The 45866-nt window shown below is 71.2% G+C and carries 37 protein-coding genes, 1 tRNA gene and 1 pseudogene; 24 read left to right on the top strand and 15 right to left on the bottom strand.

The features are described 5' to 3' along the window. Window positions 1–76: 76 nt before the first annotated feature. Complete coding sequence (locus ACFXB5_RS26695; protein WP_201849492.1) at window positions 77–613, bottom strand: HNH endonuclease; 537 nt, start codon at window positions 611–613, stop codon at window positions 77–79. A gap of 454 nt (window positions 614–1067) precedes the next feature. On the opposite strand from ACFXB5_RS26695, the gene ACFXB5_RS26690 reads away from it, so the two are divergent. Next, complete coding sequence (locus tag ACFXB5_RS26690) at window positions 1068–2168, top strand: mechanosensitive ion channel family protein (protein ID WP_385212194.1); 1101 nt, start codon at window positions 1068–1070, stop codon at window positions 2166–2168. Between the two features lie 121 nt (window positions 2169–2289). On the opposite strand, the gene ACFXB5_RS26685 is transcribed toward ACFXB5_RS26690, so the two are convergent. Beyond that, window positions 2290–4275: a protease pro-enzyme activation domain-containing protein gene (locus ACFXB5_RS26685; RefSeq protein WP_385212192.1), complete on the bottom strand. Its 1986-nt coding sequence runs from the start codon at window positions 4273–4275 to the stop codon at window positions 2290–2292. Window positions 4276–4514: 239 nt separating this feature from the next. On the opposite strand from ACFXB5_RS26685, the gene ACFXB5_RS26680 reads away from it, so the two are divergent. The 13 genes from ACFXB5_RS26680 (at window position 4515) to ACFXB5_RS26620 (ending at window position 22340) form a co-directional block, all read left to right on the top strand. Next, on the top strand, window positions 4515–5750 hold the full coding sequence (locus tag ACFXB5_RS26680) for an ROK family protein (RefSeq protein WP_385212190.1): 1236 nt from the start codon (window positions 4515–4517) through the stop codon (window positions 5748–5750). Window positions 5751–5935: 185 nt separating this feature from the next. Continuing rightward, complete coding sequence (locus ACFXB5_RS26675; RefSeq protein ID WP_385212188.1) at window positions 5936–7264, top strand: ABC transporter substrate-binding protein; 1329 nt, start codon at window positions 5936–5938, stop codon at window positions 7262–7264. A gap of 11 nt (window positions 7265–7275) precedes the next feature. Beyond that, window positions 7276–8229 carry a carbohydrate ABC transporter permease gene (locus ACFXB5_RS26670; protein WP_385212186.1) on the top strand — a complete coding sequence of 318 codons (954 nt, stop codon included), beginning with the start codon at window positions 7276–7278 and terminating at the stop codon, window positions 8227–8229. A 27-nt stretch (window positions 8230–8256) separates the two neighbouring features. Then, a complete protein-coding gene (locus ACFXB5_RS26665; protein ID WP_385212184.1) occupies window positions 8257–9162 on the top strand; it encodes a carbohydrate ABC transporter permease in 906 nt (301 codons plus the stop codon). Then, window positions 9159–10421, top strand: coding sequence for a 6-phospho-beta-glucosidase (locus ACFXB5_RS26660; protein WP_385212182.1), 1263 nt, complete (start codon window positions 9159–9161; stop codon window positions 10419–10421). The genes ACFXB5_RS26665 and ACFXB5_RS26660 overlap by 4 nt, the downstream gene beginning before the upstream one ends. A 74-nt stretch (window positions 10422–10495) precedes the next feature. Beyond that, window positions 10496–11545 (top strand): N-acetylglucosamine kinase, encoded by a 1050-nt coding sequence (locus ACFXB5_RS26655; RefSeq protein WP_385212180.1) that lies wholly within the window; start codon window positions 10496–10498, stop codon window positions 11543–11545. A gap of 133 nt (window positions 11546–11678) precedes the next feature. Further along, window positions 11679–13088, top strand: a complete 1410-nt coding sequence (locus ACFXB5_RS26650; protein WP_385212178.1) for a hypothetical protein — start codon at window positions 11679–11681, stop codon at window positions 13086–13088. 20 nt (window positions 13089–13108) lie between these two features. Next, window positions 13109–14125: a glutamate ABC transporter substrate-binding protein gene (locus ACFXB5_RS26645; RefSeq protein ID WP_385212176.1), complete on the top strand. Its 1017-nt coding sequence runs from the start codon at window positions 13109–13111 to the stop codon at window positions 14123–14125. Window positions 14126–14313: 188 nt separating this feature from the next. Beyond that, window positions 14314–15639 carry a hypothetical protein gene (locus ACFXB5_RS26640; protein WP_385212174.1) on the top strand — a complete coding sequence of 442 codons (1326 nt, stop codon included), beginning with the start codon at window positions 14314–14316 and terminating at the stop codon, window positions 15637–15639. Continuing rightward, window positions 15636–18254: a tetratricopeptide repeat protein gene (locus ACFXB5_RS26635; protein ID WP_385212172.1), complete on the top strand. Its 2619-nt coding sequence runs from the start codon at window positions 15636–15638 to the stop codon at window positions 18252–18254. Before ACFXB5_RS26640 ends, ACFXB5_RS26635 begins: the two co-directional genes overlap by 4 nt. Window positions 18255–18257: 3 nt before the next feature. Then, complete coding sequence (locus ACFXB5_RS26630) at window positions 18258–19649, top strand: protein phosphatase 2C domain-containing protein (RefSeq protein ID WP_385212170.1); 1392 nt, start codon at window positions 18258–18260, stop codon at window positions 19647–19649. A gap of 22 nt (window positions 19650–19671) precedes the next feature. Beyond that, window positions 19672–21069, top strand: a complete 1398-nt coding sequence (locus ACFXB5_RS26625) for a VWA domain-containing protein (RefSeq protein ID WP_385212168.1) — start codon at window positions 19672–19674, stop codon at window positions 21067–21069. Window positions 21070–21137: 68 nt separating this feature from the next. Further along, a complete protein-coding gene (locus tag ACFXB5_RS26620) occupies window positions 21138–22340 on the top strand; it encodes an FHA domain-containing protein (RefSeq protein ID WP_385212167.1) in 1203 nt (400 codons plus the stop codon). Here the strand turns inward: ACFXB5_RS26620 and ACFXB5_RS26615 are convergent. Beyond that, window positions 22321–23484, bottom strand: coding sequence for a methyltransferase domain-containing protein (locus tag ACFXB5_RS26615; protein ID WP_385212166.1), 1164 nt, complete (start codon window positions 23482–23484; stop codon window positions 22321–22323). The genes ACFXB5_RS26620 and ACFXB5_RS26615 overlap by 20 nt on opposite strands. Window positions 23485–23564: 80 nt before the next feature. Here ACFXB5_RS26615 and ACFXB5_RS26610 point away from each other — a divergent pair, with 80 nt between their 5' ends. Continuing rightward, window positions 23565–23969, top strand: coding sequence for a globin (locus ACFXB5_RS26610; RefSeq protein WP_201849460.1), 405 nt, complete (start codon window positions 23565–23567; stop codon window positions 23967–23969). Between the two features lie 61 nt (window positions 23970–24030). Here ACFXB5_RS26610 and ACFXB5_RS26605 read toward each other — a convergent pair whose 3' ends face one another. From ACFXB5_RS26605 to ACFXB5_RS26575, 7 genes and pseudogenes are all read right to left on the bottom strand, one after another. Beyond that, the gene (locus tag ACFXB5_RS26605; protein WP_385212165.1) at window positions 24031–24888 is read right to left on the bottom strand and encodes a hypothetical protein; all 858 of its coding nucleotides are present in this window, start codon (window positions 24886–24888) and stop codon (window positions 24031–24033) included. A 119-nt stretch (window positions 24889–25007) separates the two neighbouring features. Then, window positions 25008–25418 (bottom strand): annotated as a pseudogene (locus ACFXB5_RS26600) (acyl-CoA thioesterase); the annotation flags it as partial. A gap of 4 nt (window positions 25419–25422) precedes the next feature. Then, the gene (gene ettA / locus ACFXB5_RS26595) at window positions 25423–27087 is read right to left on the bottom strand and encodes an energy-dependent translational throttle protein EttA (RefSeq protein WP_385212163.1); all 1665 of its coding nucleotides are present in this window, start codon (window positions 27085–27087) and stop codon (window positions 25423–25425) included. A 303-nt stretch (window positions 27088–27390) separates the two neighbouring features. Continuing rightward, entirely contained in the window at window positions 27391–28785 is a 1395-nt protein-coding gene (locus ACFXB5_RS26590; protein WP_385212162.1) for a Cys-Gln thioester bond-forming surface protein, read from the bottom strand. 217 nt (window positions 28786–29002) lie between these two features. Continuing rightward, window positions 29003–29494, bottom strand: coding sequence for a single-stranded DNA-binding protein (locus ACFXB5_RS26585; RefSeq protein ID WP_385212200.1), 492 nt, complete (start codon window positions 29492–29494; stop codon window positions 29003–29005). Between the two features lie 300 nt (window positions 29495–29794). After that, entirely contained in the window at window positions 29795–31723 is a 1929-nt protein-coding gene (locus ACFXB5_RS26580; protein WP_385212160.1) for a GTPase, read from the bottom strand. A 6-nt stretch (window positions 31724–31729) separates the two neighbouring features. Further along, on the bottom strand, window positions 31730–33340 hold the full coding sequence (locus tag ACFXB5_RS26575) for a dynamin family protein (protein ID WP_385212198.1): 1611 nt from the start codon (window positions 33338–33340) through the stop codon (window positions 31730–31732). A gap of 373 nt (window positions 33341–33713) precedes the next feature. Between ACFXB5_RS26575 and ACFXB5_RS26570 the strand changes: the two genes are divergently transcribed. Together ACFXB5_RS26570 and ACFXB5_RS26565 are read left to right on the top strand one after the other, a co-directional pair. Next, window positions 33714–33786 (top strand) — tRNA-Arg (locus ACFXB5_RS26570). Window positions 33787–34536: 750 nt separating this feature from the next. Then, window positions 34537–34878: a class I SAM-dependent methyltransferase gene (locus ACFXB5_RS26565; RefSeq protein WP_385212158.1), complete on the top strand. Its 342-nt coding sequence runs from the start codon at window positions 34537–34539 to the stop codon at window positions 34876–34878. Between the two features lie 259 nt (window positions 34879–35137). On the opposite strand, the gene ctaD is transcribed toward ACFXB5_RS26565, so the two are convergent. Further along, on the bottom strand, window positions 35138–36913 hold the full coding sequence (gene ctaD, locus ACFXB5_RS26560; protein ID WP_385212157.1) for a cytochrome c oxidase subunit I: 1776 nt from the start codon (window positions 36911–36913) through the stop codon (window positions 35138–35140). A 575-nt stretch (window positions 36914–37488) separates the two neighbouring features. On the opposite strand from ctaD, the gene ACFXB5_RS26555 reads away from it, so the two are divergent. Further along, window positions 37489–38505, top strand: a complete 1017-nt coding sequence (locus ACFXB5_RS26555; RefSeq protein WP_385212155.1) for a sporulation protein — start codon at window positions 37489–37491, stop codon at window positions 38503–38505. A gap of 76 nt (window positions 38506–38581) precedes the next feature. Here ACFXB5_RS26555 and ACFXB5_RS26550 read toward each other — a convergent pair whose 3' ends face one another. After that, window positions 38582–39853: a cation:proton antiporter gene (locus ACFXB5_RS26550; protein ID WP_385212153.1), complete on the bottom strand. Its 1272-nt coding sequence runs from the start codon at window positions 39851–39853 to the stop codon at window positions 38582–38584. A 4-nt stretch (window positions 39854–39857) separates the two neighbouring features. After that, a complete protein-coding gene (locus tag ACFXB5_RS26545; RefSeq protein ID WP_385212151.1) occupies window positions 39858–40328 on the bottom strand; it encodes a cation:proton antiporter regulatory subunit in 471 nt (156 codons plus the stop codon). A gap of 179 nt (window positions 40329–40507) precedes the next feature. Between ACFXB5_RS26545 and ACFXB5_RS26540 the strand changes: the two genes are divergently transcribed. Both ACFXB5_RS26540 and ACFXB5_RS26535 read left to right on the top strand, forming a co-directional pair. Further along, window positions 40508–40930, top strand: coding sequence for a hypothetical protein (locus ACFXB5_RS26540; protein WP_385212150.1), 423 nt, complete (start codon window positions 40508–40510; stop codon window positions 40928–40930). 234 nt (window positions 40931–41164) lie between these two features. Further along, window positions 41165–41575: a VOC family protein gene (locus tag ACFXB5_RS26535; RefSeq protein WP_385212148.1), complete on the top strand. Its 411-nt coding sequence runs from the start codon at window positions 41165–41167 to the stop codon at window positions 41573–41575. Between the two features lie 84 nt (window positions 41576–41659). Here the strand turns inward: ACFXB5_RS26535 and ACFXB5_RS26530 are convergent, their stop codons facing one another. Further along, window positions 41660–42649 (bottom strand): zinc-binding alcohol dehydrogenase family protein, encoded by a 990-nt coding sequence (locus tag ACFXB5_RS26530; RefSeq protein WP_385212196.1) that lies wholly within the window; start codon window positions 42647–42649, stop codon window positions 41660–41662. A 176-nt stretch (window positions 42650–42825) separates the two neighbouring features. After that, window positions 42826–43044 carry an MbtH family protein gene (locus ACFXB5_RS26525; RefSeq protein WP_020871252.1) on the bottom strand — a complete coding sequence of 73 codons (219 nt, stop codon included), beginning with the start codon at window positions 43042–43044 and terminating at the stop codon, window positions 42826–42828. Window positions 43045–43216: 172 nt separating this feature from the next. Here ACFXB5_RS26525 and ACFXB5_RS26520 point away from each other — a divergent pair, with 172 nt between their 5' ends. The 4 genes from ACFXB5_RS26520 to crcB (ACFXB5_RS26505) all read left to right on the top strand — a co-directional run bounded on the left by ACFXB5_RS26520 (window position 43217) and on the right by crcB (ACFXB5_RS26505) (window position 45693). Next, window positions 43217–44323, top strand: a complete 1107-nt coding sequence (locus tag ACFXB5_RS26520) for a polyprenyl synthetase family protein (protein WP_385212146.1) — start codon at window positions 43217–43219, stop codon at window positions 44321–44323. A 148-nt stretch (window positions 44324–44471) separates the two neighbouring features. Continuing rightward, window positions 44472–44990, top strand: a complete 519-nt coding sequence (gene crcB, locus ACFXB5_RS26515) for a fluoride efflux transporter CrcB (protein ID WP_385212144.1) — start codon at window positions 44472–44474, stop codon at window positions 44988–44990. Then, complete coding sequence (locus ACFXB5_RS26510; protein WP_385212142.1) at window positions 44987–45322, top strand: DUF190 domain-containing protein; 336 nt, start codon at window positions 44987–44989, stop codon at window positions 45320–45322. The genes crcB (ACFXB5_RS26515) and ACFXB5_RS26510 overlap by 4 nt, the downstream gene beginning before the upstream one ends. Then, the gene (crcB, locus tag ACFXB5_RS26505) at window positions 45319–45693 is read left to right on the top strand and encodes a fluoride efflux transporter CrcB (RefSeq protein ID WP_385212140.1); all 375 of its coding nucleotides are present in this window, start codon (window positions 45319–45321) and stop codon (window positions 45691–45693) included. Before ACFXB5_RS26510 ends, crcB (ACFXB5_RS26505) begins: the two co-directional genes overlap by 4 nt. Window positions 45694–45866 lie beyond the last annotated feature (173 nt).

The following is a 45866-nucleotide window of genomic DNA, read 5'->3' as shown; positions in this document are numbered from 1 at the left end:
CTTCACGGGTCCGTGAAGATCCGCCGGACAGGACCCAGGGGGCTCCCGCGAGCAGACACAGAAATGGCCCGGCCTCTCAGGCAGATTTGCCGTCGATCCGGGCCATGGCATCTTCCGCGCCGTATGCCTGGAGGTATGGCAGCCAGCGCGGGTCCCTATGGCCCGTGCCGATGATCCGCCACGCGAGCCCCGACGGCGGCGCGGGTTGATGGCGCAGCCGCCAGCCGATCTCGGCGACATGGCGGTCCGCCTTGACGTGATTGCAGCGACGGCACGCGGCGACCACGTTCTCCCAGGTGTGCTGCCCGCCACGGCTGCGCGGGATGACGTGATCGACGCTGGTTGCGACGCCACCGCAGTAGGCGCATCGGCCGCCGTCGCGGGCGAACAGGGCGCGGCGGGTGAGCGGGACGGGGCCGCGAAAGGGCACCCGCACAAAGCGCTTCAGCCGGACGACGCTGGGTGCGGGGATCACGCTGGTAGCGCTGTGCATCAGGGCGCCTGAGTCCTCGAGGCTGACGGCTTTGTCATTGAGGACGAGTACGAGCGCGCGGCGGAGCGGTACGACGCCGAGGGGCTCGTACGACGCGTTGAGGACCAGGACATGCGGCACGGGGGCCTCCTTGTACGCCGGCGGCGCGTGGCTCGCGCCGGGACGATCTCCCCCAGTTTCCCCTGAACCCTGGCCGGAACGCCACTATCACCGGGTTAACGGTTGAGAGGCATTTCCGCGTACCGCACGTATACCCTCCGTACGCGGCGGCGACACCGGCCGCTTGACCACCGCCCTGTCGGCCTTCCGGCGCCCCTGCGCACGAGGTGCGCGGGGAGCGGGATACTACCGCGAAGTGGCAAGAATCACGGCCCGCTCCGGATGGTGCCGCCACACGGCCCCCGGCCGGGGCGGAAGGTGGAATTGTCGCCTCCGGACCCGCCCGAACGCGCCCCCTGACCGCGCTCGCGCGCTCTCGAACACAGGAACGGCGCGTCTCGCACCCGGCTACTGTGTGAGAGGTTGCGTGCGCGGGCGATCCGTGTGGGCATGTCGCATACGAAGGGTTTCTGCTGTGTTCTGGTCCGCTGCTCTGGCCGCTGACTCGACGCCTCGTCCCACGACTCTCGACGATGCGCAGAAGAGCGCCACGAACGCCGCGGGCTGGGTGGAGGAGAACTGGTCCACCTGGCTCGGCATCGGGCTGCGCATAGCCCTGATCCTGATCATCGCCTTCGTGCTCCGGTCCGTCGTCCGGCGGGCGATCACCAAGCTGATAGAGCGCATGAACCGCACGGCCCAGGCCGTCGACGGCACCGCGCTCGGCGGGCTGCTGGTGAATGTGGAGCGAAGGCGCCAGCGGTCAGCGGCGATCGGCTCGGTGCTGCGCTCGGTGGCCTCGTTCCTGATCATGGGCACCGCGGGGCTGATGATCCTCGCCGCGCTGGAGATCAATCTGGCGCCGCTGCTCGCCAGCGCCGGGGTCGCGGGGGTGGCGATCGGTTTCGGCGCCCGCAATCTGGTCACCGACTTCCTCTCCGGTGTCTTCATGATCCTCGAGGACCAGTACGGGGTCGGCGACACGGTCGACGCCGGGGTGGCCTCCGGCGAGGTGATCGAGGTCGGTCTGCGCGTCACCAAGCTGCGCGGGGACAACGGCGAGATCTGGTACGTCCGCAACGGCGAGGTCAAGCGGATCGGCAACCTCAGCCAGGGCTGGGCGACGGCCGCGCTCGATGTCCAGGTCCGGGCCGAGGAGGATCTGGAGCAGGTCCGGGCCGTGATCACGCAGGTCGGTGTGGACATGGCCAAGGAGGAGCCGTGGAACGAGCGGCTCTGGGAGCCGATCGAGGTCCTGGGTCTCGACGCCGTCTATCTGGACTCGATGATCGTCCGGGTGTCGGCGCGGACCATGCCCGGCAAGGCGCTCGGCGTCGAGCGGGAACTGCGCTGGCGGATCAAGAAGGCGCTGAACGAGGCGGGCATCCAGCTCGTCGGCCGGCCTCTGGACCCGGAGCTCCAGACCGACGCCATCGATCCGAGCGCCAGCACGGCGGCGCCGTCGGCGCTGGCCAACCCGGACTCGCCGCAGTCGGCGGCGGCCAGCCCGATCGCTCCCGGCGCCGGTCCGGCCGCCGCCCCCTCCGCGACGGTGCCGCCGCCCGCGACGAAGTGAGCGCGGCGGACGCGGCGCGGCGGACATGACGAGGCTCCCGCCCCGAGGAGGGACGGGAGCCTCATGCGAACCGTAAGGAGCTCGGGCCCGTGAGAGCCGTAAGGAGCTCAGCCCCGGCCGCTCAGCGGCGGTGGTGTCCGCCGAACGAGGTGAGGTAGCCGGCCGCGGGCGTGCCCACACCGGTCACGTCGTCATAGCCCACGACCGCGTGGAGCGAGCTGTCCCGGCCGAGGCTGCGCAGCGAGGTCACCAGCCCGTCGGTGTCGTCGTGGCTGTTGACGTAGTCGACCCGGACCACGCCCAGCGAGACACCGGCGCCCAGCGGGTGGTCGGTCACATCGTGGTACGAGGCGGTGCCGTACCGGTCGTACAGCGACGGGTTGGCGAAGCCGATCGGCCGGCCGCCGCGCGCCTGCTGGGCGAGCGCCTGGACACCGGCGATCACGGGCGCGGCCAGCGAGGTGCCGCCGATGCGGTACTCGCCGTACTGGAGCGATCCGTCCGGGAAGGTCTGCGTCTGGCCCACCAGGAAGCCGGTGTTGGGGTCGGCCACGGCCGCGACGTCCGGGGTCACCCGCTGCTTGGCGGTGCCGCCGTTGGCCTGGGCGAGCGCGTCCGGGACCACGCCGCGCTGGTAGAAGGGCTGGGCGACGGTCTTGCTGGTGCCGCCTCCGGCGCCGGAGGTGTACGCGCCGGGCAGCGCGTCCCAGTTGGTGCCGTCGGCCGAGAGGGTGGCCTTGGTGGTGCCCCAGCCGGTCTCCCACTGGTACTTTCCGCCCTTGCCGACGGCCAGGGAGGTGCCGCCGACCGCCGTCACCCACGCCGAGTTGGCCGGGGTGTCGACCTGCTTGGTGCCGGTGGACGCCACGTTGTCGCCGTTGTCACCGGAGGAGAAGTAGAAGCCGATGCCCTCGACCGCGCCCTGCTGGAAGATCTGGTCGTAGGCGGCGGCCACGTCCGGCGTCTCGTTGGCCTCCACATCGCCCCAGGAGTTGGAGACGATGTCGGCCAGCCGGTTGTCGACGACCTTGGCGAGCGAGTCGAGCAGATCGTCGTCGGTGCAGGAGGCTCCGCCGACGTAAGCGATGTCGGCCGCGGGCGCCACCGCGTGCACCGCCTCGACGTCGAGGGTCTCCTCGCCGTACCAGCCGCTCGCGTCGCACTCCTCGGTGTACCGGTAGTCGGCCGGCAGCACCTGCGTCAACTGGCCCTTGCGGTAGCCCGGGTCGCCGTTGCGCTTGGCGTACTGGGCGGCGTCCGCGGCGATCGTGGGCGAGGCGAAGGCGTCGGTGATGGCCACGGTGACGCCCTTACCGGTGTTGCGGCTCTTGGCGCCGTAGGCGGCGCGCAGCTGCTTGCCGGTGTACCCCTTGATCGCGTACGGCTGCTTGGCGCCGTAGGCCGAGGGCAGGCTCCGGTCGGTCCGGGAGCCGTAGTAAGAGGAGAACGGCCCGGCGTTCTTGAAGACCGGTCCGGGGGGCGGGAGGGTCTCGTCGTGCTTGGCCCGCTTGGGCGCGTTGTCCAGGCCGACGACGGTCAGCACGGCGCCGTGGAGCGAGGCGGGCACGGTGGCCGCGTTCGACGGCGCCCGGTAGACCTTGCCGTCCTTGGTGTAGTTGTGCAGCTGGGTGCCGAACGCCCTTTCGGCGGCGGAGACTTCGCCGGTGACCGACAGATAGTGCTGGTTGCCACCGGTGACTTCGAGCCCGGCGCCCTTCAACCAGGCGGTCACGGTGTCCTTCTGCTGCCGTGTCGGTCCGAAACGTGCCTCGGTCTGCCGGGCCGACAGGAACTTGGCGTAGTCCGGCGAGGAGGGGTCGGACACGGCCTTGGCGTAGTCGGCCAGCCCCTTGGCATCCCGTCCGGCCAGATAGACGCGCGCGGTGACCTTATTGCCGTCATCGGTCGCGCCGCGGTCCGAACGCGCCGTCGCCCAGGCGGGCTTGGTGCCGTTCAGGGTGTCACGGCCGTGCGGTGCGGAGTCGGCCTGGGCCGTGGGTATGCCGAGCGCCAGCGCACCGGCCACCAACGGCAGCGCCGCCGCCAACCCCAGGGCCGTGCGTTTTCTGGAACGGGCCGTGCGCTCCCGGGAAGAAATAGATCTCACCTAGCCCCCTTGCGATTCGAGTCGTCGCATGACAGTGGGGGCTGACGATCACAGGCACCCCACCGGAGGCCACTCTTACGGTGACTTGTCCATGCCAGGTACATGGATGATCCATCTCTTCGCCAAGAACCCGCCAAGGAAAGCCCGCCTTTGACCCATTGACGCCGCCCCGGTCCGCCCCCTAGCTTGCTATTCATCAATAGGAAACTTTCTTAACAGAGTGAGACGGGGGCACCACCATGGCCGCATCACCCGGCAGCAATACGCAGGGCGGCACACCCGGGACCCCCCGCGTCCTCCGCGCCATGAACGACCGCGCCGCACTGGAGCTGCTGGCCGCCCACGGACCGCTCACCCGGACCCGGCTCGGGGAGCTGACCGGGCTGTCCAAGCCCACCGCCTCCCAGCTGCTGACCCGCCTGGAGTCCGTCGGCCTGGTCCGCACCACCGGGAACGTCACCGGACGCCCGGGGCCCAACGCGCAGCTGTACGAGATCGATCCGGCCGCCGCCCATGTGGCCGCGCTCGCCGTGGACCAGGAGGGCATCACCGCCGCCGTCGCCGACATCACCGGCCAGGTGGTCGGTGAACACCGGGTGACGGCCCCGGCGAGCGACGCGAGCGTGACCAACCGGACCGGGGAGCTGGTCGCCGAGGCGGTGGACGGAGCGCTGGCCGCCGCCGGGCTCGGCCGGAGCGATCTGCACTCCACCGTGATCGGCACCCCCGGCGCGCTCGACCCGCGCACCGGGACGCTGCGCTACGCCCCGCATCTGCCCGGCTGGCAGTCCCGCACCCTGCGGGACGACCTGGCCGAGGTGCTGCACACGCCGATCGTCATCGAGAACGACGTCAACCTCGCCGCCATCGCCGAACAGCACCACGGCACCGCCCAGGACTTCGACGACTTCGCGCTGGTCTGGGCCGACGAGGGGGTCGGCGCGGCCATCGTGCTCCACGGCACCCTGCTGCGGGGTGCCACCGGCGGGGCCGGGGAGATCGGCTACATGCCGCTGCCGGGCGCCCCGCTGGCCCGGGGCGGACCGGACGCCGCCGCCCGGCCGGACGGGGGCGGGGGGTTCCAGAAGCTGGTCGGCTCGCCCGCCGTCGTGGAGCTCGCCCGCGACCACGGGATCGACGCGCCCACGGCCACCAAGGCGCTCGCCACCGCGCTGCGCACCCCCGGCCCGGGTGACGAGGTGCTGACCGAGCTGGCCCGCCGGCTGGCCACCGGGCTGGCCTCCGTCGTCGCCGTGGTCGACCCGGAGCTGGTCGTCCTTTCGGGTGAGGTCGCACAGGCCGGCGGGGACCGGCTGCGTCAGCTGGTCGAGGCCGAGATGACCGGTCTCGCGCTGCCCCGGCCGCAGCTGCGGATCAGTGAGATCGAGGGGGATCCGATTCTCATCGGCGCGCTGCGGACGGCGGTCGCCGATGCCCGCCAGACCGTTTTCGACACCGCCCGGTTCGACGCCTGAGTCACCGGGCGCCGCTCCACCGCCCCATACGTCCTCTCTTCCCCTCTGTCCGTTCTCCCCCTCTGTCCGTTCTCCCCTTTGCCCGCTATCCCCTTTGCCCCCTCTCCCCTTTGTCCGTTGTCCGGCGCCCCTCACCGCCGCTTCCCCTGCCGTCCCCCTTGTACCGCAGTAAAGGAAGTCTGCCCATGGCACGAAAACTGGCCGCTCTCGCCGCAGCACTGAGCGCCGGCGCCCTACTCCTCACGGGCTGCGCCAATCCCAGTACCGGCAGCGCCGAGGACGATCCGACCAAACCCGTCACGCTGAAGTTCTGGCACGGCTGGTCGGAGGACAGCGAGGTCAAGGCGATCGATGCCAGCATCGCCCGGTTCGAGAAACTCCACCCCAATATCAAGGTGAAGGCCACCGGGAATGTCACCGACGCCACCGTGAACCAGGCGCTGCGGGCGGGCGGTGGCGACGCCCCCGATGTCGTCTCCTCCTTCACCACCAACAATGTGGGGCAGTACTGCTCCTCCGGGATGTGGGTGGACCTCGATCCGTTCATGAAGAAGACCGGCCTGGACAAGACCAAGGTCTTCCCGAAAACGCTGCTGGACTACACGAGCTATCAGGGCGCCCAGTGCGCCCTCCCGCTGCTCGCCGACGCGTACGGCATGTACTACAACAAGGACGCCTTCGCCGAGGCGGGCATCAAGCGGCCGCCCCGCACCATGTCGGAGCTGCGGCGCGACGCCGTGAAGCTGACCAAGCGCACCAAGAGCGGCGGCTATGAGCGGGTGGGCTTCATGCCCAATTTCCGGCTCTACCAGAACAGCCCGGACCGGTTCCTCGCCCAGTGGGGCCCTAAGTACTTCGACAAGGACGGCAAGGCGCGGCTGGCGAAGGACAAGGCGGCCAAGGAGTTCTACGCCACTACCGGGGAGCTGATGCGGAGCCAGGGCGGCTATGGCCCGCTGGAGACGTTCCGTACCTCCTTCGGCGATGAGATGTCGTCCCAGAACGCCTTTCTCACCGGAAAGCTCGCGATGCACATGGACGGCGAATGGCGCGGGCTCTTCATGAAGGGCGCGAAGTTCAAATGGAGCACCGCCCCGCTGCCCGTGCCCGACGACCGGCCCGAGACCTATGGCCGGGGCTATCTCACCGGCACCGTGGTCGGCATCGCGCACAGCAGCACCCACCAGAACGCCGCGTGGGAGCTGGTGAAGTTCCTGACCGCCAACACCGATCAGGTGGTCGCCTTCGCCAACGCCATTCACAATGTGCCGTCCACCAAGGCCGCACTCACCTCCCCGAAGCTGGACTCGGATCCCACCTTCCGGGCCTTCCTCGATATCGCGCAGAACCGCTACAGCACCGCCCTGCCGCCCTCGATCAACGGTGGTCAGTACGTCACCTCGCTGCAGGACTTCTCCTACGGCGTCGAGGCGGGCAAGGCGCACGATCTGGACGCGGGGCTACGAAAACTCGATGACGAGATAGACGCCGACAATCTCCAGGCACAGAACTGACGGAGTGCGATATGGCCACCTTGACGAACGCCCCCGCCCTGCGCCGTAAAGCCCGGCGCGAGCGGCTGCGCACCCTCGGTTTTCTCTCCCCCTGGCTGGTCGGCTTCACCGTCTTCTTCGGCTATCCGCTGGTCGCCACCGTCTACTTCTCCTTCATGCACTACAACCAGATCGAGGCCCCGACCTTTGTGGGGCTGCGCAACTGGCGCTATGTGCTGGAGCAGATGCCGCTGTTCGGACCGGCGCTGTGGAACACGCTCTGGCTGGTCGTGGTCATGGTGGCGCTGCGGGTCGTCTTCGGCCTGGGAATCGGGCTGCTGGTCACCAAAGTGAAGTCCGGGGTGGGATTCTTCCGCACCGCTTTCTATCTGCCATATCTCGCCCCTCCGGTGGCGGCCACCGTCGCCTTCGTCTTCCTGCTCAATCCCGGTACCGGCCCGGTGAACGACATTCTCGGCGGCATCGGGATCCACGCGCCGAACTGGTTCAACGACCCGGCCTGGGCCAAGCCGTCCCTCGTACTGCTCTCCCTGTGGGGCATCGGGGATCTCATGGTCATCTTCATGGCGGCCCTGCTGGACGTCCCCAAGGAGCAGTACGAGGCGGCCGACCTGGACGGCGCCGGGGCGTTCCACAAGTTCCGCTATGTGACCTGGCCGTCGATCACCCCGATCGTGATGTTCGCGGTCGTGACGGGTGTCGTCCAGACCATGCAGTACTACACCCAGGCGCTGGTCGCCGGAAAGCTCGCCTCCGGGGTCAGCGTCGGGCCCGGATCGGTCATCCAGCCCGGCTACCCCGACCATTCCACGCTCACCGTGCCGCAGCTCGTCTATTCGCTCGGCTTCCAGAACTTCAACACCGGAGCCGCCTGCGTGCTCTCGCTCGTGCTGTTCGCGATCGCGATGGCCGTGACGACGCTGCTGATGCGCAAGCGTACCGGGCTGCTGTCGGCCGATGACTGAGCCGAGGACTGAGAGGACCGATTCACCATGACCGCCACCACCGCCCTCTCGGCGCCGTCCGCGCCCGCGCGCCCCGCCGCCGGACGCTCCCCCGCCCCCGCCGCCCGCCGCCGCGCCGCACTGCACTGGATCGCCGTGCACACGGTCGCCATCGCCGCCGCGCTCTTCTTCATCCTGCCCTTCGTCTTCGTCTTCCTGACCTCGGTGATGAGCGACGGCCAGGCGCTGAGCGGCGACCTGTGGCCCACCGAATGGAAATGGTCGAATTACGTCGATGTCTTCAACACCCCGGGCTTCCTGGACTGGTGGCGCAATTCGCTGATGTACGCCGGGCTCGGCACCCTCTTCACCGTCTGTTCCTCCATTCCGGTGGCCTACGCCCTGGCCAAATTCCGCTTCCGCGGCCGCCGCGCCGCCATGATCCTGGTCATCTCCACGATGATGCTGCCGCCGCAGGTGATCGTGATACCGATGTATCTGGTCTGGGCCCAGCAGCTGCATCTGTCGGGTTCGCTGTGGCCACTGATCATCCCGATGGCGTTCGGCGACGCGTACTCCATCTTCCTGCTGCGCCAGTTCCTGCTGACGATTCCCCGGGAGTACCTGGAGTCGGCGAAGGTGGACGGCAGCGGCGAATTCGGCACGCTGCTGCGCATCGTGATCCCGATGGCCAAGCCGGGGATCGCGGCCGTCGCGCTGTTCCAGTTCTTCTACTGCTGGAACGACTACTTCGGCCCGCAGATCTACGCCTCGCAGAATCCGGGCGCCTGGACGCTCAGTTACGGCCTGGAGAGCTTCAAGACCGCGCACAGCGTCAACTGGAATCTGACGATGGCCGCGACCCTGCTCGTCATGGCCCCCGTCATCATCGTCTTCTTCTTCGCTCAGAAAGCCTTCGTCGAAGGCGTCACACTGACAGGAGTCAAGGGTTGAAGCTCGCAGTCGTGGGGGGTGGGTCCACCTACACCCCCGAACTCATCGACGGATTCGCCCGGTTGCGGGACGTGCTCCCGCTGGAGGAGCTCGTCCTGGTGGACCCGGCGGCCGACCGGCTGGAGCTGGTCGGCGGGCTGGCGCGAAGGATCTTCGCCAAGCAGGGCCACCCGGGCACCATCTCCTGGACCGACGACCTGGACGCGGGCGTGGACGGCGCGGACGCGGTCCTGCTGCAGCTGCGCGTCGGCGGCCAGGCCGCGCGGAACCAGGACGAGACCTGGCCGCTGGAGTGCGGCTGTGTCGGCCAGGAGACCACCGGCGCGGGCGGGCTGGCCAAGGCGCTGCGCACGGTCCCGGTGGTGCTGGACATCGCCGAGCGGGTGCGCCGCCGCAACCCCGACGCCTGGATCGTGGACTTCACCAACCCGGTCGGGATCGTGACCCGGGCGCTGCTCACGGCCGGGCACCGGGCGGTCGGCCTGTGCAATGTGGCCATCGGCTTCCAGCGGAAGTTCGCCAAGCTGCTGGGCGTGGCCCCCGGCGAGGTGACGCTGGAGCACGTCGGCCTCAACCACCTCACCTGGGAGCGCGCGGTGCGCGTCGGCGGCACCGACGGCGAGGATGCGCTGCCCAAGCTGCTCGCGGAGCACGGCGAGGCGATCGCCGAGGACCTGCGGATGCCGCGCACGCTGGTCAGCCGGCTCGGCGTCGTCCCCTCCTACTATCTGCGCTACTACTACCAGCACGACGTGATGGTGCGGGAGCTGCGCAGCAAGCCGTCCCGGGCGGCGGAGGTCGCGGCGATCGAGCGGGAGCTGCTGGAGATGTACGGCGATCCGGCGCTGGACGAGAAGCCCGAGCTGCTCGGCAAGCGCGGCGGTGCGTTCTACTCGGAGGCGGCGGTCGATCTGACCTCGTCCCTGCTGGGCGACACCGGCGAGGTGCGGATCGTCAATACGTTCAACGAGGGCACGCTGCCCTTCCTGCCGGACGACGCGGTGATCGAGGTCCCGGCGGCCGTCAACGCGCAGGGCGCGAAGCCACTGCCCGTGCGCCCCCTCGAGCCCCTGTTCGCCGGTCTGGTCGCGAATGTCACCGCGTATGAACACCTGGCGCTGGAGGCGGCGTTGAAGGGCGGTCGGGAACGGGTCTTCCAGGCGCTGCTGTCCCACCCCCTCATCGGCCAGATCGAATACGCCGAGAAGCTGACCGACGACCTCATCGCGCACAACCGGGAGCATCTGGCGTGGGCCTGACCCAGTCCGTATCGACCCCCTCTCCTTCCCCTTCGTCTTCCTCCCCCTCGTCCGCTTCCCCGCCGGACGGGTCGGTGCTGGCGATCGACGCGGGCAACAGCAAGACGGATGTGGCACTCATCGGCCCGGACGGCTCCGTCCTCGGCGCGGCCCGCGGCGGCGGCTTCCGGCCGCCCGTCGTGGGCGCCGAGCAGGCCGTCGGCTCGCTCGCGCCGCTGGTGGAGGAGGTGGCGCGGCAGGCGGGCCGGTCCGGTCCACCGTCCGCGGGGCATGTCTCGGCCTGTCTGGCCAACGTCGATCTGCCCAGCGAGGAGGAGGAGTTGACGGGCGTCCTGGCCGAGCGCGGCTGGGGCGCCACCGTCACGGTCGCCAATGACACCTTCGCCCTGCTGCGGGCCGGGGTCGGGGACGACGGCGAGCCGACCGGCGTCTCCGTGGTCTGCGGCGCGGGCATCAACTGCGCCGGGATCGGTCACGGCGGCCGGGTGGCCCGCTTCCCCGCCATCGGCCGGATCTCCGGCGACTGGGGCGGCGGGGGCTATCTGTCGGAGGAGGCGCTGTGGTGGGCGGCGCGGGCGGAGGACGGCCGCGGCGAGCCGACCGAACTGGCCCGCGCCCTGCCCGCGCGCTTCGGCCTCACCACCATGTACGAGCTGATCGAGGCGCTGCATCTGGGCCGTCTGGAGTCGGGGCGGCGGCATGAGCTGACGCCGGTGCTCTTCGCGGTGGCCGGGGCCGGCGACGAGATCGCGCGGGCGATCGTCGACCGCCAGGCGGAGGAAGTGGTGACCATGGCGGTGGTCGCCCTCGGCCGGCTCGATCTGCTGGGCGAGGAGACCCCGGTGGTGCTGGGCGGCGGAGTGCTCGCGGCCCGCCATCCGCTGCTGGACGACCGGATCCGCGCACTGCTCGCGGAGCGCGCCCCGAAGGCCGAGCCGCGGGTGGTCACCGCACCGCCGGTGCTCGGCGCCGCGCTGCTGGGCCTGGACCGCACCGGCGCGCCGGAATCGGCGTACGCCCGGCTGCGCGCGCACTACGCCCCGGCCGATGACACCGCCCCGGCCGACGACGACGCCGCAGCTGATAACGCGGAAAGTGGAACCGAAAGTCCTTCCGAAGCGTAATGAAAAGGGGAGGGAAGATCGCGATCCGAACAAGATCCAGGCTCGACCGGTGACCTCTCCTGGCGCCGCGGTCCATACTGCTGCGACACCGACCGCGACACCATCCAGGAATCCGGGCCAAGGGGGAGGTCTTGTGTCATACCCGCCGACCACCGGCAGAGCCGCACCGCCGCCCGCGCCCGCGGCCCCGCCGCGGACCGCGTGGGCTGAGGGGCTCGACCGGGCGCGGGCGGCGGCGACGACCGAGCCCGGCCGGCTGCGCGTCATCGGGGCGGTGCTGGCCGCGCTGGTGATCGCGTTCGGCGCGGTCACGGCCTGGCAGGTCTCCGACCGGCAGACCGCGGCGGACGCCGTGGCCGAGCGCAGCCAGCCGCTGAGCGCCGACGCGGCGCAGATCTACCGCTCCCTCGCCGACGCCGACACCACGGCCACCGGAGGCTTCCTGGCGGGCGGCCAGGAGCCTCCCCAGGTCCGGCAGCGGTTCGTGCGGGACATCGACACCGCGTCCAAGCTGCTGGTGCGGGCCGCGGCCAATACGGAGGGCTCGTCCTCCGCCCGCGACGAGATACAGAAGATCAACCAGCTGCTGCCGGTCTACACGGGTCTGATCGACTCCGCGCGCGCCAACAACCGTCAGGGGCTGCCGCTGGGCGGCGCGTATCTGCGCTATGCCAACGACACCATGCGCGACAAGCTGCTGCCCGCCGCCGGCAGGCTCTACCAGGCGGAGACCGCCCGTCTCGGGGAGGACTACGAGGACGCCGAGGCATGGCCGTGGGTGGCGATCGCCACCGGCCTGGTCGCCCTGGGCGCGCTGGGCTGGGCCCAGCGCCGTGAGTTCCAGCGGACCAACCGGGTGCTCAGCCGAGGCCTGCTCACCGCCACGGCCGCCTCCACGGTGGTGATGCTGTGGCTGGTGGTCGGCCACGCGGTCGCCAGCACCCAGCTCAGCGACTCCAACGACCACGGGGCGAAGTCCCTCCAGGTGCTCAACGAGGCGCGGATCGACTCCCTGCGGGCCCGCGCCGACGAGAACCTGACCCTGGTGGCCCGCGGCGCGGTCGTCGTGGACAAGGACGGAGCCAACAAGGGCAAGGACGCCTACGAGGTCAGCTACGGCTCGCGGATGTCCACGCTCGTGGGCAAGGCGTCCGGCGACCGTCCCTCGGACGGCAGCCTGCTGGACAAGGCGCGCGCCCTCGCGGACGACGACGAGGGCCGCGAGCCGGTGGAGAAGGCCGGCGACCGGGTCCACGAGTGGCAGGTGCGGCACAAGGCCGCCCGCGCCGCCGACGACGGGGGCGACTACAAGACGGCGCTGACGAAGGTCATCGGCGCCGAGGACAGCACGGGCGAGTCCTTCGACGCGGTGGACAGCCAGCTGGCCAAGGCCCTCGACCACGAGCAGCGGGAGTTCCAGCAGGCCGCCGACGACGGACGCGGCGCGTTCACCGCCATGGCGCTGGGCGCCGGGGTGCTGGCCGTGCTGGGAGCCGCGGGAGCGGTGCTGGGCATAGGCCGCAGACTGTCGGAGTACCGATGAGGACGATGGGGGGCGGAAGCATGCGATCGCTGCGATCGGCCGCCGCGGTGACGGTATGCGCCCTGGGCGTGGCCACGGCCATCGCGGTCCCGGCGATGATGGACGACGGCGGGGACGGCGAAGCCAAGGGCGGCGCGCGGCAGCCGCATACGGTGCGGACCGGCGCCGAGGCCGCGGCGGCGGACAGCTGCCGCGATCCCGAGGCGAGCCTGCGCCCGTCCAGCGCGAGCGGCCCGGCCATCAAGCGGATCAAGAACCGTGAGGTCAACGGGCACAAGCTCAACAAGCTGATCGCCGGCGTCGACCAGAACAGCTACCGCTGGGGATACCGCGATCCGGCCACCGGCGACCTCACCGGCTTCGACATCGACCTGGTGCGCGCCATCGCCGACGACATCTTCGGCGATCCGGACGCGGTCATCTTCCGCACCATACCCACCAGTCAGCGGATCAAGGCCCTGCAGCAGGGCAAGGTCGACGTCGTGGTGCGCACCATGACCATCAACTGCGACCGGATCAAGGACGTGGCGTTCTCCACCGCGTACTTCCAGGCCGGGCAGCAGGTGCTGGTCCCCGACGACTCGTCCATCACCGGCTACAACAAGACCCTGCGCGGCAAGAAGGTGTGCACCGCGCAGGGTTCCACCGCCGAGGCCGAGCTGGACAAGCCCGACACCGGGGCCGAGCATCTGGGCGCGATCAAGGTGAAGCCCGTCCCCAACCAGCTGGACTGCCTGGTCAGACTGCAGCTCGGCCAGGTGGACGCGGTGATCACCGACAACGCGCTGGCGGCCGGCCAGGCGGCCCAGGACCCCTCCGTCAAGCTGGTCGGCTCGCGATTCACCGATGAGTTCTACGGCGTGGCGATGAACAAGGACGACGACGACCTGGTACGCCGGGTCAACAAGGTTCTGGAGAACTACCGCCAGGGCGGGGCGGGCAGCCCCTGGATGCAGGCCTACCAGAAGTGGCTCGCCAAGGACTTCAGCACGGCGCAGGAGAACCCGACGCCGCCCGCCCCCGAATACAAGGACTAGCGCGGACAAGGACCAGAGCGGACAAGGACTTGCGCGGACGAGGACCCGCGCGCCCGAGCACGACGGACCCGGACACATCGGGTGAGAGCAAGGATCACGGAACGGCAAGGATTAGCACCCGCCTCACACGCGTAGGGATGACGCAGCAGACGGATCACATAACGGTTACGGACATGGAGAGGTGATCGATGGGGGTCCCGGGACCCTTCCCCAGTTTCGCGGGGGCACCCGACGGCCCGGTCATGGGCCGGGAGGAGGTGGACCGCGCACTGGCGAAGCTCGCCGCCGAACACGAGGCGATCGAGTCCTCGCTGCTCGCCCTCCAGGACCACGCGGGCAGAAGGCTTCTCGAGGGCGCCGAGCTCACGGGCGTCACCAAGGACCGCTGGTCCACCACCGAGCAGGCCATCTCTCTCCTGTGGAGCTACTTCGACGCGTACACCGAGGCCCTCACCCGGGCCCGTGAGGTGCGCTCCCGTCACCGCTGGCCGACGCAGGACGAGCTGGCCGAGCTCACCGAGCTGCTGTGCGGCACGGCGATCACCCTGCCCAGCAGTGCCACCCTCGGCGGTTCGCCGCTGCTCAGCGAGGAGTTGGGGCTGGACCGGCTGGTCGACCGGATGAACCGCTGGTACGCGGAGGCCATCGACGTCATCGTCAGCGCCGACGCCATATGGTCCGCGCTGCCCGCCCGGATCGACATGCTCTCCGCCGAGCTGCACCGCACCCGTTCGCTCGCCCACTCCGTGGGGGTCCGGCCCGGTGAGCACCCCTCGGGGGACGATCTGGAGCAGATCACCGCCGAGCTGACCGCGCTGCGCGCCGAAGTGGTCTCCGATCCGCTGGCCTTCTGGAAACCGGCCAGCGGCAGCTCCGCGCCCGGCGGCGGCAGCCCCGACACCGAGCGCTATGACCGCGCCGCCCGCGCCCTGGAGGATGTGCGCCGGGAGATCGAGGCGGTCCTGGATGTGCGGCAGGACGCCGAGCGGCGGCTGATGCGGCTGCGGGATGTGCTGTCCCGCGCCGATCGCACCCTGGCGGAGGCGCGCCAGGCGCGCGGTGAGGTGCTCGCGAAGATCGCGGCATCGGAGGTTCCGGCCGTCAGCGGCCCGCCGACCGTGCTGCACGAGCAGCTGGTCGCCGCCGCCGACTATCGCAGGCGCTCGCAGTGGCACCGGCTGTCGCCGCTGCTGGAGAGCCTGGAGCAGCGCGCCGACGACGAGCTGCTGCGGGCCCGCGAGTCGTTGACCGCGGTCACCGCGCCGCTCGCGGTCCGCGCCGAGCTGCGCGGCCGGCTCGACGCGTACAAGGCGAAGGTCGCCCGCCATGGCATGGCGGAGGATCCGTTCCTGGTGGAGCGGTATGACGTGGCCCGCCGGATGCTGTGGAGCGCCCCGTGCGATCTGCGGGCGGCCGAGCAGGCCGTGCTGCGCTACCAGCAGGCGGCGGCCGAGGCCCTGGTGCCACGCCAGACGGGCCCGGCCGGGCAAGGCATCGAGGGAGGCACGGAATGAATGCGGCGGTCGTCGCCTGCCAGCGGCGTGACTGCGGCGGGTCCTACGAGGACGTGGGCGGAGGCGAGCTGTACTGCGATGTCTGCGGTATGGCCCCGGTCGTCTCACCGCAGGGGATGGTGGCCTCACCGCCCACCGGGATCACCGGCCAGGCCGGGCCGGGGGGAAGTTCCTCGTCCCGGAGCGAGGGCTCGTCGGCGCGGAGCGGACGTTCCTCGGCACGGAGCGGGGATGCCTCGGCACGGAGCGCGGGTTCCTCGGCACGAAGCGCGGGTTCCTCGGCGACCGGCTGGGACTCCTCGTCCGGCGCCTCGGGCCGGTCGCGTTCGGCACGCTCCTCCCCGTCCCGGCGCTCGGTGTCCGGGCGGCTGTCCCGCTCCATGTCCGGGCGGACCTCGTCCCGTTCGGTCTCGGTGCGCAGCTCCCGCTCCGCCACCTCGGCCTCCTCGGGGCGGAACGCCCTGGGCGCCGGTCTGGTCAGCGTCCCCGATGTGCCGCGCCCCGATCCGCGGACGGCGGTGCTGGCGGACCCCGAGGTCCCCGAGCGCAAGCGGTTCTGCAGCCGTGGGGACTGCGGTGCCCCGGTGGGCCGCGCCCGCGGCGAACGGCCGGGCCGTACGGAGGGGTTCTGCACCAAGTGCGGCCATCCGTACTCGTTCGTACCGAAGTTGAACTCCGGTGACATCGTCCACGGCCAGTACGAGGTCGCGGGCTGTCTGGCGCACGGCGGGCTCGGCTGGATCTATCTGGCCATCGACCGCGCGGTGTCGGACCGCTGGGTGGTCCTCAAGGGCCTGCTGGACACGGGTGACGAGGAGGCGCTGGCGGCCGCCGTCTCCGAGCGCCGCTTCCTCGCCGAGATCGAGCACTCCAACATCGTCCGGATCTACAACTTCGTCGAGCACCTCGACCAGCGCACCGGCAGCCTCGACGGCTACATCGTCATGGAGTACGTGGGCGGCAAGTCCCTGAAGGACATCGCCAACGCCCGCCGCACCACGGAGGGCCGCCGCGATCCGCTGCCGGTGGAGCAGGCGTGCGCCTACGGCATCGAGGCACTGGAGGCGCTCGGCCATCTGCACAGCCGCAATCTGCTCTACTGCGACTTCAAGGTCGACAACGCCATTCAGCAGCAGGACCAGCTCAAGCTGATCGACATGGGCGCGGTCCGGCGGATGGACGACCACGACAGCCCCATCTACGGCACGGTCGGCTATCAGGCCCCCGAGATCTCCGAGTCCGGCCCGTCGGTCTCCTCCGACCTCTACACGGTGGCGCGCACCCTGGCCGTGCTCACCTTCGACTTCCAGGGCTATACGAACGTCTACGTGGACAGCCTGCCGGACCCCGAGCACATCGAGGTCTTCCGGCGCTATGAGTCCTTCTACCGGCTGCTGGTGCGGGCCACCGACCCCGACCCGGGGCGCCGCTTCGCCTCCGCGCGGGAGATGGCCGACCAGCTGACCGGGGTGCTGCGGGAGGTCGTGGCGCTGCAGACCGGGCGGCCGAGGCCGGCCCTGTCCACGCTCTTCGGGCCGGAACCACGCGTCGTGGACACCGAGTTGTTCGCCGACGACGGAAAGGATCCGTCCCTGCTGGGCGCCCGGTCCGTCGGCGGCGGCAGCACCGCGCCCCTCATCCCCGCACAGCGCCCACCGGGCCCGCTCGCCCTGCCGCTGCCCGCCATCACCACACTGGACGGACGGGCCACCGCGCTGGCGCTCCCGGTGCCGCTGGTGGACTCCGACGACCCCAACGCCGGGTTCCTGGCCGGTCTGCTGGCCGCCGACCCCGCCGAGGTGAGCGCCGCGCTGCGGACCGCGCCCGTGGACTCGATCGAGCTGCGGCTGCGCCGGGTGCGCGCCCAGCTGGAGCTGGCCGAGGAGCATGACGCGGGCGTCGCGCTCACCGGTCTGGAGGCCGCGTACAGCGACGACTGGCGGATCGTCTGGTACCGGGGGCTGCACGCGTTGGCCACCGGTGACCGCGAGACGGCCGCGCTCTCCTTCGACGCCGTCTACGACGCGTTCCCCGGCGAGCCCGCGCCGAAGCTGGCGCTCGGCGTCTGCGCCGAGGTGCTGGGCCAGTTGGACAACGCGGCGGAGTACTACCGGCTGGTCTGGGCCACCGACCCGAGCTTTGTGAGCGCCGCCTTCGGCCTCGCCCGGGTCCTGCTGTGCGCCGGGGACCGCCCGGGCGCGGTGCGGGCCCTTGAGTCGGTGCCGGAGTCCTCGATCCACTACACGGCGGCGCGGGTCGCCGCCGTACGGGCCCGGCTGCGCCAGCGCGCCCCGTACGACGCCCTGCTGAGCGATCTGACGGCCTCGGCCGTCCAGGTCGAGCGGCTGGGCGAGTTCGGTCTGGACGCGGTGCGGCGCGAGCGGCTGCGTACGGAGGTCCTGGGCAGCGCCCTGGATTGGGTACTGTCCGGCAGCAGCGGAGCGCCCCCGGGACACAACAGACCGCCTCTGCTCGGCAGCAACCTGGACGAGCGCGGGCTGCGCTTCGGATTGGAGCGCTCGTACCGTGTACTCGCCAGACTCGCCCAGCGAGGCGAGGAGAGGATCGAACTGGTGGAGCGGGCCAACCGTTTCCGCCCCAGGACGTGGGTGTGATCGATGTCGCAGATGCCGCAGCCGCCGCAGCTGTCAGCCTGCCCGACCTGTGATGAGCCGCCGCAGGCGGGGGACAGATACTGCGATCAGTGCGGTGCCGATCTGACGGTGGCGGCCGCCCTGGCAGCGGAGGCCGCACTGTCGGCGGAGGCGATCGCCGACCGGTCGCAGGCGCACGGCGACCGGTCGGAAGCGCACGGCGACCTGCCGGTGCCGCCGCGGGTGAACGGGGCGGCGCGGTCCACCCACCCGGAGCCGGAGCCGGACGACTACGAGCTGGCCGCCCCGACCTCCGGCGGGTACGGCCAGGTGGCCGACCCGCGGGCCGCGGCAACGCTCGGCGCGCCCGAGGCACCCGGCGAGTCCGGCATCCACCCGGAGACCAACGCGAGTACGCACACCAGCGCGGCGAGCAGCACGGGCAGCGGGACCGGCACCGGGGCGGACCCCCGGCTGCCCGGCGACGAGCACCGCCCCCGGTGCGCCGCGTGCCAGGAGGGCACCATCGACCAGGACGGATACTGCGAGCGCTGCGGACACGCCCAGGCACGGACACGCGACCATATGGAGAGCGAGTTGGAGGGAGTCGCGGCGGCCAGCGACCGGGGGCTGCGCCACCACCGCAACGAGGACGCGTTCTCGGTGTCCACCTCCGCGCTGCCCGACGGCTCACCGGTCACGGTCGCCGTGGTGTGCGACGGGGTCTCCTCGGCCACCCGCCCCGACGAAGCATCGGCCGCCGCGGCCCATGCCGCGAGTCAGGCCCTGCGGGCCTCGCTGCCCCGCGGCGCCCACCCCCAGCAGGCCATGAACGAGGCGATCATCGCCGCCGCCGACGCGGTCAACTCCCTGGCCCTGGACACCGGTGCGGCCGCCCCCCACCACGAGGGGCAGCGCCATCAGAACGCACCGGCGTGCACCATCGTCAGCGCCGTCGTCACCAGCGACATCCTCACCATCGGCTGGGTCGGGGACAGCCGCGCCTACTGGGTCCCCGACGACCGTACGACCCCGCCCGCGCGGCTCACCGAGGACGACTCCTGGGCGGCCCAGATGGTGGCCGCGGGGCTGATGTCGGAGGCGGAGGCGTACGCGGACGAGCGCGCCCACGCCATCACCGGCTGGCTCGGGGCGGACGCCTATGAGCTGGAGCCCCACACCGCCTCGTACAAGCCGGACCGGCCGGGCGTCGTGGTGGTGTGCACCGACGGGCTGTGGAACTACGCCGAATCGGCGGAGCAGATGGCCCACGCGGTGCCGCCGGACGCCCGCGCCCGGCCGCTGAACAGCGCGCAGTTCCTGGTCGGGTACGCCCTGGACGGCGGGGGCCACGACAACGTAACAGTGGCGGTCGTGCCGTTCCCCGCCGTCCCGGGCCGGGCAGGATCCGCCTGACGGTCGCCAAGGAGCGGATGACATGGCCCACTTCTCCACACCCGATGCGCCGCGGTTCTCGGTCGAGGTCTACCAGAACGAGTACCTCCCCGAGGGAGGTCGCGAGGTGAACGCGATCATCACCGTCACCTCGGCCGGCGGCGGGGCCACGGCAGTGCCGCCGATACCCGTCCCCGCCCACGGTGGGTACGAGGACGCTCCCGGCGCGTACGACAGCGCGTCCGGCCCCGGCGGCGGCTCGCCCCGCGCGGCCGTGGTGATCATGGTGGACTGCTCCGGCTCCATGGACTATCCGCCGACGAAGATGCGCCACGCACGGGACGCGACCGCCGCCGCGATCGACACGGTGCGCGACGGTGTGGCCTTCTCCGTGGTGGCGGGCACCCACAAGGCGGTCGAGGTCTTCCCCGGCAACGGGCAGTTGGCCATCGCCGATCCGCTCACCCGCGCCCAGGCCAAGGAGGCGCTGCGGAGCCTGAGTCCGGGCGGCGGCACCGCGATCGGCACCTGGCTGCTCCAGGCCGACCTGCTGCTCGGCTCCGCCGATGCCGCGATACGGCACGGCATTCTGCTCACCGACGGGCGGAACGAGCACGAGGAGCCGCAGCGGCTGAGGACCGTGCTCGACGCCTGCGCGGGCCGCTTCACCTGCGACGCCCGCGGGGTGGGCACGGACTGGGAGGTCGAGGAGGTCACCGGGATCGCCGCCGCCCTACTCGGAACGGCGGACATCGTGGCCGACCCCGCCGGGCTCGAAGCGGACTTCACGCGGATGATGGAGACGGCGATGGGCAAGGAGGTCGCCGACGTCAGCCTCCGGCTGTGGACCCCCAAGGGCGCCGAGGTCGCGTATGTGAAACAGGTCGCACCGACAGTCGAGGATCTGACCGCCCGGCGCACCGAGGCCGGTCCGCGCGCGGGCGACTACCCCACCGGGTCCTGGGGCGATGAGTCCCGCGACTACCACCTCTGTGTGCGGGTTCCGGCGGCGGAGGTCGGCCAGGAGATGCTCGCGGCCAGGATTTCCCTGGTCCAGCCGGTGCCCGACGGGGTCGGCAGCCCGCCAAGACCTCTGGCGCAGGGGCTGGTGCGCGCGGTGTGGACCGATGATCTGGTCGTTTCCACCGCGATGAATCCGCAGGTGGCGCACTATACGGGCCAGGCCGAACTGGCACAGGCCATTAAACAGGGCATGAATGCCCGCAAGTCCGGCGATGCCGAACAAGCGACCGCGAAGTTGGGGCGTGCCGTGCAACTGGCGGCCGCATCGGGGAACGAAGACACGGCGAAACTGCTTGCGAAGGTGGTGGACGTGCTCGATGTGGCGGCAGGTACTGTGCGACTGAAGGCGAAGGTCGCGGAGGCGGACGAGATGACACTCGAAACGCGCTCCACCAAGACAGTTCGCGTCAAGAAGTAGCACATAACCAGCACTCACGTAGCTCTTCTCGGCAGAAACGCCAAGAACGCCACAGAGGGGGATCCGACATGCCGACCTGTCCCAACGGCCACCAATCGGCGGCCGACGACTGGTGCGAGGTGTGTGGGCACCGGATGTCGGGGACACCCATGCCCTCCGGCGCCGTCCCGCCACCTCCGCCCATGCCGAACGGCCCCGGTGTTCCCGTGCCACCGGGTGGCTACGGGAGTCCAGGGCCGGGCGGCCCACCGCCGCCCGGCGGCGCGGGCGGCTACGGCTATCCGGCACAGCAGCAGGAGCTGTGCCCGCAGTGCCGTACGCCACGTGAGGCGCAGGCCCCGTTCTGTGAGGAGTGCCGCTTCAACTTCCAGACGCACACCCCGTCTCCGTACGGCCCGCCGCAGGGCGGTTACGCGCCGCCGCAGCAGCCGGGGCCGCCACAGCCCGGCCCCGGAGGACCGCAGGGCCCGCACCCGACACAGGGCGGCGGTCAGCCCTCCGGCTTCGGCGGCGACAGCGACTGGACGCTTCCGCCGCCGCAGGGGGGCGCACCGCACCAGGGCACGCCCCCGCACGGCGCCCCGCAGCAGGGCGCCCCGGGCCACGGCGCGCCCCAGGCCCCGCAGTACGGCTATGGCTACCCCCAGGCCCCGGCCCCGCCGGCCCAGCCGTACGGGAACGAGGCGCCCCCGGCCCAGCCGTACGGGAACGAGGGGTACGCCCCGCCGCCCCAGCAGCAGATGCCGGGGCACCAGCCGCCCCAGCAGCAACACCCGGGTGCTCCGCAGCAGCACCCCGGCGCTCCGCAGCAGCAGCACCCCGGCGGCGCCCAGTTCGGCCAGGGCGGGGCCCCGGTGCAGGCGCCCGGGAACTGGATAGCCGTCGTCGCCCCGGACCGTGAGTACTTCATGGCGATGATGAACCGCAGCGGCCCGGAGGCCGCCGGGCTGAACCTCCCGGCCTACTCCCCCGAGCAGCAGCTGCCGCTCAACGGCCAGCAGATCACCATCGGCCGGCGCCGCCACAGCACCGGTGAGGCTCCCGACATCGACCTCGGGCGGCCGCCCGAGGACCCGGGCGTCTCGCACCAGCACGCGCTCCTCGTCCAGCAGCCCGACGGCGTCTGGGCGGTCGTCGACCAGGACTCGACGAACGGCACGACGGTCAACGGCGGCGACGAGCCGATTCAGCCGTTCGTACCGGTCCCGCTCCGGGACGGCGACCGCGTCCACGTCGGCGCCTGGACGACGATCACGGTGCGCCGGGGCTGAGACCCCGGAAGGGCTCAAGTCGGCCGGGAGGGCCCAGCGGCCAGCCGTAGGCGCCCTCCGGGTCGTCCAGCCAGGCCCATTGGCGCTCGCCCCGCACCGTCACCCCGTAACGCTCCCGCCCCGGCCTGCCCTCGTGCTCCCACAGCGCGAGGGCTTCGACCGGCTCCATATGGCCCGCGGCCACGTTCAGCAGGAAGCGGAAGGAGTCGTCCAGCAGCGGCCGGGACGGCAGCCCGTGGGTGGGCACCCGAGGCGGCGGACCGCTGCCGCGCAGCGGGACGAAGTACGCGGGGATGGCCAGGAAGTGCCCCTCGGCATGGCGGGCGTCGGCGACCCTCAGGGCGATCAGCCCGGTCGCGAGCGGCGTCAGGATCAGCGCGTCCGGCCGGCACTGGCCGAGCCATGCGGACGGGATGGACGCCACGGCGCAGGTGGCGATGATCCGGTCGTAGGGAGCGTGCAGCGGACAGCCGCGCGCCCCGTCCCCGGTGACGACCGCGGGGCGGAATCCGGCCGCGGCCAGATGGTTACGGGCCGCCTCGCTGATCTCCGGGTCGAGATCGAGGGTGGTGACGCGGGAGTCGCCGAGCCGATGGGCCAGCAGCGCGGCGTTGTAGCCGGTGCCCGCGCCGATCTCCAGCACCCGGTCCCCGTCCCGCACCTGGAGCGCCTGGAGCATCCGCGCCATCAGCGACGGCTGGCTGCTTGAGGTGATCAGTTCACCGTCGCGCACCCGCGTGGCGAGCGGGGCGTCCGCGTAGGCGCCGGCCAGCCAGCGGGCCCGGCGCAGCGGATGGGGGTCGTCGCGCCACAGCCGGGCGTAGCCGACCGTCCCGTGCGCCGCGCCCACCTCTCCCGTTCCTGCCGCCCCCGCTGTCTTGGAGCCCGGCGGTACGGCCGCCGCGGCCGCGTCCCCCGCCTCGTAGTAGTAGGGCACGAAGAGATGGCGCGGCACCTCCTCGAAGGCCGCCCGCCAGGCGGGGTCGGTGAGTCCGCCACCCGCCACGATCTGCCGGACCAGCCCGGCCCGCAGCGCCGCGGCCTCCTCGGCGCACCCATCGGCCTCCCGGCCCGCAGGCTTCCGCCGCGCCACACGCTCCGCGGCGTCCGGCGCACTGCGTGTGCTCCCGCCCGTGCTGCCCATGACTCCACTCTCCTGCGCCCGGCCCCCGGCCGCGACCCACGCCCCCTTTTCCAGACGGGGGCGTCTGAGAGCATGGAGGCGTGAAAGAGATTCCGCGAGGCACACTTCAGGAGCAGACCTTCTACGAGCAGGTCGGTGGCGAGCAGACCTTCCGGCGTCTGGTCCACCGCTTCTACCAGGGGGTCGCGGAGGACCCGGTGCTCCGGCCGATGTACCCCGAGGAGGACCTGGGACCGGCCGAGGAGCGACTCGCACTCTTCCTGATGCAGTACTGGGGCGGCCCCCGCACCTACAGCGACAACCGCGGCCATCCCCGGCTCCGCATGCGCCACGCCCCCTTCACCGTGAACCGCGCCGCCCATGACGCCTGGCTGCGCCATATGCGCGACGCGGTGGACGAGCTGGAGCTGGCCCCGGAGCTCGAGCGCCAGCTGTGGCACTACCTCACCTATGCCGCCGCCTCCATGATCAACACGGAGGGCTGACCCGCCGGGTCGACCTGGAGGGCTGGCCCGCCGGGCTGACCCCGCGGGCTGACCAGCGGGCTCAGGCGGGCGTGACGGACAGCCCGGACAGGCCGCCGGACAGGCCCTGCGTACGCACCGCGATCGAGCCGTGCGGCGTGCGCAGCCGCAGCCAGCCGCCCGCGGCGAGCAGCACCAGGGGCTCGGCCATGGAGCCGAGCCCGGCCGCGGCGACACTGGGGAGAACCTCGAGGCCGGACGGAGCGGCGAGCGCCCGGACCTGGCGCAGGAAGCCCAGCGACTGGGCGGCGTGCACGGCGCGCAGCGGAAGCCCGGTGTCGCCGAGCGTGCGGGACCAGATCTCATGGCCGATGCGGTCGCGCTCGGCGCGCGTACGGCGCTCCTCGGGGAGCGCCGCGTCACGGGCCCGGAACTCGGCGACGGCGGCGGCGACCACCCCGCGCACCTCGTTCACGCCGGGCAGCCCGTTCACCCGGCGCCAACCGCCGCGAGGCGGCAGCACCCCGGCCCATGGCGGGCCGGTGACGGCCTGCGGCACGGTGACCGCCAGGCCCCGGTCGCCCCGGTCACGGCCCCCGGCCCCGTCGGCGTTCCGCGCGGCCCGTGCCGTGTCCAGCGCGTCCGCGAACTCGCCCGCCGAGACCGTCGTATCCAGGGCGCCCGGCCCGCCCGCCGCCCCGGCCGACGTATGCGGCGCGTCCGATGCGGGCTCGGTGCTGACGACCGCCTCGAGCCGCGCCGTACGGATCGCGAGGACCTCGAAGGACGGCGGCCGGCCGAAGACGGCGAGCACACCGCCGCCCGCCTGCAGCCGCACCGCCGCCGCCCGGTCATAGTGGATCAGCCGGGCCAGGAAGGCGGCGAGATCGGCCGCCTCCCCGGCATCGGCGAAGTGGAGCTCCTGACTGGAGGCCGTCATGCCGAGACGGCCCCCTCCGCCTCCGCCCGTTCGGCGCCATCGGCGGATCCGGCGGGCTCCGCAGGCGCCTCGGACACCTTGGACGCCTTGGACGCCTTCTTGGCGGCGCCCTTCTTCACCGGGTCCGGCTCCAGGTACTCGGTCAGGAACCTCTCCTCTTCCGGGGTGACCCGGCGCGGGCGGCCCTGGTCGAGGTCGTAGGGCACGATGCGGGTGGCGGCACGCACATACAGGGCGTCCTCATCCTTGATCTCATAGCGCAGGGTGAGATACGCGGCCTTGATCTCCGTCACCCAGGTCTCGATCGTCACCGGACGGTGCCGGTGGACCAGGGGCCTCAGATAGTCGATCTCGTGCCGGGCCACGACCACGCCGCCGGTGAACGCGTCACTCCCGTTCCCCGGCGCCAGCCGCCACATGAAGTCGACCCGGGCCTCCTCCAGATAGCGGAGGAAGGTCACGTTGTTGACGTGGCCGAACGCGTCCATGTCGGACCAGCGCAGGGGACAGGGGTAGATATGGCGTGCCATCCACTCAGCCCCGGGTCAGCTTCTTGTAGGTGGCACGGTGCGGACGGGCCGCGTCCGAGCCGAGCCGCTCGACCTTGTTCTTCTCGTACGACTCGAAGTTGCCCTCGAACCAGAACCACTTGGATTCGCCCTCGTACGCCAGGATGTGCGTGGCGACGCGGTCGAGGAACCAGCGGTCGTGGGAGACGACCACGGCGCAGCCGGGGAAGTCGAGCAGCGCGTTCTCCAGCGAGGAGAGGGTCTCCACGTCGAGGTCGTTGGTGGGCTCGTCGAGGAGCAGCAGGTTGCCGCCCTGCTTGAGGGTGAGCGCGAGGTTGAGGCGGTTGCGCTCACCGCCCGAGAGCACCCCGGCCGGCTTCTGCTGGTCCGGGCCCTTGAAGCCGAACGCGGAGACATAGGCGCGGGACGGCATCTCGACCTGGCCGACGTTGATGTAGTCGAGCTCGTCGGAGACGACCGCCCACAGCGTCTTCTTGGGGTCGATGTTGGCGCGGCTCTGGTCGACGTACGAGATCTTGACGGTCTCGCCGACCTTGATCCTGCCCGCGTCGGCGGTCTCCAGGCCCTGGATCATCTTGAAGAGCGTGGTCTTACCGGCGCCGTTGGGGCCGATGACACCGACGATGCCGTTACGCGGGAGGGTGAAGGAGAGGTCGTCGATCAGGACCTTCTCGCCGAACGCCTTGGAGAGGTTCTCCACCTCGACCACGACACTGCCCAGACGCGGGCCCGGCGGGATCTGGATCTCCTCGAAGTCCAGCTTCCGGGTCTTCTCGGCCTCGGCGGCCATCTCCTCGTAACGGGTCAGCCGGGCCCGGGACTTGGCCTGGCGGCCCTTGGCGTTGGAGCGGACCCAGTCCAGCTCCTCCTTGAGGCGCTTGGCGCGCTTGGCGTCCTTCTGGCCCTCGACCTTCAGACGGGCCTGCTTCTTCTCCAGGTAGGTGGAGTAGTTGCCCTCGTAGCCGATGGCGCGGCCGCGGTCGAGCTCCAGGATCCACTCGGCGACGTTGTCCAGGAAGTACCGGTCGTGGGTGATGGCCACGACGGTGCCCGCGTACTTGGCGAGGTGCTGCTCCAGCCAGTTGACGGACTCGGCGTCCAGGTGGTTGGTGGGCTCGTCCAGCAGCAGCAGGTCGGGGGCCTCCAGCAGCAGCTTGCAGAGCGCGACGCGGCGCTTCTCGCCACCGGAGAGGGTGGTGACCGGCCAGTCGCCGGGCGGGCAGCCGAGGGCGTCCATGGCCTGCTCGAGCTGGGCGTCCAGGTCCCAGGCGCCTGAGTGGTCCAGGTCCTCCTGGAGCTTGCCCATCTCCTCCAGCAGCTCGTCGCTGTAGTCGGTCGCCATCTGCTCGGCGATCTCGTTGAAGCGGTCCAGCTTGCCCTTGGTGACCGCCACGCCGTCCTGGACGTTCTCCAGCACGGTCTTGGACTCGTCCAGCGGGGGCTCCTGGAGCAGGATGCCGACGCTGTAGCCGGGTGAGAGGAAGGCATCACCATTGGACGGCTGCTCCAAGCCGGCCATGATCTTCAGCACCGTCGACTTACCTGCGCCGTTGGGGCCTACGACGCCGATTTTCGCGCCGGGCAGAAAGCTCAGCGTGACATCGTCGAGGATCACCTTGTCGCCGTGCGCCTTGCGCGTCTTGCGCATGGTGTAGATGAACTCAGCCAAGAGAAACCGTCCGGCAATCTGGTAGGTATCGAGGTGCGGCTCCGCTGCGGGGTCCTTATCCGTGGCGGCTCCACCGCGTGAGGGCAGATACAGCCATCTTGCCGTACGCGCCGCCCAAGGCGGAAACCCGTTTGGTCCGGCGTGCGGCATGGGCCCGGCATTCGCCGTCCCCCGGTGACGCGAAGGGCCGGAGCCTCCACGAGGCTCCGGCCCTCCATCACCGCGTTCTTCGATGGTCACCACATCCGGTGACCGTCGCTTCACTCAGCGATCACTGCTGCCCTGGCGTCGCCGCCCTGGCGTTCACTCACCCGCGGTCGCCTTCTTCTTGCGAACGAAGAAGATCGCGCCGCCGCCGGCCACGACCAGCGCCACGGCGATGCCCGCGATCATCGGGGTGTTGCTGCTGCTACCGGTCTCGGCGAGGTCGCCACCGGAGGTGTCACCACCGGTGCTGCCACCGGCCGACGCGGGGCTCGGCTGCGAGGAGGGGGTGTCGCTGCTGCCGCCGCTGCTGGAGGTCTTGCAGTCGAGAACGCCGGAGAAGGTCTTCTCGAAGCCGTTCGGACCGGAGATGGTGAACTTGTAGCTCTGGTCCTCCTTCACCGGGGCGGTGACGGTCTTCGACTGACCTGCCTCGACGGTGTACTTCTGGCCCAGCAGCTCGAAGCTGAACGCCTCGTCGCCCTTGTTGGTGGCCGTGATGTCCACGCCGCCCTTGGCACAGTCCTTCTCGGCGGAGACCGCCGGGACCGCGCCCTTCTTCGCCCAGCTCGCGGTGGCGGTGGCGGAGACGGTGCTCTCGCTGGAGCCGGCCAGGATCTGCGTCTGGCTCTTGGTGGCACTGGCGAACGCACGGCCCACCGGAACCTTGGTGGCCGCCTGGGCGGTCAGCGTGGCGGAGCCGTCCGCCGCGCCCTCCGGGACGTCGAAGTACACCTCGCCGCCGTCGGTGGCGCTGGTGAGGGTCTTGCCGCTCTTGTCGACGAGCTTGACGCCGCCCGCGGACTCGGTGCCCGGGGCCAGGGTGACGCTGTCGGCGTTGGTGTGGACCTTGACCGGGCCGAGCCGCTCACCGGCCTTGCCGGAGACGGCCGGCGGGTCCAGGCTCAGCGACGCCTTGGGCTCCTGGAGGTTCTGCGCGCTCTTCTCCAGGTAGTCGGCCAGCTTCTCGGCCTGCGGGTCGGCCGCGTCCACCTTCGCGTTGTCGGAGAAGCGCCAGATGGCGACCTGCGTCCCCGCGGCGGCGGTCTTCTCGGTGAGGGGACCGGTGCCCGCCGTCTTCGCCAGCGCGCCGAGGTCGTTCACCTGCGGGTAGGAGTTCTGCAGAACCCAGTTGATCTTGCCCGCGTTGGGGTTGTTCGCCAGGGACGTCTCGGCCCAGGACTTCTCCTCGTACTTCGCCTTGCTCTGCGTCGGGTTGTGCAGATCAATGCAGTACGTCTGGATGGAACCGCCATTGTCGACCGACATCTCGAAGAGACCGGCGCCGACCTGCTGATCCTTGCCGTTGTCGTGAATGATGGCCTTGTCGAACGTCTTGAGACCGCCCAGCGTGGCGGTCGCGCCGCCCTGGCTCGGGGGCGCGTCATCGGCGGCGGCGGTACCGGCGGTGACTATCGCGCCCGCCGCGACCAGACCGGACGCCAGAACGGCGGCCGCAAGGCGGGCAGCGCCCCGCCTCCTTACAGAAATCATGGTTTCCCCTCCGGGCGAGCGCCAGTCAGTTGGTGCGCCTCGCCAGCGAACTCAAAACTCAGGAACCCCCGTTGGGCACGCACGGATCCTAGGGAGAAAGGAACCGAACGTTCCCCGGGAATACCTAGACCCAACCGATCCGAATCGGAATCGTTATCTAATCCCCAGATCCCATATGACCTGGGATTATCGACAAATCTCCCGCAGTCGCGGCCGCTCACGGGGAAGTTGCCCCGGTCGGTGTGTTTAGCAGCGGTTTGGCCTGCGAAACCCGACGAAATGCGGATGTACCCCGCGTGAGATCGTGTCCGACCGCCACCGCGTCGATCTCCGCGGTGACCCAGCGCCTGGGCTGATGTGCCCCGCCACCGGAATCCCCGCCCGGGGCCGGAGGCGCGGCCAGGCCTCCCCCTCCTCCCCCTTCCCCTTCTCCCTGAAGCGGTCGGTCCCTCTCCCGGTCCCGGTCCCATTCGCGCTCCCGCACCCGCAACGTCCCATGGACGACGAGGGGTTCACCGAGCGATACCGACCCGGCGACATTCGCGGCGAGCGACCGCCACGTCCAGACCGTGTAGAAACTCGTGTACGCGTCCGCCCACGCGTCCCGCCCCCGGTCCCAGCGGCGCACCGTCGCCGCCAGCCGGAACCGGGCCACCGCGACACCCGCCGCCGTCTCCCAGAAGTCCGGCCGCGTCGCGGCATTCCCCACCACGGTCACCCAGCTCTCGTTCACCGGCTATGCCTCCCCCATCACTTCGCGGCTCTGCCATGCCGTTCGTGGACCATGCTGCCCGGCATCACGAAACCCCGCCGGGGCCTGTGCACGACCCCGCGAATGTGGATAACTCCGCCACCCGGACGAGTGACCACCCGTCACGACCCGTCCATGGGCTCCCGGCCGTGGGCTCCCGGCCGTGGGCTCCCGGCCATCGGCCCCTCCCATCGCGCCGAGCCCGTCACGCCCCGGCCCTCGTCCCCCGGCCCCCAGCCGACACTCCGAGCCAGCCCGTCACGCTCCGCCCGCCGCGACCACGTACTGCGCCCGCACCTCCCCGTACCGCGCCAGCTCCGTCTCCACCGGCGCCAGCACCCGCCTGCGCCCGCACTCGGCCGCCGCCTCCCGCAGGCGGCCCTCCACCGACCGGCCGTGGCGCCGGGCGGGCCCCCGCGCGGCCGCCCGGGAGCCCCACGCCAGCGTCGGTCCGACCGCCGCGCCGCCCATCACCAGCAGCGCCGGCATCCACCACTCCGGTCCGCCGGACACCCCGGCCATGGCGCCCAACAGCCACAGCACCCCCGTCACTTGCACCAGCAGCACGGTCACCTGAGCCGCCGCCACCAGCGACCACCACACGGGCCGGACCGGCCGTCGGTGCGCCGTCTCGGCCGCCACCGCCTCGTCGACCGCCTCCGCCAGCCCTCTGCCGCCCCACCCCGCCGCCTCCCGGACGGCCTGGGCCCATGGCCCGGGCAGCCCGGCCGTCGCCTCGTCCCCGAGCGTCCGCACGGCCTCCTCCACCGCGGGGCGCGCCGTGACCGCCTCCACCGCCACGGTTCGCGCCCGCGCGCCCGGGATCCCCGTCCACTCCCCGGCTCCGGGGGCTCGCGAGCCCCGAGAGCCGCCTCGAGAGCCGCCCCGAAAGCCCCCTGAGGCGCGGCCCTTCCTCCCCCGCAGCCGCCCCCAAGGCGTTCCGCACGCCCACTCCGCGTCTCTCAGCCAGGCGCGTTCGGCCGCCTTCCCGGCCGCGCCCGCGCCCGCCGCCTCGGCCAGCCGGTCCTCGAACTCCGCCCGCGCCCGCTCGGTGAGCCCGGCCGGCCCGCTGTCCGCCACATACTGCGGCCGCAGCCGTGTCATCGTGCCGTCCACGTCCGCCGACAGCCGGCGCTCGGCCGCCCCGCACTCGGCCGTGAGCCGCGCGAGCATCTCCCGCAGCTCCCCGACGCCCTCGCCGGTCAGCGCCGACAGCGCGAGCACGGCCGCCCCCGGCTCCCCGTGCTCCCCGAGCGCGAGCCCGTCCTCGTCCAGCAGTCGCCGCAGATCGTCCAGCACCTGGTCCGCGGCCTCGCCGGGGAGCCGGTCCACCTGGTTGAGCACGACGAAGGTCACCTCGGCGTATCCGGCGAGTGGCCGCAGATAGCGCTCGTGGAGGACCGCGTCCGCGTACTTCTCGGGGTCCACCACCCACACCACCGCGTCCACGAGACCCAGCAACCGGTCCACCCGTTCCCGGTGGCCCGGGGCGGCCGAGTCGTGGTCGGGCAGGTCGAGCAGGACCAGGCCGCGCAGCGCGGGGTCGTATGGATAGCCCGGGTTGCGCCGGTCCACCGCCGGGATTCCGAGCCGGTCCAGCAGGCCGTCGGCGTGATCGGTCCACGCGCAGGCGAGGGGCGTGGCGGTGGTGGGGCGCCGGATGCCGGTCTCGGAAAGGGGGGCTCCGGCGAGAGCGTTGAACAGTGTCGACTTACCGCTTCCGGTGGCCCCGGCGACGGCGACCACGGTGTGCCCGTAAGGATGCCGTCCCCGCGCGTCCGCCTCGTCGAGCACTCGCGCGGCCCCGGCGAGCGTGCGCCCCTCGAGCCGGGACCGGGACAGCCCGACGAGCTGGCGCAGGGCCTCCAGACGGGGCCGCAGGGTGCCCGTGGCGAAGCTGCGGACGCCGGCCTGGTAGACGGCGTACGGAGGGCCTCCGAAGGACCGTCGCCCGGTCTCCTCCCCCGGGAAGTAGTCCGCCACGGCGCCGGGGATGTCCGGTGCGGCCTCCTCCGCCGTCCCCTGGTCCATCGCACGGGCCGGGCGGCCCGCGGCCCGCCCGGCGGCCCGGCGGTACGCGCGACGGGCGATCAGGCCGTCGTCCCAGGTGTGGCGGCCGCCCACCGCCCGGTCTCCCCCGCCGCCTCCGCCGCCTTCGTTGCCGCCGTTGCCCTCCGTGGCCATCACCTGCGGTCACCTCTCCTTCTGCAGTACGGACAGCGCGGCGATCAGCTCGACCTGGTGTTCCGGTGACATGTCCAGGGCGTCCAGAGGGGCGAGCCTGCGGTCGCGCTCCGCCCGCATGGCGCGGGTGACACAGCCGTCGAGCAGCCGTCCGCCACGGTCGCCCAGGCGCAGTGCCGCATGCGCGCCCAGGGTCTCGGCGAGCTTCTCGCCCGCCTTACGGGCGCGGCGTCCGCCCAGGAGGGACGCGGCGAGCAGTGCGGCGATCTCCTCGGGCACGCAGCTGCCCCCGCATTCGGCGATCCGGGCCCGGGCCTCCTCCTCGGCCAGCTCCTCAGCGCAGCGCCGCCAGTGCCGTACGGCCACGCCGATCCGCTCGGCGGCGCCCCGCGCGTCGCAGGGCGCGAGCCCGGCCCGCGCGGCCGGGTCCTGCCTCCCGGCCTCCGCGAGCCGATCGTCGGCAGTGGCGGCCGCGCTGCGCAGCAGGGTGGCCAGGGAGTCGGTGAGAGCCGTAAGGAGCTCATCGGGGGCGCTGCCGTGCGGCAGGCCGTGCCAGTGGGTGAGCGCACCGCCCGCGAGCGCGGCCCCCTGCGCGATCTCACGCCGCACCCGCTCCCCGGCTTCCCCGTACGCGCCCTCGACCCACTGGATCAGCCGCACCGCGGCCGCGTGCTGCGCCGCCGCGGCCCCGGCCAGCGCGGGCATCCGGGCGCGCAGCGAGGCAAGCGTCCCGGCGGCCGTACGGGCGGCGGCGACGGTACGGGCGTACGGATCCTGTGCGTGCTGGGTGAGCCAGGCCCGCAGAGCGGCGACGGCAGTGGCCGGGAGCAGCCCACTGCCGCCGCCCGCGGATTCGGGGAGCTCGGGGATGGTGAAGCGCGGGACATCGCCGAGCCCGGCCGCCGTAAGGAGCCCGGCGTACTGCCGGGAGACCTCGGCGGCCAGCTGGTGCGGCACCCGGTCGAGGACGGTGACGAGGGTGACGTCGTACTCCTTGGCGGTCCGCAGCAGATGCCAGGGGACGGCGTCGCCGTAGCGGGTGGCGGTGGTGACGAGCACCCAAACGTCGGCGGCGCAGATCAGTTCCGCGGCCAGATCGCGGTTCCGCGCGACCAGCGAGTCGATGTCGGGCGCGTCGAGCAGGGCGAGCCCCCGCGCCAGCCCCGGGTCGGTCTCCACCCGCAGCGCCGCCGGCCCCTCCTGCGCCCTCCCCTCCTCGTCGTACGCGCTCTCCGCCCGCTCCCCCTGCGCCGGCACCCACACCCGGGTGAGCCGCGGCAGCACCCGCTGCCCGGCGAACCAGGGGTGGTCGTCCGGGTGGCACACCAGCACCGGCGTACGCGTTGTGGGCCGCAACACACCGGCCTCGGTGACTCGTCGGCCGACCAGCGAATTGACGAGGGTGGACTTGCCCGCGCCCGTGGATCCCCCGATTACCGCCAGGAGGGGCGCTTCGGGGGCGCGCAACCGGGGCACGAGGTAGTCGTCCAGTTGAGCGAGCAGCTCGGCGCGGCTACGGCGAGCGCGGTCGGCGCCGGGAAGGGGGAGCGGAAACCGGGCGGCGTCGACACGGTCACGCAGTGAGGTCAGCGCGTCGAGCAGCCGGGGCCGTACGTCCAAGATCGCCACGTGGTGAAGAATGCCCGCTTTTAGTGTCTTTTTGAAGCGTATGCTCACTCGTGCGCGTCAAAGAGACCCACCCGGATCACCCCAAAAGGAGCACGAGGCAGACGTGACGACAGGGGCGCGGGCATAACGAGTACACAACACCCGTTCCTTGAGGCGTGAAAAACGATGCGAGTTTCGGACCTGCCTGCGATTATCAGACCGCTTCACCGAACCTCCACAACGTGCCACGGAGGTGAAGCAACCGGGGCGAGGTGCAAGGAGCCCTATCCTTGTCCCGGCAAGGTCACGGTCCGTCGAGCCCGGCCACCCGCACCACGGCCGCCCCGTCGGCCCCGGGGGCTCACCCGCTCCATGACCACCACCGGCCCCCGTAGCTCAGTGGATAGAGCAGGCGCCTTCTAAGCGCTTGGCCGCAGGTTCGAGTCCTGCCGGGGGCGCACTGGACCCTCTCCTCTACGCACGTAGCGGAGAGGGTCTTCTCGCCGTTCGGAGCACATATGGCCCCAGACACACAGAAGCCGGTCCCGCGTCCCCAAAAGGGGAAGCAGGACCGGCCGTGTGCGGCTATCACCGGGAGTCTGCGGGTGACCACGGGGCGAGGCAGATCGAGCATCGGCCATACCGAGCTCCGCCAGACCCAGACCCGGGGCCGCACCTCCACCGCGAGGGTGTCGCTTCCCAGAGTCGACCCACGTGGCTGACGAAGTACTGGCCAGAGGCTCCGAAACCGTACTAAGCACGGAACGCGTTCCCGCCCAAGCGAGGCGGATGGAAGGATCGTCGGGAGGTCGAGAAGAGGGACACGCACGCCGCTTTTTGACCGGCGCGATCGGCTGAGGCGACTTCTGGAACCGGTCTTGCAGGCGCAGGCCCGGCTGCTTCGTCAGCTGCTCCCCTACCCGGGGCTGTGCCGCGTGGAGTTGCAGCTCTCCCCGCCGATCCTTAATCGCCCTCGCCAGGCAGGCGCGAGCCGCCGCAGGGACGGTGCCACCAGGCGGGTTCCCGGCCGCCCGCCCAAGAGCAGGTGTCGTACGAGGTCATGACGGGGAAACGGATGGCCTAGCGTGCAGGTGAGCGACGGACCGGTCTGGCTTGGATGAGGAGGGTGCAGGGGGACGCAGTCGGGAACGCCCAGTGCCGCGGGCTACGGGGAGGATGCCGAGGGGCTTGCCCGTCGGTACGAGGGGGTGGCCTTCGAAGTCGTGCACGAGGAGTTCCTGCCGTGGTTGCCGCCCGCTCCGAGCAGGGTTGTTGACATTGGTGCCGGCAGCGGCCGCGACGCTGCCGCGCTGGCTGCCCGTGGACATCAGGTGGTGGCCGTAGAGCCCACGCCGGAGCTGCGGCGGATCGGGCAGCGCCTCCACGCGGATGCGGCGATCGACTGGATCGACGACGCACTTCCCTCTCTCAGCGGCCTCCGCGGGCCCTTCGACTTCATGCTGCTCTCCGCGGTGTGGATGCGTCTGGACGAGCGGGAGCGCGTCGATGCCATGCGACGGCTGGCCGAGCTGGTGGCCCCGGAGGCGTGAGAACGGCAGTTGGAGTTGGGGCAGTACGTCCCTGGGAACGTCGAACCTCAGCCGCCAGAAACGCTCGCCGGTCCGCGATCCCGGTGGAAGCGCCATGAGCCCTGCCGCATCGTGGTCTCGTAGTGGTCGGCGCCCGGATAGCGGGAAGAATCCGGGGCGGCCGTCATCGGCCTGGGCAGCGGGTCGATGCACTTCTCCGGCGGAGGGTCTGCGGCACCGAGGTGTCCGTGGGCCCCATCCCGTGTGCCGGAGACGAGGGTCAGTCCTCGCGGCCTTCGGTTTCGTCGCCCGTTTCGGGGCCCGGCCCGCCGCCGGTGCGGTCGTCCTTGGTGCCGAGGTCAATCGGGGCGCCCATGGCCTCGGAGAGGGGCGGTCGGTCGGTGATGGGGACCTCGTGGGGGGCGACCTCGGGGTGGTGGAGGTCGAAGGCGGGGGATTCGGAGCGGATCTTCGGCAGGGTGAGGAAATTGTGCCGGGGCGGGGGGCAGGAGGTGGCCCATTCCAGGGAGCGGCCCCATCCCCAGGGGTCGTCGAGTTCGACCCGCTTCCCGTACTTCCCGGTTTTCCACACGTTGTAGATGAACGGCAGCGTGGACAGGCCGAGGAGGAACGATCCGATGGTGGAGACCGTGTTCAGCGTGGTGAAGCCGTCGGCGGCCAGATAGTCGACATAGCGACGCGGCATGCCGATGACGCCGAGCCAGTGGTGGACCAGGAAGGTGGCGTGGAAGCCGATGAACAGGGTCCAGAAGTGGATCTTGCCGAGGCGTTCGTCGAGCATCCTGCCGGTGAACTTGGGCCACCAGAAATAGAATCCGGCGAACATCGCGTAGACCACCGTGCCGAAGACCACGTAGTGGAAGTGGGCGACGACGAAATAGCTGTCGTGGACCTCGAAATCCAGCGGAGGCGAGGCCAGGATCACCCCGGTCAGCCCGCCGAAGAGGAAGGTGACCAGGAAGCCGATGGCCCACAGCATCGGCGTCTCGAAGGAGAGGGAGCCACGCCACATGGTGCCGACCCAGTTGAAGAACTTCACCCCGGTCGGCACCGCGATGAGGAACGTCATAAAGGAGAAGAACGGCAGGAGTACCGCTCCGGTGGCGAACATGTGGTGGGCCCACACCGTCGCGGAGAGGCCGGTGATGCCGATGGTGGCGCCCACCAGACCCATATAGCCGAAGACCACCTTGCGGGAGAACACCGGGATGATTTCGGTGATGATGCCGAAGAACGGCAGGGCGATGATGTAGACCTCGGGATGGCCGAAGAACCAGAAGAGGTGCTGCCACAGCACCGGACCGCCGTTGGCCCCCTCGAAGACGACCGCGCCGAATCTGCGATCCGCCTCCAGTACCAGCAGGGCGGCCGCCAGGATGGGAAAGGCGAGCAGCACCAGGATCGAGGTGAAGAGGATGTTCCAGGTGAAGATGGGCAGCCGGAACATCGTCATTCCCGGGGCGCGCATGCACACGACGGTCGTGATGAAGTTGACGGCGCCCAGGATCGTCCCGAAGCCGGAGAGGGCAAGACCCATCACCCACATGTCGCCGCCCACGCCCGGGGTCCGCGCCTTGCTGCTGAGCGGGGTATAGGCCGTCCAGCCGAAGTCCGCCGCGCCGCCGGGGGTGAGCAGACCGCCGATCACGATCAGCCCGCCGAAGAGGAAGAGCCAGTACGAGAACATGTTCAGCCGAGGGAAGGCGACATCCGGGGCGCCGATCTGGAGCGGCATGATCTCGTTGGCGAATCCGGCGAAGACCGGCGTGGCGAAGAACAGCAGCATCAGCGTGCCGTGCAGGGTGAAAGCCTGGTTGTACTGCTCAGGGCTGATCAATTGAAGTCCGGGCCGGGCGAGTTCGGCCCGCATGACCATGGCCAGAAGCCCGCCGATCAGAAAGAAACCGAACGCGGTCACCAAGTACAGGTGTCCGATTTTCTTGTGGTCCGTGGTGGTGAGCCAGTCGACCACGATTCTGCCGAGTTTGGTGGGTTCGGCGGGAGCTTCAAATTCGGGCTTGGTTGTCGTCGCCATGTCCGTGTCCGCTCCTCGGCCGTCTGCATGGGTGGGCGGCCGGCGGCACCGGCCGACGAATTCGTTGTATCGATTCGCCCACCATTACCCGAAGCGGAATGGCTATTCGGACCCGACTCGCCGTAGCGGCCGGGTCATTCACCGGCGTCCTGGGTGCGGCTCGCGGGCCGGTCTGCGCCGCCATCGCCGGATTCCCGCGCTCACGACGATTGCCACGGCGCTCAGCAGCGCCGATCTCACCCGTCGCACACGTGACATCGGTTTCTCCCGTTCTCTGGGATGAGTCGCACCGGTGGGATGAGTCGCACCGGACTTCGCGGGCCCGATCCGAGTTACCCATGGCCGGAGGGCCCATTCAGATAGCTCTCCGTGAGCGAATGAACACCGAGCCGGACCATCGGGCACATCGGCGGCCGCCGGGACCGACCACCCCTGGCCGGTTTTGCCGCCCCAGGACCCGCACATGGGAATCCCTTTACCTTCTCGTTCGTTCCACCCCCACGGAACTCAGAACGAACGCCCCCACACACTGAACAGAGAACGATCACAGTGACAGTGAAGGAGTGAACGCCGCGATGGTGTTCAAACGCGTGCTCGGCTCGCTCGGGGCCGACGGGCCCGTCATGGACACGATCCTGGACCGGGAGCCGGTGCGCCCCGGTGGGGTGGTGCGGGGGCATGTGCGGCTCCGGGGCGGAGGCGACGCCTGCGTTCTCGAGCACCTCGCGCTGGAGCTGGTCGCCGGGGTCGAGGCCGGGTACGGCGGCGAGGAGCACCAGAGCGGTGTGGTCTTCGACCGCCTCCGGCTCGGCGGCGGGTTCCGGCTCGACGCGAGAGAGCACAGAGACATTCCGTTCACCATTCACATACCGTGGGAAACGCCGCTCACCGAGGTGTCCGGGCAGCCGCTGGATGTCGTCCTGGGCGTCCGGGCCGAACTCGCGGCGGCGGGCGCGAAGGACCACGGCGATCCGGAGCCGCTGATCGTGCGCCCGCTGCCGGTCCAGGAGGCCGTGCTGGGGGCGCTGGGGCGGCTCGGCTTCGGCCTCGTCGCCGCCGACCTGCGGCTCGCCCATATCGCGGGCACCGGGCAGCGGCTCCCCTTCCACCAGGAGATCGAGCTCACCCCGGCGCCTCAGTACCTCCACGACGTGAACGAGATCGCGCTGACCCTTCTCACCGGGCCCGACGGCATGGAAGTCGTCCTGGAGGCCGACAAGCGCGGCGGGCGCTCTGGCACCCAGGGCCGCCACACCGTGCGCCATGAGGGCCTCGAGCGGCGCGACTGGACCGGTGAGGTCGACTCCTGGATCCGGGCGCTCATCGAATCCCGCGCGACGCATACCGCCCGCGATGGCCGCACCGGTGCGGGCGTCGCGGGCGTCGCGGGTATCGCGGCCGGTACGGCGGCGGGGGGCGGAGCCGTGGGCGGCGACATGGTTCCGGCCGGGCTCGGCGACGCGTTAGGGAACTTAGCGGGCTTAGACGACTTAGAGAATCTAGAGGGCCTAGGGGATCTAGAGGGCCTAGAGGTCCTAGGGGGCACACAAGACTTAGAGGGCTCGGGGTCCGAGAAGGAGGACCGGGGCTGAGCCGTGGAGCGACGCGGAGGGCCGCGGATCTTCCCGCGGCCCTCCCTGTACGAACCGAGTACGCACCGACGAACGGCTATGAGCGGCGCCCCACCGCGTCCGGGTCGTCCACCGCCTCTCGCGGCTCATCCGCCGCACCATCGCCCCCGCCCTCGAACGCCGCGGCGCCAGCGGGCTGGCGGCGCGCCGCCAGCCGGGCCGTGACCCGCCGGGCGACGGGCTCGGTCCAGCGGGCGGTGAGCGGGCCCAGGACGACCAGGATCAGGACGTACGCCGTGGCCAGTGGGCCGAGCGACGGTTCGATACCAGCCGTGACGGCGAGCCCCGCGATGACGATCGAGAACTCGCCCCGGGCCACCAGCGTGCCGCCCGCCCGCCAGCGGCCCCGGGCCGAGATCCCGGCCCGCCGCGCCGCCCAGTAGCCGGTGGCGATCTTCGTACCGGCGGTGAGGACGGCCAGCGTCATGGCGGGCAGCAGCACCGGGGGAACGCTGGCCGGATCCGTGTGCAAGCCGAAGAAGACGAAGAACACGGCGGCGAACAGATCCCGCAGCGGGCTGAGCAGATGGTGCGTACCCTCGGCGACCTCCCCGGACAGGGCGATGCCCACCAGGAACGCGCCGACGGCCGCCGACACCTGGAGTTGCTGGGCGATCCCCGCCACCAGCAGCGTCAGCCCGAGCACCACCAGCAGCAGCTTCTCGGGGTCGTCGCTGGAGACGAAGCGGGAGATGTGCCGTCCGTAGCGGACGGCCAGGAACAGCACCAGACCGGCCGCGCCGAGGGCGATGGCCAGGGTGACGCTGCCCGCCGCCAGGCCCGCACCGGCCAGCAGGGCGGTGACGATCGGCAGATAGACGGCCATCGCCAGGTCCTCGAGGACGAGGATGCTGAGGATCACCGGGGTCTCGCGGTTGCCGAGCCGGCCCAGATCGCCGAGCACCTTGGCGATGACGCCGGAGGAGGAGATCCAGGTGACGCCGGCCAGCACCACGGCGGCCACCGGCCCCCACCCCAGCAGCAGGGCCATGACGGCGCCGGGCAGGGCGTTGAGCACCGCGTCGACGAGCCCGGCCCGGTACTGGGTCTTGAGATTGCTGACCAGGTCGCTGGCGGTGTACTCCAGCCCGAGCATCAGCAACAGCAGGATGACGCCGATCTCGGCGCCGGTCGCGACGAACTCCTCGCTCGCTCCCAGCGGCAGCAGCCCACCCTCGCCGAAGGCCAGTCCGGCCAGCAGATACAGCGGGATCGGGGAGAACTGGAGCCGCCCGGCGAGCCGCCCCAGCAGCCCGAGGCCCAGGATGACCGCACCGAACTCGATCAGAAAGACGGCAGACGAATGCATGGGCTCACTCCCGCCCAAGTATCGCCGCGGCCGTCTCCACACCCTCGCGGGTGCCGATCACGATCAGCTCGTCCCCGCCGGCCAGCCGGAAGTCGGGGGTCGGGGAGGGGATCGCCTCCGCCCTGCGCAGCACGGCCACGATCGAGACGCCGGTCTCCGTCCGCATCCGCGTCTCGCCCAGCACCCTCCCGTTCCAGTACGACGTGGACGACAGCTCGATCCGCTCGGCCACCAGCCCCAGCTCGGTGGTGGACAGCAGATTCGGGCTGTGATGACGTGACATCAGAACCCCGACGAGCGCCTCCGCTTCCCCTGGGGTCAGCCTGGTGGACAGGGCACACTCATCGGGATCCTCCTTCCGGTACGCACTCAGCGTCCGTCCGCCGTCGCGATGTGCGATGACCGAAAGCCGCCTGCTCTCTCGTGTCGTCAGGTCGTAGCGAACCCCGATGCCGGGCAATGGCGTACTGCTCATGCGCGGAGCGCCCACAGTCATCCCTCTCGTCGCTCGATTCTTGTGCCACCCTAACGAATGGCAAAGAATTGGTAATGACGGCAGGTGTGCGAGGGTGCGATGGGACGATGCCGACCGCGTATGGGTGGGGCGACCATCGATCTACGAACAGGATGGTGCCCAGAGGAGGGGTGGTGCCCATGATCGAGTGGAGGCGGCTCAGCACCGGGATCAGGCCAGTACCCGATCCGGTCGCCACTCCCGTCATCTGGGGCGGGGCCTCCCTGGGCGCGCTGGTGCTGGTGGCGACGCTGAACGTCCTCGGCGGCCACGGCCGCCCGATGTTCGCCCTGGTCGCGCTCTCGCTGCTGGCGGCCCTGCTGGGGCTGTGCGCGCGCTTTGTCGCGGCGCCCGGTACGGCGGGGCTGTGCTGGCTGTTCCTCAACGGCTTCGCCATTCCGCCCGCGGGGCACCTCTCCTGGGCGGGCGGCCGCGACGCCCGCTGGCTCGCCTGTCTCCTGGCGGCGGCCGTCGCGGGCACCGCGCTCGCCCGCATCGTCAACGCCAGGGCGGGATACCGCCGCATCAGCCCGCTCGGCCGCCGTCCGGGGTCGCCGGAGTGAGGTGACCGGCCCACGAGGCGACGTGACCGGTCCACGGGTGAGGTGGCCGGTCCGTGGGTGAGGTGGCCGGTCCGTGGTCGTAGGTCCCACGGCCGTGGGGAGGTCCGGCGAGCGGCCGATGCCCCGGGGGCGGGCCTGTCCCTAGGCTCGGGGCGCGGCCCGGCGATCACGGTGCCGTCGATGCGTTCGCCCACGACGAACTCGATGCGTTCCCCCACGACGAAGGAGGCGCCCATGCCCGCCGACGGTCAGAGCCACATCCGCATCGCCCGCCCCTCGCGTGACCTCGCGGCGGCGGAGCGCTTCTGGTGTGCGGGGCTGGGGTTGAGCGTGGTGTACCGGGCCGAGGGCGGTGACCGGGCCGGGGAGCACGATCTGCTGATGGTGGGCCGACCGGACGCCTCCTGGCATCTGGAGCTCGTCCACGAGGCGGCCCACCCCGTGGAGCCCCGGCCGACCGAGGAGGATCTGCTGGTGATCTACCTCGACGAACCGGTCCCCGAGGAGCTGGTGGACCGCCTCATCCAGCACGGTGGCACCCGCGTCACCTCCCCCAATCCGTACTGGAACGAATGGGGCGTCACCATCGAGGACCCGGACGGCTACCGCCTGGTGCTGTGCCGCCGCGGCTGGTCGAATTCCTGAGGCACCGAGGTTTCCCAGGCCCAGGCCCAGGCCCCCAGACCCATGCCCATGCCCAGGCCCAGGGCCAGGCCTAGGGCCATCGCGCTAGTGCGGCATCGTCAGGACCGCCACACCGTTGACGCGGTCGGCGGCGAGGTCGTCGAGGGCGGCGTCGGCCCGGTCGAAGGGGTACGGCGTGACCGTGGCGCTGATGCGGTTCTCGGCGGCCGCGGCGAGGAATTCACGCCCGTCCTCCCGGGTGTTGGCGGTGACGCTGCGGACGGTGCGTTCTCGGAAGAGGTGCCGCTCGTAGTCGAGTGACGGGATGTCGGTGAGATAGATACCGGCGATGCTCAGCGTGCCGCCCGCGTCCAGGGACTCCAGGGCGACCGGGACCAGTTCGCCCACCGGGGCGAAGAGGATGGCGGCGTCGAGCGGCTCGGGCGGACGGTCGTAGGCGTCTTTCGCGGAGGCGGCGCCGAGGTCCAGGGCGAGCGCGCGGGCGGCGGCTGAGCGGGTCAGGACATGGACGACGGCGCCCTGCGCGATGGCGACCTGGGCGGTGAGGTGCGCCGAGCCGCCGAAGCCGTAGATGCCGAGCCGGCCGCCCGGCGGGAGGTCGGCCCGGCGCAGCGCGCGGTAGCCGATGATCCCGGCGCACAGCAGCGGGGCGAGTTCCTCGTCGCGGTATCCGGAGGGCAGCTCATAGGCGTAGGCCGCCGGTACGGTGACGTACTCGGCGTAGCCGCCGTCCGCGTCCCAGCCGGTGTACTCGGAGAACGGGCACAGGTTCTCCTGGCGCCGGAGGCAGTAGCGGCAGCGGCCGCAGGTGCGCCGCAGCCAGGGGACGCCGATCCGGATTCCGGGGCCGGGGCCATGCGCCCGCGAGCCCGCCGCGACGACCTCGCCGACCGCCTCGTGACCGGGGACGACGGGGCTGCGGTGCGGGGGCAGATCGCCGTCGCGGACATGCAGATCGGTGCGGCAGACGCCACAGGCCCGGACCCGGACCAGCAGCTCGTCCTCCGCCGGCCGCGGAACCGGCAGCTCCACCTGTTCGATCCGGCCCGGGGCGGGGACCACCCATGCCCGCATGGTCGCCGGAAGGTCGACGTTCGCGTCCGTCACCTCGCCAACGTAACGCCGTGAGCACCGTGGCGACCGTAAGGCACGCGTTACGGCCATGCGGCGCCAAAAAGGGAAGAGATACGACCGGAAACTGCCAACCGCGTGCGAACCCGATCAGGCCGAGGTGCCGTCCATGGCCTTGCTCAGGCCGAAGTGCCGTCCATCGCGTTGATCAGGCTCGTGGGACGCATATCGGTCCAGTGCTCATTGACGTAGTCCAGGCACGCCTGGCGGTCGTCCTCGCCGTGGGCGACCGTCCAGCCCGCGGGGACCTCGGCGAAGGCGGGCCACAGCGAGTGCTGCCCCTCCTCGTTGACGAGCACGAGATAGCGGCCGTCGGGGTTCTCGAAGGGGTTGCTCATCGCTGGTCTCCTCGCTCACGGTCGGCGTCGACGAGCTTGACGGTACCGGCAGGGGGCGGGCACCCGCCGAGAGGTTCCCCGGGGTCTGGGGAAAAGCCTGGGGGATACGGAAAATGGCACCTTCCTGACGGAATTCGGGGTTCCGGGGCGCCTCTCGCCTACGGTCCGCGGCATGGTCGCGTCCGCCAGAACCGAGCCCAGGGGCTCCATGGCCATGGAGCTCACCACCGGCGACCCCGCGCTCACGGCCCGGCTGGAACGCGGAATGGACGCCTCGGAGAAGTGGCTGCGCGCTCTCGCCGCCGAGGCCCAGGACCCTTGTGTCGCCGAAGTCGCCGGACATCTCTTCGGCCCCGGCGGCAAGCGGCTGCGCCCGCTCCTGGCGCTGGTGGGCGCGGAGTTCGGCGAGCGCGCCCCGGCCATCGCCGACCCATCCGCCGCCGCCCTGTCCACCGCCGACCCGGCCATCGCCGCCCCGGCCGGCGCCGACCCATCCCCCGCCGTGGAGGCCGCCGCCCTGGCCGAGCTGGTGCATGTCGCCTCGCTCTACCACGACGACGTCATGGACCAGGCCCGTACCCGGCGCGGAGTCCCCAGCGTCAACGCCCGCTGGGGCAATACCACCGCCGTCCTCGCGGGCAATTGGCTGCTGTCGAAGGCGGCCCAGCTCGCGGCGGAACTCGGCCCGGAGACCATACGGCTGCAGTCCAAGGTCACCAATCGGCTGATCATGGGCCAGATACGGGAACTCGTCGGCCCCTCGGACGACGACGATCCGCTCTCCCACTACTTCACCGTGGTGGCCGGGAAGTCGGCCGCGCTCATCGCCATGGCCCTGCAACTGGGCGCGGTCCGGACGGGCGCACCGGAGCATGTCGTCCAGACGCTCGCCGAATACGGAGAACATCTGGGCATCGCGTTCCAGATATCCGACGACATCCTCGACATCACCTCCACCTCCGAGGTCTCCGGCAAGGAGCAGGGGAAGGATCTCGCGATCGGGGTCGCCAGCCTCCCGGTGTTGCTGGCACTGTCCGACGAGCGGCCGGAGGCGGGTGAGTTGCGCGCCCTGCTGACCGCCGCCACCGCGGGCCCGGAGGGCGCCGGGCTGCCGAGGGCCGTCGCGCTGCTGCACCGCTGCGGGGCGCTGGCGGAGGCGCGCACGGTGATGCACGCCCGGCTGCTGCGCGCCCGGACCGCGGCGAACAGACTGCCGGACGGCCCGGCGACCCGGGTTCTGCACGCGCTGTGCGACTTCGTGGCGCGCCGGGATCACTGACGGGCTTCCTCCGTACGGCGCCCGTACAGCTCCCGTAACGTGCCCATACGGCGCCCGTAAGGCGTCCATACCTCTCGCTCCGCCCCCTCCCCTCCCCTCCGTCAGCCCCGGTCGGCCGGTGTCCGCGTCACGACGTAATCTGAGCCGTATGGGCAGCTCACGGTCAGATGTGGTGGACGAGCCCATCGACCCCGATACCGGCCCGGTCCTTCCCGCCCGGCACAGCCCGTGGCGAGGGCAGGGCCCCGTGGTGGGTGTGGTGGCGGTGGGCGGCGCGCTCGGGGCGACGGCCCGCTACGGCGCGTCGCTGCTGTGGCCGACCCCGACCAGCGCCTTCCCCTGGACAACCCTGCTGGTCAACGCCGTCGGCTGCGCGATCATCGGCGTCTTCCTGGTGCTGATCAGCGAGATGTGGACGGCCCACCGGCTGGTGCGGCCCTTCTTCGGCACCGGTGTGCTGGGCGGCTTCACCACCTTCTCGACGTACGCCGTGGACTTCACCCGGCTGATCCAGGACGGCCGTATCGCGATCGCCTTCGGCTATCTGCTGGGCACGCTCATGGTGGCGATGGCGGCCGTATGGACGGCCGTGGCGGCGACCCGGCGCGTCCTCGGCGGGTACGGCGGCGGGTACCGCGGCGGCCCCGGCGGGAGGGCGGCCCGGTGATCGGCGAGCCCGCGCTGCGACTGACCGTCTTCATCGGCGAGAACGACACCTGGCACCGCAAACCGCTGTCCGCCGAGATCGTGCACCGCGCCCACCGCGCGGGGCTCGCGGGCGCGAGCGTGTTCCGCGGTGTCGAGGGGTACGGCTCCTCGTCCCTGATCCACACCTCGCGGCTGCTGTCGCTCGGCGAGGATCTGCCCATGGCCATCGTGATCATCGATACGGAGGAGCGAGTGCGGTCCTTCCTGCCTGAGCTGGAGGAGATCGTGGGTGACGGCCTCGTGGTGGTCGACCCGGTCGAGATCGTGCACCCCCGGGGGCGGGCCCGGTGAACTGGCTGCTGGTGATCGCGGGCGGGATGGTCGGCGCCCCGCTGCGCTATCTGACCGACCGCGCGGTGCAGACACGGCACGACTCGGTGTTCCCCTGGGGCACGTTCCTGGTCAATGTGGTGGGCTGTCTGGTGCTGGGCCTGCTGACCGGCGCGGCGGCGGAGGGGGCGGCGTCCCAGCGGCTGCAACTGCTGCTGGGCACGGGGCTGTGCGGGGCGCTGACGACGTATTCGACGTTCTCGTACGAGACCCTGCGGCTGGCCGAGGAGGGCGCCCGGCTGTTCGCCGTGGCGAATGTGGGCGTGAGTCTGGTGGTCGGGGTGGGCGCCGCCTTCGCGGGTGTGGGGCTGGCCCACGCCGTCTGGGGCTGATCACCAACCCCCGGCGGCCTTACGGCGCGCCGCCGCCCCGCTAGGGGGTGTCCGGCGGGTCGTGGCGCCTGCGGCGGGCTGTTCCCCTCCCCGCCCCTTCCCGGCACCTGACGATATGCGGCTCCGCCGCGTGCGGAGCTCCGCCCCAGACCCCGCTCCTCAAACTCCCCCAG

This window comes from Streptomyces sp. NPDC059455, assembly GCF_042750115.1.
Classification (GTDB): Bacteria; Actinomycetota; Actinomycetes; order Streptomycetales; family Streptomycetaceae; genus Streptomyces; species Streptomyces endocoffeicus.
Note: the sequence above shows the minus strand (reverse complement) of the source record. Positions and strands in the feature narration are given on the sequence as shown.

Coding starts and splice junctions, on each gene's coding strand:
- ACFXB5_RS26620 (WP_385212167.1), top strand. CDS start 21,138: ATGCCGACCTGTCCCAACGGCCACCAATCGGCGGCCGACGACTGGTGC.
- ACFXB5_RS26535 (WP_385212148.1), top strand. CDS start 41,165: ATGCCCGCCGACGGTCAGAGCCACATCCGCATCGCCCGCCCCTCGCGT.
- ACFXB5_RS26670 (WP_385212186.1), top strand. CDS start 7,276: ATGGCCACCTTGACGAACGCCCCCGCCCTGCGCCGTAAAGCCCGGCGC.
- ACFXB5_RS26635 (WP_385212172.1), top strand. CDS start 15,636: ATGAATGCGGCGGTCGTCGCCTGCCAGCGGCGTGACTGCGGCGGGTCC.
- ACFXB5_RS26590 (WP_385212162.1), bottom strand. CDS start 28,785: ATGATTTCTGTAAGGAGGCGGGGCGCTGCCCGCCTTGCGGCCGCCGTT.
- ACFXB5_RS26645 (WP_385212176.1), top strand. CDS start 13,109: ATGCGATCGCTGCGATCGGCCGCCGCGGTGACGGTATGCGCCCTGGGC.
- ACFXB5_RS26550 (WP_385212153.1), bottom strand. CDS start 39,853: ATGCATTCGTCTGCCGTCTTTCTGATCGAGTTCGGTGCGGTCATCCTG.
- ACFXB5_RS26605 (WP_385212165.1), bottom strand. CDS start 24,888: ATGACGGCCTCCAGTCAGGAGCTCCACTTCGCCGATGCCGGGGAGGCG.
- ACFXB5_RS26675 (WP_385212188.1), top strand. CDS start 5,936: ATGGCACGAAAACTGGCCGCTCTCGCCGCAGCACTGAGCGCCGGCGCC.
- ACFXB5_RS26615 (WP_385212166.1), bottom strand. CDS start 23,484: ATGGGCAGCACGGGCGGGAGCACACGCAGTGCGCCGGACGCCGCGGAG.
- ACFXB5_RS26680 (WP_385212190.1), top strand. CDS start 4,515: ATGGCCGCATCACCCGGCAGCAATACGCAGGGCGGCACACCCGGGACC.
- ACFXB5_RS26555 (WP_385212155.1), top strand. CDS start 37,489: ATGGTGTTCAAACGCGTGCTCGGCTCGCTCGGGGCCGACGGGCCCGTC.
- ACFXB5_RS26525 (WP_020871252.1), bottom strand. CDS start 43,044: ATGAGCAACCCCTTCGAGAACCCCGACGGCCGCTATCTCGTGCTCGTC.
- ACFXB5_RS26545 (WP_385212151.1), bottom strand. CDS start 40,328: ATGAGCAGTACGCCATTGCCCGGCATCGGGGTTCGCTACGACCTGACG.
- ACFXB5_RS26520 (WP_385212146.1), top strand. CDS start 43,217: ATGGTCGCGTCCGCCAGAACCGAGCCCAGGGGCTCCATGGCCATGGAG.
- crcB (WP_385212144.1), top strand. CDS start 44,472: ATGGGCAGCTCACGGTCAGATGTGGTGGACGAGCCCATCGACCCCGAT.
- ctaD (WP_385212157.1), bottom strand. CDS start 36,913: ATGGCGACGACAACCAAGCCCGAATTTGAAGCTCCCGCCGAACCCACC.
- ACFXB5_RS26640 (WP_385212174.1), top strand. CDS start 14,314: ATGGGGGTCCCGGGACCCTTCCCCAGTTTCGCGGGGGCACCCGACGGC.
- ACFXB5_RS26530 (WP_385212196.1), bottom strand. CDS start 42,649: ATGCGGGCATGGGTGGTCCCCGCCCCGGGCCGGATCGAACAGGTGGAG.
- ACFXB5_RS26665 (WP_385212184.1), top strand. CDS start 8,257: ATGACCGCCACCACCGCCCTCTCGGCGCCGTCCGCGCCCGCGCGCCCC.
- ACFXB5_RS26630 (WP_385212170.1), top strand. CDS start 18,258: ATGTCGCAGATGCCGCAGCCGCCGCAGCTGTCAGCCTGCCCGACCTGT.
- ACFXB5_RS26625 (WP_385212168.1), top strand. CDS start 19,672: ATGGCCCACTTCTCCACACCCGATGCGCCGCGGTTCTCGGTCGAGGTC.
- ACFXB5_RS26540 (WP_385212150.1), top strand. CDS start 40,508: ATGATCGAGTGGAGGCGGCTCAGCACCGGGATCAGGCCAGTACCCGAT.